This is a genomic window from Litoribrevibacter albus, from assembly GCF_030159995.1.
GTDB lineage: Bacteria > Pseudomonadota > Gammaproteobacteria > Pseudomonadales > Litoribrevibacteraceae > Litoribrevibacter > Litoribrevibacter albus.
The window spans coordinates 230685-288355 of sequence record NZ_BSNM01000011.1 but is presented as its reverse complement, the minus strand read 5'-3'; the positions used below and the strand labels follow the sequence as shown (position 1 = coordinate 288355).

General features: G+C 44.3%; 52 protein-coding genes and 3 tRNA genes (2 of these 55 cut by a window edge). 44 read left to right on the top strand and 11 right to left on the bottom strand.

The window, feature by feature from the left end:
• From dnaE to rpoS, 15 genes are all read left to right on the top strand, one after another.
• Positions 1–1651: the final stretch of a DNA polymerase III subunit alpha gene (dnaE, locus tag QQL66_RS08345; RefSeq protein ID WP_284380665.1), read on the top strand. Its footprint begins 1856 nt before the window's first position; only the last 1651 of its 3507 coding nucleotides appear in the window; the start codon falls outside the window, past its left edge; it ends in the stop codon at positions 1649–1651.
• Positions 1652–1860: 209 nt separating this feature from the next.
• On the top strand, positions 1861–2811 hold the full coding sequence (locus QQL66_RS08340; RefSeq protein WP_284380664.1) for an acetyl-CoA carboxylase carboxyltransferase subunit alpha: 951 nt from the start codon (positions 1861–1863) through the stop codon (positions 2809–2811).
• Between the two features lie 56 nt (positions 2812–2867).
• Entirely contained in the window at positions 2868–4205 is a 1338-nt protein-coding gene (tilS, locus tag QQL66_RS08335; protein ID WP_284380663.1) for a tRNA lysidine(34) synthetase TilS, read from the top strand.
• Positions 4206–4398: 193 nt separating this feature from the next.
• A complete protein-coding gene (gene pyrG / locus QQL66_RS08330; protein ID WP_284380984.1) occupies positions 4399–6024 on the top strand; it encodes a CTP synthase in 1626 nt (541 codons plus the stop codon).
• A 15-nt stretch (positions 6025–6039) separates the two neighbouring features.
• Positions 6040–6885, top strand: coding sequence for a 3-deoxy-8-phosphooctulonate synthase (gene kdsA / locus QQL66_RS08325; protein ID WP_284380662.1), 846 nt, complete (start codon positions 6040–6042; stop codon positions 6883–6885).
• Positions 6886–6967: 82 nt separating this feature from the next.
• A complete protein-coding gene (eno, locus tag QQL66_RS08320) occupies positions 6968–8263 on the top strand; it encodes a phosphopyruvate hydratase (RefSeq protein WP_284380661.1) in 1296 nt (431 codons plus the stop codon).
• Between the two features lie 133 nt (positions 8264–8396).
• Positions 8397–8681: a cell division protein FtsB gene (gene ftsB / locus QQL66_RS08315; RefSeq protein ID WP_284380659.1), complete on the top strand. Its 285-nt coding sequence runs from the start codon at positions 8397–8399 to the stop codon at positions 8679–8681.
• A 9-nt stretch (positions 8682–8690) separates the two neighbouring features.
• Positions 8691–9389 (top strand): 2-C-methyl-D-erythritol 4-phosphate cytidylyltransferase, encoded by a 699-nt coding sequence (ispD, locus tag QQL66_RS08310; RefSeq protein WP_284380658.1) that lies wholly within the window; start codon positions 8691–8693, stop codon positions 9387–9389.
• A gap of 46 nt (positions 9390–9435) precedes the next feature.
• Entirely contained in the window at positions 9436–9909 is a 474-nt protein-coding gene (ispF, locus tag QQL66_RS08305) for a 2-C-methyl-D-erythritol 2,4-cyclodiphosphate synthase (protein WP_284380982.1), read from the top strand.
• On the top strand, positions 9902–10912 hold the full coding sequence (gene truD, locus QQL66_RS08300) for a tRNA pseudouridine(13) synthase TruD (RefSeq protein WP_284380657.1): 1011 nt from the start codon (positions 9902–9904) through the stop codon (positions 10910–10912). The genes ispF and truD overlap by 8 nt, the downstream gene beginning before the upstream one ends.
• 82 nt (positions 10913–10994) lie before the next feature.
• Positions 10995–11747, top strand: coding sequence for a 5'/3'-nucleotidase SurE (gene surE, locus QQL66_RS08295; protein WP_284380656.1), 753 nt, complete (start codon positions 10995–10997; stop codon positions 11745–11747).
• 39 nt (positions 11748–11786) lie between these two features.
• On the top strand, positions 11787–12416 hold the full coding sequence (locus QQL66_RS08290) for a protein-L-isoaspartate(D-aspartate) O-methyltransferase (RefSeq protein WP_284380981.1): 630 nt from the start codon (positions 11787–11789) through the stop codon (positions 12414–12416).
• A gap of 46 nt (positions 12417–12462) precedes the next feature.
• Positions 12463–13404 carry a DUF368 domain-containing protein gene (locus tag QQL66_RS08285; protein ID WP_284380655.1) on the top strand — a complete coding sequence of 314 codons (942 nt, stop codon included), beginning with the start codon at positions 12463–12465 and terminating at the stop codon, positions 13402–13404.
• 122 nt (positions 13405–13526) lie between these two features.
• Complete coding sequence (locus QQL66_RS08280) at positions 13527–14324, top strand: peptidoglycan DD-metalloendopeptidase family protein (protein WP_284380654.1); 798 nt, start codon at positions 13527–13529, stop codon at positions 14322–14324.
• A gap of 102 nt (positions 14325–14426) precedes the next feature.
• Positions 14427–15392 carry an RNA polymerase sigma factor RpoS gene (gene rpoS / locus QQL66_RS08275; protein ID WP_284380652.1) on the top strand — a complete coding sequence of 322 codons (966 nt, stop codon included), beginning with the start codon at positions 14427–14429 and terminating at the stop codon, positions 15390–15392.
• Positions 15393–15475: 83 nt separating this feature from the next.
• Here the strand turns inward: rpoS and fdxA are convergent, their stop codons facing one another.
• Together fdxA and mutS are read right to left on the bottom strand one after the other, a co-directional pair.
• Positions 15476–15799 carry a ferredoxin FdxA gene (gene fdxA / locus QQL66_RS08270; protein WP_284380651.1) on the bottom strand — a complete coding sequence of 108 codons (324 nt, stop codon included), beginning with the start codon at positions 15797–15799 and terminating at the stop codon, positions 15476–15478.
• Positions 15800–16119: 320 nt separating this feature from the next.
• Positions 16120–18735, bottom strand: coding sequence for a DNA mismatch repair protein MutS (gene mutS / locus QQL66_RS08265; protein WP_284380650.1), 2616 nt, complete (start codon positions 18733–18735; stop codon positions 16120–16122).
• Positions 18736–18936: 201 nt separating this feature from the next.
• Here mutS and QQL66_RS08260 point away from each other — a divergent pair, with 201 nt between their 5' ends.
• The 14 genes from QQL66_RS08260 to QQL66_RS08190 all read left to right on the top strand — a co-directional run bounded on the left by QQL66_RS08260 (position 18937) and on the right by QQL66_RS08190 (position 33375).
• Positions 18937–19437 carry a CinA family protein gene (locus QQL66_RS08260; RefSeq protein ID WP_284380648.1) on the top strand — a complete coding sequence of 167 codons (501 nt, stop codon included), beginning with the start codon at positions 18937–18939 and terminating at the stop codon, positions 19435–19437.
• Positions 19438–19529: 92 nt separating this feature from the next.
• Positions 19530–20567 (top strand): recombinase RecA, encoded by a 1038-nt coding sequence (gene recA / locus QQL66_RS08255; protein WP_284380647.1) that lies wholly within the window; start codon positions 19530–19532, stop codon positions 20565–20567.
• A 185-nt stretch (positions 20568–20752) separates the two neighbouring features.
• Positions 20753–21523: a thermostable hemolysin gene (locus QQL66_RS08250; RefSeq protein WP_284380645.1), complete on the top strand. Its 771-nt coding sequence runs from the start codon at positions 20753–20755 to the stop codon at positions 21521–21523.
• Positions 21520–23853 carry an AMP-binding protein gene (locus QQL66_RS21210; protein WP_348524838.1) on the top strand — a complete coding sequence of 778 codons (2334 nt, stop codon included), beginning with the start codon at positions 21520–21522 and terminating at the stop codon, positions 23851–23853. The genes QQL66_RS08250 and QQL66_RS21210 overlap by 4 nt, the downstream gene beginning before the upstream one ends.
• On the top strand, positions 23843–24679 hold the full coding sequence (locus QQL66_RS08235) for an SDR family oxidoreductase (protein ID WP_284380644.1): 837 nt from the start codon (positions 23843–23845) through the stop codon (positions 24677–24679). Before QQL66_RS21210 ends, QQL66_RS08235 begins: the two co-directional genes overlap by 11 nt.
• 2 nt (positions 24680–24681) lie before the next feature.
• Positions 24682–25404, top strand: a complete 723-nt coding sequence (locus QQL66_RS08230) for a tetratricopeptide repeat protein (protein WP_284380642.1) — start codon at positions 24682–24684, stop codon at positions 25402–25404.
• A 128-nt stretch (positions 25405–25532) separates the two neighbouring features.
• Entirely contained in the window at positions 25533–26195 is a 663-nt protein-coding gene (locus QQL66_RS08225; protein WP_284380641.1) for a response regulator transcription factor, read from the top strand.
• Positions 26196–26205: 10 nt separating this feature from the next.
• Positions 26206–27660, top strand: a complete 1455-nt coding sequence (locus QQL66_RS08220; RefSeq protein ID WP_284380640.1) for an ATP-binding protein — start codon at positions 26206–26208, stop codon at positions 27658–27660.
• 239 nt (positions 27661–27899) lie between these two features.
• Positions 27900–28931 carry a S1C family serine protease gene (locus QQL66_RS08215; RefSeq protein WP_284380639.1) on the top strand — a complete coding sequence of 344 codons (1032 nt, stop codon included), beginning with the start codon at positions 27900–27902 and terminating at the stop codon, positions 28929–28931.
• Positions 28918–29448 (top strand): regulatory protein RecX, encoded by a 531-nt coding sequence (locus QQL66_RS08210; RefSeq protein WP_284380637.1) that lies wholly within the window; start codon positions 28918–28920, stop codon positions 29446–29448. Before QQL66_RS08215 ends, QQL66_RS08210 begins: the two co-directional genes overlap by 14 nt.
• A gap of 114 nt (positions 29449–29562) precedes the next feature.
• Complete coding sequence (locus QQL66_RS08205) at positions 29563–30213, top strand: paraquat-inducible protein A (RefSeq protein WP_284380636.1); 651 nt, start codon at positions 29563–29565, stop codon at positions 30211–30213.
• Entirely contained in the window at positions 30177–30836 is a 660-nt protein-coding gene (locus QQL66_RS08200) for a paraquat-inducible protein A (RefSeq protein WP_284380635.1), read from the top strand. The genes QQL66_RS08205 and QQL66_RS08200 overlap by 37 nt, the downstream gene beginning before the upstream one ends.
• A complete protein-coding gene (locus QQL66_RS08195) occupies positions 30833–33133 on the top strand; it encodes a PqiB family protein (RefSeq protein WP_284380634.1) in 2301 nt (766 codons plus the stop codon). The genes QQL66_RS08200 and QQL66_RS08195 overlap by 4 nt, the downstream gene beginning before the upstream one ends.
• 62 nt (positions 33134–33195) lie before the next feature.
• A complete protein-coding gene (locus QQL66_RS08190) occupies positions 33196–33375 on the top strand; it encodes a helix-turn-helix domain-containing protein (protein ID WP_284380632.1) in 180 nt (59 codons plus the stop codon).
• Positions 33376–33399: 24 nt separating this feature from the next.
• On the opposite strand, the gene QQL66_RS08185 is transcribed toward QQL66_RS08190, so the two are convergent.
• Complete coding sequence (locus QQL66_RS08185) at positions 33400–34350, bottom strand: hypothetical protein (protein WP_284380630.1); 951 nt, start codon at positions 34348–34350, stop codon at positions 33400–33402.
• Between the two features lie 530 nt (positions 34351–34880).
• Between QQL66_RS08185 and QQL66_RS08180 the strand changes: the two genes are divergently transcribed.
• Positions 34881–35894, top strand: a complete 1014-nt coding sequence (locus QQL66_RS08180; RefSeq protein ID WP_284380629.1) for a DMT family transporter — start codon at positions 34881–34883, stop codon at positions 35892–35894.
• Between the two features lie 93 nt (positions 35895–35987).
• On the opposite strand, the gene QQL66_RS08175 is transcribed toward QQL66_RS08180, so the two are convergent.
• Positions 35988–36440, bottom strand: a complete 453-nt coding sequence (locus tag QQL66_RS08175; RefSeq protein WP_284380627.1) for a YtoQ family protein — start codon at positions 36438–36440, stop codon at positions 35988–35990.
• 329 nt (positions 36441–36769) lie between these two features.
• Here QQL66_RS08175 and alaS point away from each other — a divergent pair, with 329 nt between their 5' ends.
• The 6 genes from alaS (at position 36770) to QQL66_RS08145 (ending at position 41654) form a co-directional block, all read left to right on the top strand.
• The gene (gene alaS / locus QQL66_RS08170; protein WP_284380625.1) at positions 36770–39394 is read left to right on the top strand and encodes an alanine--tRNA ligase; all 2625 of its coding nucleotides are present in this window, start codon (positions 36770–36772) and stop codon (positions 39392–39394) included.
• Positions 39395–39492: 98 nt separating this feature from the next.
• Positions 39493–40722: an aspartate kinase gene (locus QQL66_RS08165; RefSeq protein WP_284380623.1), complete on the top strand. Its 1230-nt coding sequence runs from the start codon at positions 39493–39495 to the stop codon at positions 40720–40722.
• 292 nt (positions 40723–41014) lie between these two features.
• On the top strand, positions 41015–41200 hold the full coding sequence (csrA, locus tag QQL66_RS08160; RefSeq protein ID WP_284380622.1) for a carbon storage regulator CsrA: 186 nt from the start codon (positions 41015–41017) through the stop codon (positions 41198–41200).
• 70 nt (positions 41201–41270) lie between these two features.
• A tRNA-Ser gene (locus tag QQL66_RS08155) sits at positions 41271–41360 on the top strand.
• 67 nt (positions 41361–41427) lie between these two features.
• Positions 41428–41504: transfer RNA gene (locus tag QQL66_RS08150), tRNA-Arg, on the top strand.
• Between the two features lie 73 nt (positions 41505–41577).
• Positions 41578–41654 (top strand) — tRNA-Arg (locus tag QQL66_RS08145).
• 159 nt (positions 41655–41813) lie between these two features.
• On the opposite strand, the gene QQL66_RS08140 is transcribed toward QQL66_RS08145, so the two are convergent.
• Positions 41814–42767: a tRNA dihydrouridine synthase gene (locus QQL66_RS08140; protein WP_284380621.1), complete on the bottom strand. Its 954-nt coding sequence runs from the start codon at positions 42765–42767 to the stop codon at positions 41814–41816.
• Positions 42768–43095: 328 nt separating this feature from the next.
• On the opposite strand from QQL66_RS08140, the gene QQL66_RS08135 reads away from it, so the two are divergent.
• The 7 genes from QQL66_RS08135 to QQL66_RS08105 all read left to right on the top strand — a co-directional run bounded on the left by QQL66_RS08135 (position 43096) and on the right by QQL66_RS08105 (position 49884).
• Positions 43096–43344, top strand: a complete 249-nt coding sequence (locus tag QQL66_RS08135; protein WP_284380620.1) for an OadG family protein — start codon at positions 43096–43098, stop codon at positions 43342–43344.
• Between the two features lie 57 nt (positions 43345–43401).
• The gene (gene oadA, locus QQL66_RS08130) at positions 43402–45180 is read left to right on the top strand and encodes a sodium-extruding oxaloacetate decarboxylase subunit alpha (RefSeq protein WP_284380619.1); all 1779 of its coding nucleotides are present in this window, start codon (positions 43402–43404) and stop codon (positions 45178–45180) included.
• Between the two features lie 15 nt (positions 45181–45195).
• Positions 45196–46497: a sodium ion-translocating decarboxylase subunit beta gene (locus QQL66_RS08125; protein WP_284380618.1), complete on the top strand. Its 1302-nt coding sequence runs from the start codon at positions 45196–45198 to the stop codon at positions 46495–46497.
• Positions 46498–46617: 120 nt separating this feature from the next.
• Positions 46618–47865, top strand: a complete 1248-nt coding sequence (locus QQL66_RS08120) for a MotA/TolQ/ExbB proton channel family protein (RefSeq protein WP_284380617.1) — start codon at positions 46618–46620, stop codon at positions 47863–47865.
• Positions 47862–48578, top strand: a complete 717-nt coding sequence (locus QQL66_RS08115) for an OmpA family protein (RefSeq protein ID WP_284380616.1) — start codon at positions 47862–47864, stop codon at positions 48576–48578. Before QQL66_RS08120 ends, QQL66_RS08115 begins: the two co-directional genes overlap by 4 nt.
• Before the next feature lie 11 nt (positions 48579–48589).
• Positions 48590–49165 carry a hypothetical protein gene (locus QQL66_RS08110; protein ID WP_284380615.1) on the top strand — a complete coding sequence of 192 codons (576 nt, stop codon included), beginning with the start codon at positions 48590–48592 and terminating at the stop codon, positions 49163–49165.
• Between the two features lie 290 nt (positions 49166–49455).
• Positions 49456–49884 (top strand): response regulator transcription factor, encoded by a 429-nt coding sequence (locus tag QQL66_RS08105; RefSeq protein ID WP_284380614.1) that lies wholly within the window; start codon positions 49456–49458, stop codon positions 49882–49884.
• Positions 49885–49920: 36 nt separating this feature from the next.
• Here QQL66_RS08105 and QQL66_RS08100 read toward each other — a convergent pair whose 3' ends face one another.
• A complete protein-coding gene (locus QQL66_RS08100) occupies positions 49921–50682 on the bottom strand; it encodes a chalcone isomerase family protein (protein WP_284380613.1) in 762 nt (253 codons plus the stop codon).
• Between the two features lie 440 nt (positions 50683–51122).
• Positions 51123–51677, bottom strand: a complete 555-nt coding sequence (locus tag QQL66_RS08095) for a hypothetical protein (protein WP_284380612.1) — start codon at positions 51675–51677, stop codon at positions 51123–51125.
• A 333-nt stretch (positions 51678–52010) separates the two neighbouring features.
• Between QQL66_RS08095 and QQL66_RS08090 the strand changes: the two genes are divergently transcribed.
• On the top strand, positions 52011–52838 hold the full coding sequence (locus tag QQL66_RS08090) for a sulfite exporter TauE/SafE family protein (protein ID WP_284380610.1): 828 nt from the start codon (positions 52011–52013) through the stop codon (positions 52836–52838).
• A 38-nt stretch (positions 52839–52876) separates the two neighbouring features.
• Here the strand turns inward: QQL66_RS08090 and QQL66_RS08085 are convergent, their stop codons facing one another.
• The 4 genes in view from QQL66_RS08085 to pilV are tightly spaced (at most 12 nt apart) and all read right to left on the bottom strand, a layout consistent with a single transcriptional unit that may run on beyond the window.
• A complete protein-coding gene (locus QQL66_RS08085) occupies positions 52877–56038 on the bottom strand; it encodes a pilus assembly protein (protein WP_284380609.1) in 3162 nt (1053 codons plus the stop codon).
• 12 nt (positions 56039–56050) lie between these two features.
• On the bottom strand, positions 56051–56530 hold the full coding sequence (locus QQL66_RS08080; protein WP_284380608.1) for a pilus assembly PilX family protein: 480 nt from the start codon (positions 56528–56530) through the stop codon (positions 56051–56053).
• A complete protein-coding gene (locus QQL66_RS08075) occupies positions 56530–57519 on the bottom strand; it encodes a PilW family protein (RefSeq protein ID WP_284380606.1) in 990 nt (329 codons plus the stop codon). Before QQL66_RS08075 ends, QQL66_RS08080 begins: the two co-directional genes overlap by 1 nt.
• 11 nt (positions 57520–57530) lie before the next feature.
• Positions 57531–57671, bottom strand: partial view of a type IV pilus modification protein PilV gene (pilV, locus tag QQL66_RS08070; protein ID WP_284380605.1) — the 3' end only. 414 nt of this gene lie beyond the right edge of the window; 141 of the gene's 555 nt are visible here — the last part of the coding sequence; its start codon lies off the right edge, out of view; it ends in the stop codon at positions 57531–57533.

Below are 57671 nucleotides of genomic sequence, written 5' to 3'. Positions count from 1 at the left end.
AGGTATGAAGGATCTGATTCGTCGCCTTCAGCCGGATAACATTGAAGATATGATCGCATTGGTGGCTCTGTTCCGACCAGGGCCACTGGAATCCGGGATGGTACAGGACTTTATCGACCGTAAGCACGGTCGGGCAGAAGTGGCTTATCCACACCCGGACTTCCAACACGATAATCTGAAAACCATTCTTGAGCCGACCTATGGCGTTATTGTTTATCAGGAACAGGTGATGCAGATTGCTCAGGCATTGGCGGGCTACACTCTGGGCGGCGCGGACATGCTTCGTCGAGCGATGGGTAAGAAAAAGCCGGAGGAAATGGCCAAGCAGCGTAGCATTTTCCGTGAAGGTGCCATCGAGCAGGGTGTTGATCCTGATCTGGCGATGAACATCTTTGACTTGGTAGAGAAGTTTGCCGGATACGGATTCAACAAATCCCACTCCGCCGCCTATGCGATTGTTTCTTATCAGACCCTTTGGTTGAAGACTCATTACCCTGCGGCCTTTATGGCGGCGGTATTGTCGGCGGATATGGAAAAGACCGATAAGGTTGTTATTTCCATTGAAGAATGTCGGGAGATGGGGCTGAAGTTGGTGCTTCCTGATGTAAACCAGTCTGAATTCATGTTTACCGTGAATGATAAAGATGAAGTGGTTTATGGATTGGGCGCTGTAAAAGGGGTTGGTGAAGGTCCTGCCGAGGCTATTATTAAGGCACGGAAAGATGGACCATTTAAAGACTTATTCGACTTCTGTGAGCGTGTTGGTGCTCAAAAAGTTAACAAGCGGACACTTGAATCTTTGGTGTGCTCTGGAGCGTTTGACAGCATTGGTCCTAATCGTGCGGCGTTGATTGCTGCGATTCCTAGTGCGGTTAAAGCTGCCGATCAATCGGCAAAAAACCAGGATGCCGGCATGGTCGATATGTTTGGTGAGCTCATGGCGGAAGACACTGAACGTGATGTCTATGAAGATTACCGGGCCATTAAAGAGTGGTCTCCAAAAGAGAAATTAGCGAAAGAAAAAGACACGCTCGGTCTGTTCTTAACCGGCCACCCGATTGAAGAGTATGAAACCGAAGTTAAATCCATCGTGACCTGTCGTTTGAAAGATTTGGAGCCGGATCGTAACAAAACTTATCTGATTGCGGGCTTGGTTATGGACATTCGAACCATGCAAAGCAAAAAAGGCGATACCTTGGCATTCTTGGCGTTGGATGATCGTACTGCTCGTGTGGAAGTTGGCCTGTTTGGCGAGTTATACGCAGAGAATAAAGAGTGGCTCAAGCCCGATGTCCTTGTCGTAGTTGAGGCCGAGGTGAGTTACGACAACTACTCTGGTGGTATTCGTTGTCGGGTAAAATCCTTGATCGACGTAGAACGTGCACGGAATAAATACGCCAAATACGTTCGAGTGAAATTGCTGAACGATAAAGATACGTTGCAATTCAACAAAATCCTTAACGAAGGCAGCTTGAGCTTCTCCCAAGAAGGGGTGCCCTTGTTGATTGATTATCAACGTGAAGATGCACGAGGCCGGGTGCGATTGGGTGATGAATGGAAATTGGCACCTGATGACACCAATGTGAGTGCTTTAAGATCGGAATTTGGTCACGAACATGTAGAGATATTGTATCGAAGTTCTGACATATGACAGAATTTGAGATAGAATACAAAATATTCTCACTTCCACTGCTGTTGTTTTGATTTGGATTGTCTTGATTCGAGATGTTTTCAATGCAGTGGTGGAATGGAACCGATTTTGATCTTTTAATTATGTTGGTTAGTGCTCTTGCTTGCAGACGTGTCATCTTATGGTCTGGGGGAGAGACAATAGTAACGGTCCCGTTAGGCGAGTAGTGAATGAATTCACAGTATCTTGATTTTGAACAACCGATTGCTGAGCTTCAGGATAAGATTGAAGAGCTCCGTTTGGTTGGCAATGATAATGAATTAAATATTCAAGAAGAGATACAAAGGCTTCAAAATAAAAGTACGGCTCTGACCGAGTCTATTTTTTCTGAACTAAGCCCTTGGCAAGTGACTCAGGTGTCACGCCATCCTCTTAGACCTTATACCCTCGATTACATTAAATACCTGTTCGACGAATTCGATGAATTGCATGGTGATCGCAGCTTTGCTGATGACCCTGCGATTGTTTGTGGTATCGCTCGTCTGGAAGGGCGTCCTGTGATGGTGATTGGTCATCAGAAAGGTCGTAATGTAAAAGAGAAGGTGCGTCGCAATTTCGGTATGCCGAAGCCGGAAGGCTATCGTAAGGCGTGTCGAATTATGGAAATGGCTGAACGCTTCAAATTACCAATTCTGACGTTTATTGATACGCCGGGCGCTTATCCGGGGATTGATGCCGAAGAACGAGGGCAAAGTCAGGCAATTGCTCATAATTTAGCTGTCATGTCTCATCTCAATGTACCGGTTATCTCTTGTGTGATTGGCGAAGGTGGTTCTGGTGGTGCTCTGGGCATCGGCGTGTGTGATCATCTGATCATGCTAAAATATTCCATCTATTCGGTTATTTCACCAGAAGGCTGTGCTTCTATTTTATGGAAGAGTGCCGAGAAGGCTCCGGAAGCGGCTGAGTCCATGGGTGTTACGGCAGATCGCTTATTAAGTTTGGGGCTTGTAGATCAGGTACTCGATGAACCATTGGGTGGTGCACACAGAGATCCGCAGCAAATGGCCGGACATTTGAAGCAGGTGCTGGTTAAGCAGCTTGAAAAACTGGAACAACTTCCAATGGATCAACTGCTTGATCGTCGATATGAGCGCCTGATGTCATACGGTCAGAACTAGCTTGATTATTGCTAACCATTTTTGCTAACTATGTTTGCTAATTAGTAGTGAATAGCATGAATCAAAAACACTCCTCTGATCTCTCGGATCGTTTTTCTAATCAAATTCATGATTTGCTAAATACCAACCATGTAAGTGGTTGGTGTGTTGCTTTCAGTGGTGGTTTGGATTCTCGTGTGCTGCTGGATTTGTTGGTGGCGTCTTCAAGTGATCTCCCTGTTCGCATTTTACATGTCCATCATGGCATCAGTGAGAATGCCGATGATTGGGTTGAGTTTTGTCAAACTACGGCTGAATCTTATTCAGGAAATATCGAAGCAATTATCGAGCGGGTATCGGTCGATATACGTGGCTCGTTTGAAGAGAATGCACGTAAAGCTCGCTATCAAGTATTCGAGTCTACCTTGAAGCCGAATGAAGTGCTGCTGATGGGGCATCACTTGAATGATCAGGCGGAGACCTTTCTTCAGCGGTTAGCTCGTGGCTCAGGCTTAACGGGATTGTCGGGAATACCCAAAAAACGTGCGCTTAACCAGGGCTTGTTGTTTCGGCCTTTGATTGATGAATCCAGAGAGGATTTAAAGAGTTACGCTCAACGTCGTAATTTGCACTGGGTAGAGGATGAAAGCAATGCCTTTGAAGCCTATGATCGAAACTATCTTCGTCATCAAATTCTTCCGACTTTCATTGCTCGTTGGCCTCGTTTTTTGAATTCGGTTTCTCGCTCCGTAAAGGTGATATCGCAAGACGCAGAAAACTTGGCTTATTATCGGGATCAATGGTTAGACCAATATCGGAGTTTAGAGGCGTTAGATCTTAATGCGCTTTCTGAGCTGCCTGAATCCGAACAGTGCGGATTGCTATCCCATTGGGTTAGAAGACGGTCAGGTTATTCTTTATCAAATGAGCAGCTTCGAGTGTTATTGAATGAAGTGATTCATTCTCCGCAAGATGCCAAGGCGGTACTTCGGGTGGGTGAATTCGAGTATCGACGATTTCAGAATCGACTCTATCTAGTGCCTTCTCGGCAACACTTGGATTTGAGTCACTGGCGTTGCTCAATCAAGTTGGAAGAGAATTGCTCTGGCGAGCTGTTTTTACCTGATGGCAGTCATTTGATATTTGAACCGGCGGTCAGTGGTCAACGAATTACGCATTCTCAGATTGAGGTGTGTTATCGAAAAGGCGGAGAGCATTTCAGACCTGTAGGTCACTCTCAATCGAAAGACTTGAAAAAGTGGTTTCAGGAGCAGGCGATACCTCCGTGGCAACGTTCTAACATTCCGTTGCTATACTCCAATCAGACTTTGCTGGCTGTGGCTGATCTGGCTTTTGATCAATTGTGCGTTTGTGAAGATGATCGGCTTGGATGGAAGGTGGTCTGGCATCGATAAAATAATCAATAAGGCATGAATTTTCACCATCTGTCGGTGGTGTTTACAAAAATGAACCAAAGGGTCTAAAAAATTACGCTCTTTGATGGATTTTGATTTGTTCATGCGCGGTGATTCTGGTATTCTGGCGCCCCATCTTGATCAGGGCATTCTTCCTGTTTCTCACCGCATTTTTAACCAAGATGGGTTCTGTATGACGCGATATATTTTCGTTACTGGTGGCGTTGTTTCTTCTTTAGGAAAAGGCATCGCCTCCGCCTCCCTTGCTGCAATTCTGGAAGCACGTGGACTTAAAGTTACTATGATGAAGCTTGATCCATATATTAACGTGGATCCGGGTACTATGAGTCCTTATCAACACGGGGAAGTGTTCGTCACGGAAGATGGAGCTGAGACCGATTTGGATCTTGGCCACTACGAGCGTTTTATTCACACCAAAATGACCAAACGCAACAACTTCACTTCAGGTCGTGTTTACGAAGAAGTGATTCGTAAAGAGCGTCGTGGTGATTATCTTGGTGGTACGGTTCAGGTTATTCCTCACATTACTGATGAAATTAAGCGTCGTGTTATTGCTGGTGCTGAAGGCGCTGATGTCGCGTTGGTCGAAATCGGTGGCACGGTGGGTGATATCGAATCACAACCGTTCTTAGAAGCCGTTCGTCAAATGAAAGTCGAGCTAGGTAGCAACCGTGCCTTGTTCATGCATTTGACACTGGTTCCTTATATCGCAACAGCGGGTGAAACCAAAACCAAGCCGACACAGCATTCTGTAAAAGAAATGCGCTCTATCGGTATCCAGCCGGATATTTTGGTGTGCCGTTCTGAGCAATCTATCCCATCAGATTCTCGTCGTAAGATCGCTATGTTCACAAACGTGGAAGAGCGCGCGGTTGTTTCTCTTCCTGATGCGGATTCTATTTATAAAATCCCAGCCATGCTGCATGAGCAAGGGTTGGATCAAATCATTTGTGATAAATTCAATCTGAAAACTGACTCACCGGATCTGTCTGAGTGGGCTGCTGTTGCAGAAGCAGAATTGAATCCAGAGCATGAAGTTAACATCGCCATGGTTGGTAAATACATGGAGTTGTTGGACGCTTATAAGTCGTTGATTGAAGCGGTTAAACACGCAGGCTTTAAAGCTCGTACCAAGATCAAGTTCGATTTCATTGACTCTGAGCGTATCGAGCAAGAAGGTACCTCTTGCCTTGAAGGTAAAGACGCTATTTTGGTTCCGGGTGGTTTCGGTACTCGTGGTGTTGAAGGTAAGATCAAAACGGTTCAATTTGCTCGTGAAAATAAAATTCCTTACCTGGGCATTTGTTTGGGTATGCAGGTTGCGGTTATCGAATATGCTCGTAACGTTGCAGGCTTAACTGGTGCAAGTTCCACTGAATTTGATCAGTCGTGTGAGCATCCTGTTATTGCATTGATCACTGAATGGGTGGATGGCGAAGGTAATGTAGAACAGCGTACCGAAGCGTCTGACTTGGGCGGTACAATGCGTCTAGGTTCTCAGGAGTGTCACTTGGAAGAAGGCTCAACTGTTCGTGCAGCTTATGGTAAAGCGAATGTAGTTGAACGTCATCGTCACCGTTTCGAAGTGAACAATACGTACGTTGATCGTCTGAAAGAAGCAGGTCTGAACATCACGGGTGTTTCTGTGGATCAGAACCTTGTAGAAGTTGTGGAAGCGCCAGATCATCCTTGGTTTGTTGCGTGTCAGTTCCACCCTGAATTTACTTCGACGCCGCGTGCAGGTCATGGCTTGTTCAGTGGTTTCGTAAACGCTGCTTTAGAACAGTCGAAAAAATAAGATAGGGAAATTCTGATGGCTCAGAAAACAATTAAAGTTCGTGATATTGAAATCGCCAATGACAAACCAATGGTGTTGTTCGGTGGTATGAACGTTTTGGAAAGTCGTGATTTGGCAATGCGTATTGCTGAAGAATACAAAACGGTCACTGATAAGTTAGGTATTCCTTACGTTTTTAAAGCATCCTTTGATAAGGCAAACCGTTCTTCAATTACTTCATTCCGTGGTCCGGGTCTGGACGAAGGATTGAAGATTTTTGAAGAGGTTAAGAAAACTTTTGATGTGCCTGTGATTACTGATGTTCACGAGCCATACCAAGCGGCACCTGTGGCTGAAGTGTGTGACATTATTCAGCTACCAGCGTTCTTGTCTCGTCAGACAGACCTTGTGGTTGCGATGGCAAAAACCAATGCCGTCATTAACATCAAGAAGGCTCAGTTTCTGGCCCCTCAGGAAATGAAACACATTCTTCGCAAGTGTGAAGAAGCGGGTAACGAAAACCTGATTTTGTGTGAGCGAGGCAGCTCTTTTGGGTACAACAACCTGGTTGTTGATATGCTGGGCTTCGGTGTAATGAAACAGTTCGAATACCCAATCTTCTTTGATGTAACTCATGCGTTGCAAATGCCAGGCGGTAGAGCTGATTCTGCTGGTGGTCGTCGTGCTCAAGTGACAGATCTTGCCAAAGCTGGCTTGTCTCAGGGCTTGGCTGGTTTGTTCCTGGAAGCGCATCCAAATCCGGATGAAGCAAAGTGTGATGGCCCATGTGCATTGCCATTGGACAAACTGGAACCTTTCTTGAGCCAGTTAAAACAGTTAGATGATTTGATTAAAGGGTTTGAGCCAGTCGTTACCGCTTAAACACGTAAATTGGGAGCGTTTTTCAGAAACGCTTCAATACAGAATTTAGTTATTTGATTTATAAACATTGGAGAGTAATAGCATGGCTAAGATCGCAGACATCAAGGCTCGCGAAGTCCTGGATTCACGCGGTAACCCTACTGTAGAAGCAGATGTCATTCTTGAAAACGGTATCGTTGCTTCAGCGTGTGCACCATCTGGTGCGTCTACTGGTTCACGTGAAGCGTTAGAGCTTCGTGACGGTGATAAGTCTCGTTATCTTGGTAAAGGCGTTCTTAAAGCAGTTGAGGGCGTTAACACTGAAATCAAGTCTGCTTTAGTTGGTATGGATGCAACTGATCAGCGTGCACTTGATAACAAGATGCTTGAACTGGACGGTACGGACAACAAAGCTAAGTTGGGTGCGAATGCAATTCTTGCTGTGTCTTTGGCAGCAGCAAAAGCAGCCGCTCAAGCGAAAGGCGTTGAGTTGTATGAGCACATTGCAGACATCAATGGTACCTCTGGTCAGTACAGCATGCCTGTACCTATGATGAACATTTTGAACGGTGGTGAGCACGCGGATAACAACGTTGATATCCAAGAGTTCATGGTTCAGCCTGTATCTGCGCCTACTTTTGCAGAAGCGCTACGTGCGGGTGCTGAAATCTTCCACGCACTTAAGAAAGTTCTTCAGCAGAAAGGTCTTAACACTGCGGTTGGTGACGAAGGTGGTTTCGCTCCAAACCTGGCTTCTAACGCAGATGCGCTTGCAGTGATCAAAGAAGCGACTGCAAATGCGGGTTATGAATTAACTAAAGACATCACGCTTGCCTTGGATTGTGCATCATCTGAATTCTACAAAGATGGTAACTATGATCTAAGTGGTGAAGGTAAAGTATTCTCTTCTGAAGGTTTCAGTGACTACCTAGCTGAGCTTTGTGAGCAGTATCCAATTGTGTCTATCGAAGACGGTCAGGACGAATCTGATTGGGACGGTTGGGCTTACCAGACCAAAGTACTTGGTGACAAAGTTCAGCTAGTAGGTGACGACTTGTTCGTGACTAATACTAAGATCCTGAAAGAAGGTATCGACAAAAACATCGCTAACTCTATCTTGATCAAATTCAACCAAATCGGTTCTTTGTCTGAGACGCTTGATGCAATCAAGATGGCGAAAGACGCAGGTTACACTGCGGTGATTTCTCACCGTTCAGGTGAAACTGAAGATACCACCATTGCTGACTTGGCGGTTGGTACCTGTGCTGGTCAAATCAAGACTGGTTCTCTATGTCGTTCTGATCGTGTTGCCAAGTATAACCGTCTTCTTCGCATTGAAGAGCAGTTGGGCGCAAAAGCACCATATAACGGCTTGAAAGAGATCAAAGGTCAAGGCTAATATTGCATTGGTTCTTTTATCTTAAAGAAAGGGGAAACCACAGGTTTCCCCTTTCTGTTATGGGCGACAGGATTTGTTGGTCGCTTACTGCCTGAATCCTTTTTATCTACTTTGATTTGTTGTTTGGTTTTCAATGTATCAATTAATGTGTGGCGCTTTAGTGGTATTGATTCTTATGCTTCAGGCACGCCTGTGGCTGGGAGAAGCCAGTATTACTCATATATGGCGTTTACAGGATGAGATTGAAGAACAAACCTTTGAAAATGATCGGCTAAAAGACAGAAATCAGGTTCTGGAGGCTGAGGTGCTTGACTTGAAAAGTGGTCTGGAATCCATTGAGGAAAGAGCACGAAGTGAGCTGGGGATGATCAAAGAAGGCGAGACTTTTTATCTCTTGGTGGACGATAAAAAGAAATAGGTAACCAACATGAATAAAGAACTCTGGGCTTTGGTTCCTGCCAGTGGCGTAGGTAGCCGGATGAAAGCTGACCGTCCCAAACAATACCTGACCCTTAATAATCGCACCGTTCTCGATCTAACGCTTCATCGTTTACTCTCCGTTCCTAATCTTTCTGGCATTATGTTGGTGTTGTCCGACGAGGATGAATATTGGCCATCTTCCCAATATGCCAGTCATCCTAAAGTTCATTGTGCGGTCGGAGGTCTGGAGCGATTTCATTCCGTCTTAAATGGTTTGTACGAGTTGACTGAAATAGCGGCAGACGATGCCTGGGTGATGGTGCATGATGCTGCTCGTCCTTGTGTTCGGGTATCTGATATTGAAAAGCTCTTTGATTTGGCCTCACAGCTTGATGGTGGTTTATTGGGTATTCCAGCAAAAGACACTGTTAAGCAGGTGAATCTTCAGGCTGAAGTCTCACATACATTAGATCGCTCCAAAATCTGGTTGGCTTATACCCCTCAAATGTTTAGGTTAGGCCAATTGCGAGATGCCATTGAGCAGGCCATATCGAAGAAAATTCAGATTACTGACGATGCCAGTGCTATGGAGCTTGCCGGATTTTCTCCGCTTATGGTGGAAGGGGCTACGGACAACATTAAGATTACTCATCCAGAAGATTTAAGTCTGGCCGAGTGGTTTTTAACTCAACAACGGGCTGGGTAATGATGTTATCAGTCTGTACTTTCTATTTAAGGAGTCGAATATGGGCATCCGTATAGGTCATGGCTATGATGTTCACGCTTTTGGCCCTGGTGAACTAATTACTCTCGGTGGCGTTAAGATTTCACATACGCATGGTTTTGTTGCTCATTCTGATGGCGATGTGTTGATTCATGCCCTGTGTGATGCACTATTGGGTGCTGCGGCGTTGGGTGATATTGGACAGCATTTTCCTGATACCTCTTCAGAGTTTGAAAACATTGATAGCCGTAAGTTGCTTCGTCATGTGATGGAGCTACTCAAAGATCGGGGCTATTGGGTTATTAATGTGGATTGCACTATCGTTGCTCAAGCACCGAAGATGGCTCCGCATATTGATCAGATGCGAGTGCTTTTGGCCTCGGATTTAGCCATTACTCAAGCTGATATTAATGTGAAAGCGACGACCACTGAGAAATTAGGGTTTGTTGGACGTAAAGAGGGTGTGGAAGCCCATGCAGTGGTATTGATAGCGAATGAATAAACTTTTCTCTCTTCCTTTTGTAAATGTAAACACAGACCCTCTTCCAGATGCCGGATTCAAACTAGCGCCTGAGGATTTTCAGGTGATTGAATTGATGGGCATCGAACCTTCGGGAGAAGGGGAGCATCTTTGGCTTGAAGTTAAAAAGTCAGAAAAAAATACCCAAGATGTTGCCAGAGATTTGGCTCGACACTTCAATGTAGAAAAACATGCGGTAGCTTACAGCGGTCTTAAAGATAAAAACGCGGTGACTCAACAGTGGTTTTCGGTTCATCTTCCCGGAAAGTCAGAGCCTTCCCTGCCTGTCTTTAAACAGGTGGATTTTCTCTCCAGAACCCGTCACACCAAGAAATTAAAAACAGGGGTGCATGAAGGGAATCGTTTCATCATCACGTTAAGAAATGTCTCTGATATAGACGCCTTGGTTAAAAACCTAGAGCTGGTAAAACAGCAAGGATTTCCGAATTATTTTGGTCATCAGCGCTTTGGGTTTCATCGTGGTAATTTGGAGAAAGCGCAAGATTGGCTGACGACTGGAAAACGCCCCCGTCAGCGTTTTCTTGAAGGTATGTATCTATCTGCGCTTCGCTCTTATATCTTTAATATTACGCTCTCGGAACGTATTCAGTCTCAGTGCTGGAATCACCTGACCGAAGGGGAAATTGGTCAGTTCGACTGGAGTAAATCAGGCTTTGTGGTTGAGGATGTGGAGGACGCACGTTGTGCTTCCGGCGAAGTCCATCCTGCCATTAACTTGTTTGATGACAGAGCCAAGCTGCCAGAGAGTATTTCTGAGCTTGAGTCTGAAAGTTGGTTCGGACAATTTAAGAAGAAACGTTTTTCTCCCGAGCAGCGGGCATTGCGTGTCATTCCAAGAAATATGAACTGGCATGTCTTGGAAGGCCGTGATATTGAAATTACCTTCGATTTGCCAAGGGGCAGTTATGCCACCAGTTGTCTGAAGGAAGTCTGTAATTTGGTGGAGCCAAATCGAGAAGATTAACGGCTATCTGAAGTTCATATAAGTTCATACTGCGAGTCTAAAGTAGTCGTCTAACGCTATCGAGGAGCCCTGGGTTACTCTTATGAAAATACTCATTTCAAACGATGATGGTGTGAATGCACCGGGAATTAAAGCCTTGCATCAAGCCTTAGAAGGCATGGCAGAGGTGGCCGTGTGTGCGCCAGACCGAGATCACAGCGGGGCCAGTAATTCATTGACTTTGACTCGCCCTTTGATGGCCACTGAGATTCAGGATCGTTGGTTCTCTGTTGATGGAACACCTGCAGATTCCGTCTATCTGGGAATGAATGGCATCGCAGGTATTGAACCCGATTGTGTATTTTCTGGAATAAACTCGGGTGCAAACCTTGGGGATGATGTATTATATTCCGGCACTGTCGCAGCTGCTCTGGAAGGGCGTAGTTTGTCCTTGCCTGCAGTTGCCATTTCTTATGTGGATCGAAACTTACATCATCTTGATACCGCTAAACGTGTGGCTCAGATGCTGGCTGAACGCCTCTCTGATATTCCAATGCCACCATACACAGTGCTGAATGTAAATGTACCAGACCTTCCGTGGAATCAGCTTTCCGGAGTTAAAGTAACTCGCTTGGGGCATCGTCAGCGAGCCGCTAAACCGGAAAAAATCATTGATCCGCGAGGGAAGACTCGTTACTGGGTGTCGGCCGTTGGTAGTGTGGCAGATGATTCAGATGGCACCGATTTCGATGCAATAAAAAAAGGCTTTGTATCCATTACGCCGGTTCACTTTGATATGTGTGAACACAGTGTAAGAGAAGAGCTTAGCCAATGGTTGGATAAGAATAAATTTTAGGACATCTCAGTGAAGGCAGTAGATCTTAACGGTGTAGGCATGACTTCGATGAGAACGCGTGAACGATTGGTTCAGCGTTTGAGAGACGAAGGCATCTCTGATGAAATTGTGCTGAATGTAATTCGCACGACTCCAAGACATATTTTTGTTGATGAAGCGCTTTCTCATCGGGCTTATGAAGACACTGCACTTCCGATTGGGTTCAACCAGACGCTTTCTCAACCTTATACCGTTGCCAGAATGACTGAGCTATTGCTTCAAGCTGGTGCTCCAAGAAAAGTGTTGGAGGTCGGGTCTGGTTCGGGCTATCAAACGGCAGTATTGGCTCAGTTAGTCAATGAAGTGTATACCGTTGAACGTATAGGCCCTTTGCAAGAAAAAGCTAAGAGCCGAATGAAGCTGCTTGAACTATCAAACGTCGCTTTTCTTCATACTGATGGTGGTATGGGCTGGCCGGAAAAGGGGCCTTTCGATGCTATCATGGTGACTGCTGCACCGGATACGATACCTGAAGCTCTGATTGAGCAGTTGGCTATTGGTGGACGTATGGTGATCCCGGTGGGTGGAGATAAGCAATATTTAACTTTGGTTGATCGTACGTCTTCTGGTGTGGAGATTGAACGAGTTGAACCTGCGCGATTTGTGCCCCTGTTGGCGGGTATTCGCTGAGTTAGCAAGAGCAACTCAATAAATAAGGAATGACTAGGCATTTGTGATGGATAAACCGCAGAAGATTCAATTGTTTTTAAAAGGTTTAGCAATGGGTGCGGCAGATGTTGTGCCAGGCGTATCAGGAGGTACCATTGCGTTCATCACCGGGATTTATGGTCGATTGTTATCAGCCATTAATCGTTTTGACCTTCAAGCGCTGAAACTACTTAAATCGGCGAAATTCTCAGAGTTATGGCGTTATCTGGATGGGACTTTTTTACTGATTCTTGGATCTGGAATCTTAATCAGTATCTTGAGTCTTGCGAAGGCCGTGACCTGGACATTAATTCATTACCCTGAACCTTTATGGTCTTTCTTTGCCGGTTTGATTCTGGCGTCTTCCTGGTTTGTTTTAAATGAAGTGGAGCGGTGGCGATTCATTGAGCGATTACTGATGCTGTTGGGTATTTTACTTGCCTATTTGGTTTCGGCCGCTGTACCTGTGGAGCTGGATAAGAACCAGTGGATGATTTTTTTGTCCGGTGCATTTGCTATTTGTGCCATGATTCTTCCTGGGGTGTCGGGGAGCTTTATCCTCTTATTGTTGGGGATGTATAGCTATATTCTTGAAGCGGTTCATCAATTTAATCTGTCAATCTTATCGATCTTTGCTGCAGGCTGTGTCGTTGGTTTGATGTCCTTCTCTAAGTTTTTGAGTCATATGTTGGATAAGTACACCAGCCAAACGTTGGCTATTTTAACGGGGTTTTTAATTGGCGCTTTGTATAAAGTATGGCCTTGGAAGATGACCATCGTGTATCGACTAGGCTCAGATGGCACTCAGATGCCGTTGGTTCAGACAAATGTTATGCCCGGTGTTTATACCGATTTGACCGGACTATCGCCTCAGTTGGGTCTTTGCTTGGTGGCATTCATTGCAGGCTTCATTCTGGTGACCTTGATTGCCAGAAATGCCCCGGATAACTCTCAGCTACACGCACAGTAATGGAGTGAGTGATCCTGGTTTGTTCATCGCCAGTGGTTACTCTTACTGCCATTTCACAAGTTTTTTGGCTAATTTGTTCAAAAACAAGTACATTTTCATTAAAAACCAACAGAACGTTTTTAATGTCTATTCGTTTACCTAACAGTCTCAGAATACTCTTGATTATTAGTATGGCTACTGCAGTCATGCTTACGAGTGGCTGTGCGGGTAAGTCAGGTTATGCCACCGTATCCAGTATTGATTATTCCAAGTCAAAGAAACTTTCCAGTCGTGAGAAGTCAGCTACCTATCATGTAGTCAGTCAGGGTGAAACACTGTATTCCATTGCTTGGAATTATGGCAAAAACTTCAAACAGTTAGCTGCTTCAAATGGCATCAAAGCACCCTATACCATTTATCCTGGACAGCGAATTAAGCTGAAATCTACCCAGAATAGGGTGACTAAAAAATCCAATAATACTAATAAAAACAAGGTGGTAAAAAAGAAAAAGGAAGAGTCTAAAAAAGTGCCAATAGTTCGGCAGACGAATGAGAAAAGATCTGTAGGAAAAATACTCTGGCAGTGGCCAGCCAAAGGAAAAGTCATAGGAACCTTTTCTTCAAACGCTCGTTTTAACAAAGGTATTGATATAGCGGGTAAATTGGGTGAGCCTGTTTATTCGGCAGCGAGGGGAAAGGTTGTATTTGCTGGTAGCGGCTTAAGAGGTTATGGGAAGTTGGTGATTATTCACCACGATGACAAATACCTCAGCGCCTATGCTCATAATAATAAGCTACTAGTTAAGGAAAATCAGATCATACAAGCCGGGCAGAAAATTGCTGAGATTGGTTCCACTGGAACTAATCAACCGAAGCTTCACTTTGAAATTCGGAAAGATGGCAAGCCGGTGAATCCGCTGCACTACTTACCTAAACGTTGAGCAACGTCTAGGAAATAGAACAGAGCCAGTTTGTACTGTTCTAATGTAGGCCTGATTAAGGGGTCAGGTTAACAATGGTGAACTATAAGAAGGATAAACATCATGGCACTACAAGCAGAAAATCATAGCATTGATCTTGATGACGACATCGCAGTGGATGAGTTTGATGAGACAATTGATGATTCTGATGACAATGATGAATCTGTAAAACTGGCAGCAGCGACTCATTCGAAGAATCTCGATGCGACACAGCTGTATTTGAATGAGATCGGTTTCTCACCGTTATTATCTCCTGAGGAAGAAGTATATTATGCGCGTTTGGCTCAGAAGGGCGTAGAAGCCGGACGTAAGCGTATGATCGAGAGTAACCTTCGCTTGGTTGTTAAGATTGCTCGTCGATACATTAATCGCGGATTAACACTGTTGGATTTGATCGAAGAAGGGAACTTAGGGTTAATCCGAGCGGTTGAAAAGTTTGATCCAGAGCGCGGTTTCCGCTTCTCTACCTACGCCACTTGGTGGATTCGTCAAACCATCGAACGAGCCATTATGAATCAGACTCGAACGATTCGTTTGCCAATTCATGTGGTGAAAGAATTAAATGTTTACTTACGTGCGGCTCGTGAGCTAACTCAAAAGCTGGATCATGAACCGACACCTGAAGAAATTGCTGAATTGCTTGATAAGCCAGTCAGTGACGTTAAGAAGATGCTTGGCTTGAACGAGCGTGTAACGTCAGTGGATACACCGATTGGTCCGCACAGCGATAAGTCTCTCTTAGACACTATTTCTGATCAGAAAGTATCTGATCCTGCGGAAGTGGCCCAAGAGGACGATATTCGTGGCAGCCTTGATCACTGGTTGGATCAGCTCAGCGAAAAACAACGTGAAGTTTTGGCCCGTCGCTTTGGTTTGCGAGGCTATGAGATGAGTACCTTGGAAGAGGTTGGTCGAGAAATCGGTTTGACCCGTGAGCGTGTTCGTCAGATTCAGGTTGAAGCGTTGAAGCGTTTAAGAGGTATTCTTGAAAGTCAGGGATTAAACTGCGGGGCACTATTCAGCGCATAATTCCATCACTTTAACGAGTTCCAATAAAAAGGCCGGTTAATTAACCGGCCTTTTTATTGGAACTTTGAAGGATGCGTTAGCAATTAGCGCTGTAGCAAGTCTGCTTTGCCTTCTTTACCATCCCACTCAGCTGCATCGTCCATAGCGCCTTTCATTTCAGTAATGTTTGGCCACTCTTCTGCTAGCTCAGCGTTGATTTCAATAAACTTCTCTTGGCCTGGAGGTAGATCATCTTCACTAAAGATGGCTTCAGCAGGACACTCAGGCTCACACAATGCACAGTCGATACACTCGTCTGGATGAATTACCAAGAAATTTGGTCCTTCATAAAAACAGTCTACAGGACACACTTCAACGCAGTCAGTGTACTTACAGTTAATACAGTTCTCAGTTACAACAAAGGTCATCTAGTTATTCTCCTCATCATATTTTGGTCGCGCTGCTTGAGATGAAGTATTGAGAAACCGTCTTGATTAGAGACTGGGTAAAGCAGTTGTACTTGCTGAATCTGCGTACATAACCTGTTTTACTTGGTCTCCTAGACTGCTTATTAGGCCAAACACACCAGCCAACTAATAACAGCTACGCCAAAAATTTCACGTATTCTAAGATTTGGAACAGGTTAGCGCAAGCGAATGACTCCGCCCATTTCCTTAGTTTTACCGATAAAGGATATGGGCTGAGTTTCTAAAGCCTCGAAATCTTTAATGAATAAGAATCATTCAAATTATTTCGCAGCGTCTTTCAATTGGTATAAGGCGTCTAATGCCTGGCGTGGCGTTAAATCGTCCGGGGATAAGTCGTCCAGCAAGGCAAGTACTTTGTCGTTCACCGGAGAGATAAACATATCCGCCTGGAAGGGGGATTCTTTCACTTGCTGGGATTCTTGTGTCGAATGAAGAGCCTTGGTATCACCTGAGCCATTCAGGCTTACCCGCTCTGATTCAAGCTCTGCCAATTTTTGTTTGGCGCTTTGGATAACCGATGGTGGTACGCCTGCCAGTTGTCCTACTTGCAGACCATAACTCTTGCTTGCCGGGCCATTTTGTACCGAGTGCATGAAGATGATGTGGTCATCGTGCTCAGTCGCAGTCAGATGAACATTGCTGGTGTTGCCATAGAGTTCAGGAAGCTCGGTCATCTCGAAGTAGTGTGTTGCAAATAGGGTCAGGCTGCCCAGCTTGGCCAAATGTTCGGCACTGGCCCAGGCAAGAGATAAACCATCAAAGGTACTGGTGCCTCGGCCGACTTCGTCCATAATCACCAAACTTTCATCCGTTGCGTTATTTAGGATATTGGCCGTCTCGGTCATTTCCACCATGAAGGTAGATCGGCCGCCGGCTACGTCATCCGACGAGCCCATACGAGTAAAGATGCGATCTAACGGGCCAATGGATACGGCTTCAGCAGGTACAAAACTACCGGTATGTGCAAGTAACGCGATTAAGGCAATCTGACGCATGTAGGTCGATTTACCGCCCATGTTCGGGCCGGTAATGATCATCATTGTGTTTTGTTTGGTCAGTTCGGCACTGTTAGGCACAAACGGATCATCAAGCAAATCTTCAACCACCGGGTGGCGACCTGCAGTGATTTGAATGCCTGTGGTGTCAACTAATTGAGGCTGAACCAGGTTCAGGCTGGTGGCTCGTTCTGCAAAACTCACCAACACATCCAATTCAGAAATCGCTGACGCAGTGGTTTTGAGTTCGGCCAGGGAATCGCCCAAGCGTTGAACTAACTCTTCATAGAGTGCTTTTTCTCGTGATAGCGCCCGGCTCTTACTGCTCAATGCCTTGTCTTCAAACTCTTTCAGTTCCGGCGTGATAAACCGTTCTGTATTCTTCAATGTTTGACGACGAATGTATTCGGTCGGCGCTTGATCACTTTGTTGTTTACTCAACTCAATAAAGTAACCGTGCATGCGGTTATAACCGACTTTTAAGGTGGCGAGTCCGGTACGCTCTTTTTCACGGATTTCCAGATCAACGAGGAATTGTCCTGCGTTTTCACTAAGACCTCTTAGCTCATCCAATTCACTGTCATAGCCTTCAGCAATAACACCGCCGTCCCGAATAACTACCGGTGGATTATCGATAATGGCGCGAGCCAGTAAATCAGCCAGCTCTGGATATTCACTTATGTGTTCTTTGAGCTTTACTAACAGTTCGCACGCTTGATCGGATAAGAAATGCTGTAAATCAGGTAGAAGATTAAAGGTATCTCGAAGACGCGCTAAATCTCTGGGACGAGCCGAGCCGAGGGCAACCCGTGCCAGAATACGCTCAATATCACCAATTTGCTTCAAGACAGCCAGCAGATCTTCGAAGAGATAGTTTTCCATCAAGGCAGTAATTGCTGTCTGACGGGCATTTAATTGTTGATGATTGCGAATCGGACGATTCAACCAGCGTCGAAGTAAACGACTGCCCATGGCTGTACCGCATCGATCCATTAAAGCCGCCAGGGTAAATTGATGGCCACCCATCAAGTTACTGTCGATTTCCAGATTACGACGGGTTGCCGCATCCATTAGCAAGGATTCATCACGAATTTCTGGCGAAATGGAGGTAATGTGCGGCAGGTCAGAGCGTTGCGTATCTCGGGCATAACTCAATAATGCGCCAGCGGCGATGATCGCAACAGGCATGTCATCACAACCAAAGCCCTGCAATGATTGAGTTTTAAACTGCTTGGTTAGCAGACGCAGAGCTGTTTCACTGTCGAAGTTCCATGGCGGGATTCTTCTTACCCCCATACGTTCGGAAAATAGATCAACCAGTACTGAATCTTCGGAAACCAATAATTCCGCTGGTGATAGTCGTTCGATCTCTCCGAGTAGGCTTTCTTGGTCCGGTGCTTCCAGTACATTGAATCGCCCGCTGGATAATTCCATGGTGGCGATGCCAAATTTTTGATCAAGCCCGTAGACCGCACAGAGCAGGTTGTCCCGTCGTTCTTCCAAAAAGGCCTCATCAGTGAGCGTACCTGGCGTTACTACACGAACGACTTTTCGCTCTACAGGACCTTTCGATGTGGCCGGATCGCCCACTTGTTCACAAATCGCGATGGAACGACCAAACTTCACCAGACGAGCCACGTAACCTTCCGCTGCATGGTATGGAATACCGGCCATCGGAATGGGCTGGCCGCCGGATTTACCGCGAGCGGTTAACGTAATGTCCAGTAGTTCAGAGGCAAGTTTTGCATCGTCATAGAACAACTCATAGAAATCTCCCATACGATAAAAGACCAATTCATTCGGATGCTCCTGCTTGATCTTAAAATATTGCTGCATCATGGGCGTATGTTGAGATGACTGATCCGTACTTTTCTTAGTCATGAATTATCCTGAAGTGCCGAAATTAACCTGGGATGAACAAACTAGGGGGTGACATTCTATGACAATCGATTCTGAATTTCAGGTGTTTGAATGATCGAATATGAAGTTCATATAATTCATTTACTTGCCAGTACGTGACTTGTTTATTCATGCATTATCGAGTTTTATAAATGCTTTGATCATCATGCCCGGAATATTGTTATGGCCCTATCGGAAGAACAACAGCAAAGAATCAGTCGGCTTTCCAGAGAGGTTGGGCAGCGTTTACTTCAGCAAGAGGCTGCATTAGTCACGGCTGAGTCATGTACCGGAGGCTGGATAGCGCAAGCTATTACAGAAACGGCAGGCAGTTCCGATTGGTTTAATGCAGGCATCGTCAGTTATTCCAATGCTGCCAAACATCGTTTGTTAGGCGTCTCTAACGAGCTGCTGGATACGTATGGTGCGGTGAGTCAGCAAGTGGTTGAAGCTATGGCTCAAGGTGCCGTTGATCTGAATTTTGGTCAGGTATCGGTGGCGGTCTCTGGCATTGCGGGGCCTAGCGGTGGTTCAGCAGAAAAAACCGTTGGAACCGTTTGGATTGGTTGGTCAGTTAATGAGATAATTTCCAGTTCAAAATTTCTCTTCGCTGGTGACCGGGAGCAAGTTCGTTATCAGACGTTGGTGGCGGCTTTGGAAGGGTTACTAAGTCAGTTAAAATAAATTATTAAAAATACTGTATAAAAGTATAGTAATTTAAAAATTGCTGTGCTTTAATCTGTTCAAATATACAGTATTTGGTTGAGGACAAACACGTGGACGACAATAGAAAAAAAGCTCTGGATGCCGCACTAAGTCAAATCGAACGTCAATTCGGTAAAGGTGCTGTAATGAAAATGGGGGATGCCCCTCGTGAACAAATCCCTTCTGTTTCAACAGGTTCTTTGGGGTTGGACATTGCATTAGGCATTGGTGGCTTACCTTATGGTCGTATCGTTGAAATCTATGGTCCTGAATCATCTGGTAAAACAACCTTAACCTTGAGCACCATTGCTGAAGCTCAAAAACAAGGAAAGACGTGTGCGTTCATTGATGCTGAACACGCTCTGGACCCTATTTACGCTGAAAAGCTTGGCGTTAATGTTGACGAGTTGTTAGTTTCTCAGCCAGATACTGGTGAACAAGCGCTTGAAATCGCAGACATGCTGGTTCGTTCAAATGCAGTTGATGTGTTAGTTGTGGACTCAGTAGCAGCCTTGACGCCAAAAGCGGAAATTGAAGGTGAAATGGGCGATACGCACGTAGGTCTTCAAGCACGTTTGATGTCGCAAGCTCTTCGTAAGCTAACCGGTAACATTAAACAGTCTGGCTGTTTGGCGATCTTTATTAACCAGATTCGTATGAAGATCGGTGTAATGTTCGGCAACCCGGAAACCACTACTGGTGGTAATGCACTTAAATTCTATGCGTCTGTACGCTTAGACATTCGTCGTACCGGTTCTATTAAAGACGGTGACGAAGTGGTAGGTAACGAAACTCGCGTTAAAGTGGTTAAGAACAAGGTTTCTCCTCCGTTTAAACAAGCCGAATTCCAAATCATGTATGGTTCTGGTATTTATCGCTTGGGCGAAGTGATCGATCTGGGTGTGAAGCTTGGTTTGGTTCAAAAAGCCGGAGCATGGTATAGCTACAATGGCGATAAGATTGGTCAGGGTAAAGCGAATGCCGCCAAATACCTTGAAGAGCATATGGACATTGCAAACGAGATTGAATCCAATATCCGTAGCCAGTTACTAGAAACCATTACTCCAGTGGCTGAAAAAGCACCTGAAGAAGGTGAGTTGGAACTGTAAGGTACTAATCACTGATATTACATAATCGGTGAAATAAGAAAGCGAGCGTCAGGCTCGCTTTTTTTATGCCCGAAAAACATTAACAATTTTTAATCAAATAACCTGTCCTTTCTTAAGTTTTCCTTAAGGTTTGGTTCCTATTCTGGATTTAAAGAATGAAATGAATCCAATGAAAGGACTGAATCATGAACAAATCTACATTGCCTTCCTATGAAAGAGACCCTCTTTCACCTTTGGCACCAGAGCCGCGTTTGCATTCGGTTAAATCATCGCCTTTCCAAATTCAAAAGAAAGATGAGCATTCATCTGCATCTAGCCTAAATTCAAAGCCTGCCGCGTTTGAAGTGGTAGAAGCTGCAGCGAATGGTCGAATTCGCCAGGCATCTGAATCCTTTATCCAGCAAGTATTCGGTGAAAAATATAACGCTGAAGTGAATGTCTTTTTGATGCATTTGGTTGCACTGTTTAAGTCAGGCTCCATTGCATGTGTGGTGGGTTATCAGGCAGCAGATGAGGTTTCAAAACTGTATCTGGAACAGTATCTGGATGCCCCCATTGAACAGGTTATTGCACAGGTAACCGGTCAGACGCCTGGCCGAAATCAAATCGTTGAAGTTGGCAACCTTGCCTCGACCAACCCTGGATCTTTCCGCCAGTTGTTTTTCTTGTTGTCAAAATTGTTTTACCAACAAGAGCATCAATGGATCGCGTTTACGGCCTCTTCTTTTTTGTTAGAGACGTTTGATGCGTTTGGGGTTGAGTGGACTGAGATTGCTAAGGCCGATCCGTCGAAGTTGGTTGATCACTCTTCTGATTGGGGATCTTACTATCAATCATCGCCATCGGTGATCGTTGCGAATGTTGGTAAAGGCATCAGCCGTTTAATGGCTAATCCGGTCTTTCGTAGGATGTTTGATCAGGCACCTGAAATCGTTGTTGAAGGGGAGCGTTCATGAAATCAATGAGACGTGCCAGTTTGCCTTTTGCTGAGGTTTCTAATAATGCTGATTCGCCCTCGGTGATGTTGCAGCAAATCATGCAAGTGGCTGAACGTACACCAAACCAGGTGGCATTACGTGGTGTCGATGTAAGTAGTAATGCTGCAAATGGTAATGCTGTAAATGGTGTCGAGAAAACCTTGACCTTTAAAGAGCTTAAAGAAGCTATTAATACCTTTAGTTTGATATTGAAAACCCGAAAGGTGAAGCGTCTAGCTCTGATTGCGGATAACTCGTTTGATTGGGTCATCATTGATTTAGCATGCATTGATGCGGGCGTTGGTTTATTACCGATACCTTTGTACTTCACTGAAGCCCAACGAGATCATGCTATCAGTAACAGTGGTGTTGATGCGTGTGTGAGTTTGAATTCAGAGCAAGGCATTGAAAAAGCTCAGTGGACAAGTTATATCGTTTCGCCAGAGGCAACAGATATTTGCTATGACAAGATTACTTACACCTCTGGTTCTACTGGTACTCCAAAAGGTGTCCGCCTTGAACAGGCATTAATTGATGATGTGGTGACCTCATTATCTACAGTGGTTGATGGGGTGACCAGTGACCTGCCTCGTCACCTCTGTACGCTGCCATTAGCGACCTTGCTGGAAAACATTGCCGGTGTGTATGTGCCTCTAACGAAAGGTGGAGAGGTTATTTTACTGCCTTGTTCGCAATTGGGATTTGAAGGTTCCAGCCGAATTAATCCTGAGATCTGGGCTTACCAATTAGCCAAGTGGCAGCCGAAGTCGATCATCCTCACTCCTGAGCTATTAAAGCTGCTTGTTTATGTGAAGGAAAAATTTGGTGTACGTCTGGACTCGTTGGAATTTGTGGCTGTCGGTGGTGCAAAGGTTTCAGATGCGTTGCTTTCTCAGGCCAGTGACGCAGGCATTCCTGTTTTTCAGGGGTACGGTCTTTCTGAAGTGGCTTCAGTTGTAGCATTAAACGCTAATACTGATCGGAGCAGTAAACCTTCGAGTGTGGGGAAACCACTACCTCATTTAACGGTTCAAATTGCGGATGATGGCGAGATTCTCGTTAGCCCAAAATCCTCTCCAGACAAAATCATTCACACTGGTGATCTTGGGCGAATTGATGATGACGGCTGTTTATATGTGAACGGCCGCAAGAAAAATCTGCTCATTTCCAGTTTTGGCCGCAACGTCTCTCCTGAATGGATTGAAAGTCAGGTTTTGGCTTCTCCTTTTGTTCACCAATGTTTAGTGGTGGGAGACGGACAGCCAATGTTGATGGCATTGATTGTACCCACGCCGCTACTGGAATCAGCGCAGTCAGCCAGGGCCATCGAACAACATCTTAAAGCAATGAATGTGGGGCTGCCTGATTATGCCCAGGTAAAGCACTGGTTATTGCTTAGCAAACCTTTTTCTGCTGAGAGCGGAACCTTAACACCGAACGGACGCCCTCGACGACAACAGATCATTCAGCACTATCAAAACGAAATTCAGAATAAGTATCAGGAGATTTCCATCATGCAGGCGGATCAATCAATAGAGCCTAAAGGGGCTAAGCCCTCAAATACACAGATCCCATTCTTTAAACAATTATGTGTCGGAACTGAGCAGGCAAGACAACGTTTGTTGAGTAATCCAATGTTTGCGGCGGCAGAACAGGGCAACATCACCAAAGAAGATTATGTGGCTTTTTTAGAGCAAGCCTATCATCACGTGAAGCATACCGTTCCATTGCTGATGACGTGTGGTGGTCGATTGTCGGATTCTTATGAATGGTTACGCGAGGCGGTCGCGGAATACATTGATGAAGAGAAAGGCCATCAAGAGTGGATTTTGAATGATATTGCGGCATGCGGGGGCGATAAGGAGCGGGTTCGAGTGGATGACCCCTGGCCGTCTACCGAATTGATGGTGGCTTATGCCTATGACTCGATTCAGCGAAAAAATCCATTGGCATTTTTTGGCATGGTGCATGTGCTTGAGGGAACCAGTGTTTCGGTAGCGACGGCTTTGGCGAACAAAATTCAGACGACGCTTGATCTGCCAAACCAAGCATTCAGTTACTTATTTTCTCACGGCAGTTTGGATTTAGAGCATGTGGATTTCTTTGAGCAATTGATGAATAAGGTAACGGACGAACAAGATCAAAAAGCTATCATTCATGCAGCGAATCAGTTCTATGAACTCTATGGAAATATTTTCAGACAACTAGCGGATGCCAAGCAGCAACGTGAAACGTCTACGAAAGAAACTCCAGTAGTGAAATCGGCCAGAACAGATGATCAGGCTGAGGGGGTAGAACATGTCGTATAGTGGAAACTCATTGGCGATGTCTGACATGTTTGTACTCTTGACCGGTGCGACGGGAGGCATTGGTGAGGCGTTAGCCCAGGCACTGGCGCAGCGTGGTGCAAACCTTGTATTAACAGGTCGCAATACCAGTAAACTTGAGCAGTTAAAGACCTGTCTTAAGGTACGTTTTCCTGAATGTCAGGTGACTTGGATTCCTGCAGATTTACGCTCTGAAACCGGTATTTCTAATTTGGTTGCCAAGATTAAAGAGAGCAACCTTAAGATTAATGTGTTGATTAACAATGCCGGGGTGTCTGACTTTGTTGAATTTGAAAGTCAGTCTGCTGAAGAAATCTTCAAACAATTGGACTTGAATCTTAGATCTCCAATTTTGATGACTCAAAAGTGTTTGCCGCATCTGAAACTGCATCCAAGAAGCATGATTGTGAATGTAGGATCGACCTTCGGTAGCATTGGCTATCCAGGCTACAGTTTGTATTGTGCATCGAAATTTGGTTTACGCGGCTTTTCTGAAGCCTTGTCCAGAGAACTGCATGATTCGAGTGTGGATGTTGTCTATGTAGCACCGAGAGCTACCCAAACAAATATCAACAGTGCCACGGTCGATTTGTTAAATCAGGATTTAGGCAACGACGTTGATTCTCCTGAGTTGGTCGCTCAGCAGATTGTGTCTGCAATGGAGCGGGGACGACCTCAAACTTTCTTTGGTTGGCCGGAAAAACTGTTTGTATTAATTAATGCCATTTTTCCAAATCTGGTTACCCAATCTATCTCTAAACAATTGCATACCATTAAAAAATATCTCGACGTGAGTGGGAGGGCATAATTATGTGGTCAATTTTAAACGTTAATAGATCATCTGCAGTACGAGTCGGCAGAGCCAAGGGATTGTTCTTTTATGTGAAAAATCTATTCAGTGTTTTGTTGGGAAGTTGTCTGGTTTTCTCTTCAGCATTGGTCTCAGCTAATAATGAACTCTCAGACGAAGCATTGGCATTGGCTCAGGAATGGGCGCATATCCAGTATGAAGTGCCGAAGCAAGATAAGCTGGAACAGTTTGAGCAGTTAATTGATAAGGCGCATCAGTCGTTGGCTGCTCATCCAGATCAACCAGATCTATTGATCTGGAACGGTATCATTACCAGTGTTTATGCGGGTGAAGTCGGGGGCTTGAGCGCGTTAGGCAAAGTGAAGGAAGCGAAAGCGTATTATGAACAGGCGCTAAAGATTGATGAGCGAGCTTTAAACGGTTCTGCGTATGCCAGTCTTGCAACCTTGTATTACAAAGTCCCAGGCTGGCCTTTATCCTTTGGTGATAGTGATATGGCGCGCGAATATTTTCGCAAGGCGTTAGAGATTGCGCCCGACAGTATTGACAGTAATTATCTGTATGCGAGTTATTTGGTCGAAGAAGACGGTGAAGACAGCTATGATTTAGCTCGTCAATATTTGCAGAGAGCAATGGCGTCTGATCCAAGACCATTACGCCCATTGGCGGATCAAGGTCGCCGACAAGAAATTAAGCACTTATTGGATCAGCTGAAAGAATAAGCGTTAATCGTAAAAAAAGACTAAGGCTCTTTGGTCGTGCCAGCCAAGGGGCCTTGTCTATTTGTAGGTTATTTGTAGATGAGTAGCAGATAGTTATGTTCATTGGACGGGGTTAAAAGGAGACGCGTGTGCGTATTTTGTTGGTGGAAGATGATGAACTCCTGGGCGATGGTTTGTCGTCAGCATTGAAGATGAGTGGAAATACCATCGATTGGGTAAAGGATGGGGTGTCTGCGTTACATGCTATTTTGTCTGAAGCCTTCGATTGCGTTGTTTTGGATTTGGGATTGCCGGGCATGGATGGTTTGGATGTGCTTAAGAAGTGTCGAGCACAACACAAGCAAGTGCCGATTATGGTTTTGACGGCACGGGATCAAATACAGGATCGGGTCAAAGGATTGGATTTAGGCGCCGATGATTACTTACTTAAGCCGTTTGATATTGATGAGCTGGAAGCCAGGCTGCGGGCTTTGGTTCGACGCTCGGGAGGATCCGCACGTCCCGAGATCGAGTTAGGGGATGTCGTTATTCTTCCTGATCAACGACGCGTATTGAAACAAGGCCAAGAGGTGACGCTCAGTCGCAAAGAGTATGAACTTCTGTTTGAGTTGGCATCTCACCCGGGCCAAGTGTTTGAGCGCAGTCGCTTAGAAGAGCTTTTGTATGGTTGGGAAGAAGATTTGGAAAGTAATGCGATGGAAGTGCATGTCCATCATCTACGGAAAAAACTGGGGAAAACCCTGATTAAAACCGTTCGCGGTATCGGTTATTGTCTTAACTTATCTGAGTAATGAATTCCTTATGACCTTTCTATTCGGGCGTCGAAGCATTCGTCAGTTCTTACTGGTTTCATTGATATTGTTGGTGTCAATTGCTGGTAGCTTAACGGCGTTTTTCAGTTATCACGAAACCAAAGAAGAAGTGGAAGAGTTATTTGATGCGGAGCTGGCTCAGATGGCGCGGATTCTTCAAAGCATGATGGCTCATTATCTGAACTCGCCGTATTTAGACTCTCAAACGAAAGAACAGTCTACTTCGATGTTGCAGTTTCAACCATACCTGAGCTTTGAAAAGGATAAAGCGTTAGAAGAGGCCCATGAACAACAGGAGTACGAAGAGAGCTTAACTACCAAAGGTCACAAATATGAGAAGAAGCTGGCGTTTCAGGTGTGGGGAGCCTCCCAGCAGACGTTGATTACTTCAGATCCTTCCACAGAATGGAACCCTGAAACCCTGCTGCCTGGGTACTGGGATATCACCGTGTCTAAACGCTTGTGGCGAATTTTTGTGTTAAAGGATGATCAATCCGGCCTGACTATTCTGGTGGGTCAACGACGTTCAATTCGTGATGGCATGGTGACGGAAATTGGGGTGAGCACTTTGATGATTCCTTTGGTACTTACTCCGTTATTAGCGATTTTAGTGTGGGTGCTAGTGGGATACGGATTAAAACCCGTTCGTGTGATTTCCAAGGAGTTAAAATATCGGGATTACTCCAACCTGAATGCCATCAGTCGCGAGGGTGTTCCGTCTGAATTAGTGATACTGGTGGATTCGATGAATGCGCTATTTCGACGAGTATTAAATTCAGCGACCCGGGAACAACAATTCACCGCAGATGCCGCTCATGAACTCAGGACGCCGTTGGCAGGGACAAAGATTCAATTACAAAATGCCTTAAGAGTGGCTGAGTCAGAAGACACAAAGAAGTTTATTCAACAATCCTTAAAAGGCATTGATCGATTAACCGGTATGGTCGAACAACTCTTGATGTTGAGTCGATTGGATCATCAGAAAACACTTCAGGACAAGCAGCCGCTTAACCTCACTTTGGTCTGCCAGGAGGTAATGAACGAGTACTCGAACGAAGCCGCTGACAAACATATTGTTTGGGACGTTCAATGTGATTCCGGTGTAAGTGTAGAGGGGAATCCGGGAGCTATTCGTATCTTATTTAAGAACTTAATTGAGAATGCCGTTCGTTATACCAATGATAACAGCACTATTACCGTTAAAGTGCAGGCTGAAAATGTTCAAATATTGGATCAGGGGCCGGGAATTCCTAATGAAGAACTTGATCGTGTTATGGAACGGTTTTATCGAGCGCACGATGTTCAGGGTATGGGGAGCGGTTTAGGCTTATCAATCTGCCAACAAGTCGCAGAAATGCACGGTATGCAGTTGTACCTAGCGAATCGTGATGATGGCATTCATGGTCTGTGTGCTACGGTCGCATGGGGTTCGGAAGCACTTTAGTGATAGAGCGCCTTTAACTCTGGATATTTGTCACGTTCAGAAGGTGTTACATTCAGAGATGACGTCATTGATTTATCTGTACACTGTCTATACACATATAAAATACGAAGTATGTGTAAATCTATAAGTTCGTTAAACAGGTAAGCTCGTTAAAAAGGTAAGTACGTATCCATCTACAAATACGTATAAATCTGCGAATATATAAACTTCTGCATCTTTGAATCTTTGTAGGTAAGCGCATGATGGTTAGGTGGTTTAAGAGTTTCTTTGTTGTCTCTTCGTTAGTGCTATTCAGTGTAATCAGTTCCAGCACGTGGGCCGTAGATGTCAGTGAGGGTTACCTGAAAATCATGAACAGTGTGGTGGTATTAAAAACCATCGTTCATGAACAGCAGGTTTCACCTCAAGGAATTACCGAAAAGAAAACCTCTGAATTAGGTTCCGGGGTGATTATAGATCCCAAAGGCTTGGTGTTAACGGCGTCTCATGTGGTGAATCTGGCCGAGAGTATTGAAGTAACCTTTAAGACGGGCGAAACCACGACTGCAAAGGTGGTGAGTAGTTCCTATCTGGCCGATGTCGCGTTGATTCAGTTGGAAACAGTACCGGAATCCATATCCGTATCCAGTCTGGGAGATTCCGATAAGTTAAAGGTAGGACAAGAGGTCTTTCTTGTCGGCGCGCCATACGGACTGGAGCATACCTTGTCGGTAGGTAATGTCAGTGGTCGTCGGGTCTATGATGATTTGATTTCGATGGAATTCATTCAAACCGATGCAGCGATCAATTCGGGCAGTTCCGGTGGCCCGATGTACACCACCGAAGGTGAGTTGGTGGGCATCGTCAGTCATATCCGTTCCCGATCGGGTGGAAATGAGGGGCTGGGCTTTGTTGCCAGTATCAACATGATTGAAGATCTTCTGCTCAATCGTCCGCCTTCCTGGATTGGTGCGGACATCATCCCAATCAAAGGCGAGTTGGCTCGGGCGTTGAATGTTCCTCATTCACAAGGGTTGTTAGTTCAGCGCGTCGCGAAGGGGTCACCTGCGGAGCGTTTGGGGTTAAAACCGGGAATTTTGCCGGTGCAGATTCCGGGAGCGGCAGACATCATGATTGGTGGTGATGTGATTATTCAAGTTGGGCCTCATCCGATTTTTGTCTCTAAAGACGGATTCTTGAATGTCCGGGACTACCTTTCCAGTCGAGATGGACCATTGCAGTTAACGGTTTGGCGCGGTGGAGAGTGGGTGATTTTGTATGGAGAAAACTGATAGCCAATCTGAAAACGACTCTACTGAGTCGATGAAGAAAACGCTCTATAGTGAGCTTAAAAATAAAGCCATTGGCTTGTTAGCTCGCAGAGAATACTCATCTCAAGAATTGACATCTAAGCTACTCTCTCATTCTCATTCTCATTCTATGCCCATGGATGACGTTGCGATCATCGTGGCGGATGTGATTGAACAGCTGCAAGGTTTAGGGTATCAAAGCGATTATCGATTTACGGCCATGTTCATCAGGCATAAAGCTCAGACGGGCAATGGCCCGTTAAAAATTTCTCGTGAGCTGTCCTTCAAAGGTGGTGATCGGGCTTTGTTTGATCAGGTTGTGGAAGAGGAGCAGATCGATTTCTTCGAGAACGCTTTGGCATTAATGCAACGTAAGTTCTCAATTGAGCAGCTCAAAGACTACCAAGCTTACCAAAAAGCATTTCGCTATTTAGCTAATCGAGGCTTCACCACCGACCAAATCAAATACGCGAAAGAAACGTTATTAGAGGCCGAGTGAATTCTCAGTCAAAAAACGCCTAAAGGTTTGCTTTTCCTTCCCCATATAATCAGGCTATTCTATCGTCTAAAAAAGAACCCTCAATACTGAAACTCTGATAGGAAATACGTCAGGATGACTAAGAGCATTGAAATGATGGTGTGTCATGAATGTGACCTCTTAGTTTCTATTCCCGCGCTTAATGAAGGTAACTCTGTCAGTTGCCCGCGTTGTAAGGGTGCACTGATCAAACACTATCGAAGTCGTTTATTACCCCCGTTATTAATTGCATTCAGCGGCTTACTGCTATTTATTCCTGCCAACTTTTTACCCATCATGACCTTATCAATTCTGGGGAACGATGGTGAAAATACCATGGTCAAAGGGGTCTTCCGATTGGCTGTTGATGGCTATTGGTGGATGGCAATTCTGGTTCTTTTTTGCAGTATAGTGGTGCCCCTGATTAAGTTTCTACTGGTCTTCTTTGTCTCCTTGAGAGCCTATCTTAACTGGTGGGGCAAGGATGTTATCTATGCACTGAGATTACACAAGAAAATAGAAGCTTGGGGGATGCTGGATGTGTATTTGATCGCCATCCTGTTGTCTTACATTAAGCTGATGGACATGGGCGACATTGTGATCGATATCGGATTGTTCTGCTTTTTGACCTTCTTGGTTCTGGATATTTTAGTCACTACCCGATTTGAACCCGGTGAAGTGTGGCGTCGAATGGAAAAGGAGGGCAGCGATTGGATCAGTTTGTCGTCGCAAAAGACCAAGGCTTAGTTGGTTGCTCTGTTTGTCATCATACGATGAAGATGCCTGCCGAACAGTCTTTTGCTCAGTGCTCTCGTTGTGGTCATAAGGTGTTCTTTCGTCAGCCAAAGAGCGTTTCAACCACCTGGTCATTAGTACTGACCGGATTTGTACTCTTCGTGTTAGCCAATGTTTACCCGATCATGACGGTGACATATCTCGGTTCTGAATCAACGGATACCATTATCTCTGGTGTTATTGCTTTGATTGATATGGACATGGTGGCCATTGCGATGATCGTGTTTATTGCCAGTATTGCAGTGCCTTTGTTGAAGTTATTAGCCTTGCTTATTTTGCTGATAGTGGTCGATCGAAAAATTCCACTGAATCAACATCAAAGTGCGCTGGCTTATCGCATTGTTGAAGTGATTGGTAAGTGGTCCATGCTGGACTTATTTGTAGTATCAATTTTGGTAACGCTGGTGGATTTAGGTGGCATCGCCAGTATTACGGCGGGTACCGGTGCGACTGCATTTTCTGCCGTTGTTGTTATTACCATGATGGCTGCCCATGCGTTTGATCCTAAATTAATATGGGATCTGGACACTAGGTTAGACCCAACCAACCCTACTAAGATCAAGGAAGAATCGTGACAGAGAAAACTGAAATCGCAACCGCTGTTGTGCACGAGAAAGAAGGTGTTTCCATCTACTGGTTATTACCGGTACTTGCTCTCTTAATTGCTGGTTGGTTGGTTTATAAAAACCTGGTGGAAGGGGATATTGAAATCCAGGTTAATTTGGACTCAGCCACTGGCCTGGTAGAAGGAAAAACGGAAATAAAATACCAGGGCATCAGCATTGGGGTTCTGGACAGTTATGAGCTCGATGCGAAAGATTTCAAAGGTATTCTTGCCACCCTACGGGTGAAACGATTTGCTGAACCCTTGTTAACCAATGCCAGTCAGATTTGGTTGGTGCGACCGGAAGTAAATTTCAGTGGTGTCTCGGGGCTGGAAGCATTGGTATCGGGTAATTATTTTCAGCTCTTATATCAAGAAGGGACTCCAGCCCGGAAATTTAACGCATTAGATCACCCGCCAGTTCAGGCAAAGGAAGGGGGAGGCTTGGAGCTGACGTTAATCAGTGAGCGTTTGGGGTCCATTGTGCGTGGCGCTCCGGTACTGCATCGTCGAATTGAAGTGGGTGAAGTATTGGATTACAACTTTGATGAAGATTTTAAAAAGGTCGCGATAAAAATTTTCATCAATCCAGAGTACGTTGACATCATCAACTCAAATACCCGGTTCTGGGAAAGCAGTGGCTTGGCGTTCACCGGAGATTTCTCCGGCTTTAAGGTACAAGTGGATTCACTGGCGTCATTAATTACAGGTGGCATTTCCTTGGATACGCCGGATTCACAACACGGGGCGAGTGAAGTCACTAATGGTCAAAAGTTTACACTTTATGAAGATTTTGATTCAGCCCATACGGGGATTCTCGTTTACGTAAAATTTAAAACCGCCAAAGGATTACGGGTTGGTTCTACGGAAGTGCAATATAAAGGCGTGACAGTGGGTAAAGTGATTGATGTAAAACCTACTGCTGGTTTGGATGGCATGATTGCAACCATTTCAATGGATCCAAGGTCTGAACCTGCTTTGAATGAAAGCATGAAGTTTTGGCTACCAAAGCCTGTGATCAGCTTGACTGAGGTGTCTGGAATCGAGAGTCTATTGGGCGCCGGGGTTATTGAAGTTGATGCGTCGTTAACAGGTAAACCGCAGCATCGGTTCGTGGCTTTGGATCAGCCGCCAAAGAGGGATAAATCGACACCGGGTCTACACATTACGCTGAAATCCAGTTCGCTAAAATCTATTGATCGAGGCACGGACATTCTGTATCGAAATATCCCGATTGGTGTGGTGCAGTCCTACGAGTTATCGAAAGATCGTCAATCTGTGTTGTTGGATGTCTTTATTGAGCACGATTACGAACATCTGGTAAAACAAAATAGCCGTTTCTGGAATGCGGGTGGTGTGGAAATCTCTGGTGGTTTGGAAGGAATCAAGGTCCGAGCACCTTCCGTTCAAACCATTCTGGCGGGAGGCATCGAACTCTATACGCCAGAATTTGGCAACAAAAGCCCAGCCAAAGATGGAGAGGTGTTTGATCTCTTTTCCAGCTATGAAAGTGCACACTCTGAAGGTGTTCAAATTTCGATTCATTTTGATGATGGCAGTGGTTTGAAAGTGGGCACAGAAGTTCAGTATCTGGGAGTATCCGTTGGTGAAGTAAAAGCGGTTGCTCTTAATCCTGATCTCAATGGCGTTATGGTTGATGTCTTGCTGTATCCATCTGCCCACCAGTTAGCTCGTGAAAAGACACAGTTTTGGTTAGTTCAACCTGAGTTAAGCCTAGTCAAGACGGCGAACTTAGGCACCTTGGTAACCGGGAAATACATTAGCGTGTTGCCGGGTGGAGGTAAGAAGACGAATACCTTTAAAGGCTTGCTTAATAAGCCGGTGAAAGAAGAGAAATCCCGAGGATTAAATATTGTTTTGACGGCTGATCGTTTGGGGTCCATCAAAGAAGGTGTGAAGCTGTACTATCGGGATATTGTAGTAGGGGAAGTGACCGCGACGGCGTTATCCGAACAAGCTACTCAAGTCTACATCTATGCCAATATTGAAAGCCGTTACACTCCGTTAATCAAACAAAATACCGTGTTCTGGACAACCAGTGGTATTGGGTTTGATTTCAGCTTGTTCGGTGGTGCGAAATTGAAGACCTCGTCATTAGAGTCCATTCTTGAAGGCGGGATCGCACTTGCGACACCACCGGAGAGTGTAATGGGAGGTGATGCCGCACCTGGAGCTCAATATACCCTCTACGCAGAGCCGAGCGATAAGTGGTTACAATGGGCTCCTCAAATCCCGCTGACTCAGTAGCAGAAATACTAACACCAACTATACTGATCTCATCATCAATAATAACAATGGAGATGTGACCAATGTCAGAAGGTTTGTTGTCTGTAAAAGAAGTGGCTGACAAGCTTGGAGTGTCTGAGTTTACGGTAAAACGTTACGCCAAAGAGAACTTGATTGCTTCTGTAAAAGAAGGTGCTGAGTTTAAATTCAAACCGGCAGATGTCGATAGGTACATCGAAATTACTCAGAAGTTGAATGGTTAGTATCGGAAGATATAGAGTCTGGGGTTAATCGTCAGGCTCTGAAAAATCATCAAAGTTCATAACAAACTCCCGCAAGCCTACAGGTAGTTGCGTCAGGTTTAATTCTTCCAAAGAGAATCGCTTTTTCTCAATAAGTAGATTGAGAGCTCGTTGATCAAATGAACTGTCACCACTTGGTTTAATCAGCACTAGTTTTCGAATTTCACCGTATTCGGTTAGATACAGCTTAATTGAAGTCATTAGTTTTTTTCCTGAAACAGGAGGATTCCAGTCGGCCTCCATTTGTTTAGACATTTGATAAGCTATTGGGTTGTACAGTTGGTTAGTATCTAAGCCGTCCTCAAAGCCAACGACTCCTTGCTCTGCTAAATCTATATCACTTAATAGCTGGCCACTGTTTGTAGATAACGCCTCCTGAATTTCAAGACTGTTCTGCCTGTTCATAATTTCTTGGAGTAATGGGTTGGACGATACGGGTGTTTGTTTAAGGTCTGAGGTGTTCCCTCGAAATGCTTGACTGGTACTTGAAGCACCTACACTAGCTTTCTGTGCTTTCTGTGCTTTCTGTGCTTTCTGTGCTTTCTGTGCTTTCTGTGCTTTCTGTGCTTTCTGTGCTTTCTGTGCTTTCTGTGCTTTCTGTGCTTTCTGTGCTTTCTGTGCTTTCTGTGCTTTCTGTACTTGTTTGAGCGATTCTGGATTGGGGGTGTTTTTACTCTGATTGTTATTGGTTATTGTATTTTTTGGAGGGCTTGGCTGTTCCTGTGTTGAGGCTGTACCTTTAGGCTTGGTGTCGTTATTAGATGTTAATGACTCTAGAAAGGGGTCTTTGTTTACTTTTTTGGGACGATCTTTATTCTGAGGCTCTTCTGGCTCTTCTGGCTCTTCTGGCTCTTCTGGCTCTTCTGGCTCTTCTGGCCTTGCTTTGGCGATTGGTATGGTGTGTTTTTTCTCAAGAGAAGTGAGTTGGATAGTCAAAGTGTTTGAATGTTTTAGGGAGGGAAGAAAAAAATCGAAGTTCGGCGCGAGCGCTGCCACAGCCATATGTACCAAAACACTGACCGTACAGGTTATCCATATAATTCTCTTATTATTGTTATTCAATGTTTTCGTCTTCTCATCGAGAAACGGATTATCAATAGTTCAGCGTAGCAGGTGAACGTTCTGAAGTGCCCGAGGGATAGATTAAAAACTAAACAATAAATAATAAAACTTTGGCTTGTTATTTTAGTCAAGCTTTGCAAGACTGATGCTTCATTCATTAAGAACACATAGCTCTCATGACGACTTTCAATTTTAACGCCATTGCACGAATTGTATGCCGAGTTGCGCTCGCACTCGTCATGTCTGCGCGTTGGTTGAAGGCCATCCCGCTGCGGTGTTTTGGTTGAATGAGTTAACCCTCGAATTTCTAAAAGCCGCAGACTCAGACTGCGGCTTTTTTGTTTCTGCCGCCGTTTTTCTGTTGCTTCCGAAATTCATACATTTTTATGAAAAGGAGTCACACAATGTCTATCGCAATGGCCTACATTACGGTCATTCTTGTTTGGACCACGACGCCATTGGGCGTTACCTGGAGCAGTGAATCAATTCATCCGACCGTGTCGGCGCTAGTTCGAATGACAATCGCGGCAATGCTAGGCTGGTGCTTATTACGAGCGATGGGGAAGTCTCTAGAGTGGTCTAAACCTGCGATTAAAAAGTACTTGTATGCTGACATTGGTATTGCGCTGTCTATGTACACGACCTATCACGCAGCGGGCTTGATTCCAAGTGGTTTGATTTCTGTGTTGTACGGCTTATCACCTATCTTTTCTGCAATGTTCGCTCTGTGGATTTTAAAAGATCCAATGCCTGTGTATCGCTGGATAGCTTCGGTGATTTCGCTGGTGGGTTTGGTGGTTATTTTTGGTACAGACATAACCTGGGGTGAGGATACCGTTAAAGGGATTGGTTTGCTGTTGCTGTCGGTGACCTTGTTCAGTTTAAGCGGTGTCTTGATTAAGCAAAGTGAGCACAGAAATGGTCACTTGGAACAAACTGTGGGTGCGCTTGTGTGTTCTGTTCCCATCTACTTGGTGATCTTGCTTATTGAACTCGCTGGCATGAGTTACGAAACCAGTGTTCGGGAGGTGATAAATCAAGCAGTAGCAGGGGCCAGTTTAGTGTCTGATCGATCCATTGGTGCGGTAATTTATTTAGCCATTATGGGGTCACTGGTTGGTTTTATGTGTTATTTCCATATCCTGTCTGTGCTTAAACCCAGTACCGTGGCTTTGGTGACCTTGGTCACGCCAGTGTTGGCGCTGATGCTGGGTGTTGTTTTTAATGGCGAAGTGGTGACGCAGCAAGTGTGGATTGGCACGTTTGTGATTCTCTCGGGATTAATCTTGTTTAATTGGGGGGAACGACTATTTAATGGCCTGGCGTTGATTATCGAACTGTTTTGCCGGAGTAGGGCAGCGATTCCGAGCGAGGACATTGCGTCTGAAATGACATCCGTTTCTGTATCTGAAAGATAAAAAAAGCCTGCATTAATGAGGAGTTGAATATCCCTCGTCGATGCAGGCTTCTGAATAAACTTAACGCTTTAAGGCGTTAATTTAAGTGGGCGTCTATGGTAATTGGTTGGTCATTACATAGCGCAAAATATCAACAACCTGTTCAGGTGTTTCACAAACAGCTTGGGCAGCTGCATCCACTTCTTTTAATGGGTGAACAATGTCAGAGCCATGCATTACGATCAATGATTTGCCAAGGGCTGCGGCATAACCTGCATCAAAAGCTGCATTCCACTGCTTGTATTTATCACCAAAACGAACCACAACAATGTCCGCATCCGAGATCAATTTGCGAGTGCGAAGGCCATTGATTTTGGATGCCTTGTGGTCTTTCCAAAAGTTGTTGGTTTCTGCGCCAAGAATCTTATCGCCACAGTCGTCACTGTCTTCATGACAGGTGTTAGGAGCTGAAATTTCTATGTCCAAACCGGCTTCTTGGACGCCCTGTTTGATGGTTTCACGCCAATCGGTATGAATTTCTCCTGATAAATATACACGTAATTTCATTTCTAACTCCTCATCAAATTTGTGCTTTTTCGCTGGTGGCAAGAATGTCGTAAAAGCGATTCAGAGTCAAAATTCAAAGGGATCGCAAAACCTCACTATAATTCATCAGAATTTTTCTGGTTCGAGGTGTTCATTGAGTGTGCAAGTGCCTTGAAACTCTATATACTGTGCTGTTCTTTGGTTATCGCCTTAAGCGGATTGATACGCTCATTTGAGCGTCCGTGGTGTGGACAGTTTTTTGTGGTTTTGATGGTTTTCAAAGCCCTCTATAAGATTAGAAAATATTTAAAATAAGATCGCCGGGAAACGGCGTCGATGATGGACGATTTATGAAAAGCTCAGAAATTCGCCAAGCCTTTTTGGACTACTTCAATAAACAAAATCATGAAGTGGTTGAAAGTAGTTCTTTGATTCCGGGTAATGACCCGACTGTTATGTTTACAGTAGCCGGTATGGTTCAGTTTAAAGACTGCTTCCTAGGTAAAGAAAAACGCAGTTATACCCGTGCAACCACATCTCAGAAGTGTGTGCGTGCAGGTGGTAAACATAACGACTTGGAAAACGTGGGCTTTACTGCTCGTCACCATACCTTCTTCGAAATGCTGGGTAACTTCAGCTTTGGTGATTACTTTAAAGAAGATGCGATTCGTTTTGCTTGGGAATTTCTTACCTCTAAAGAATGGCTGAACATTCCAACGGAAAAGTTGATGGTCACCGTGTATCACGACGATAACGAGGCCTATGAACTTTGGAATAAGAAAATGGGTGTTGCGGAAGATCGCATTATCCGTATCGGCGACAAAGGCGAAAAATACAATTCTGATAACTTCTGGGCGATGGGTGATACTGGTCCATGTGGACCGTGTACTGAGATTTTCTATGATCATGGCCCTGAAGTGCGGGGTGGACCTCCAGGTTCTCCTGAAGAAGATGGCGATCGTTTCATCGAAATTTGGAACCTGGTGTTCATGCAGTACAACCGCACTGCGGATGGTGTAATGGAACCGCTTCCAAAACCATCTGTTGATACCGGTATGGGCTTGGAGCGTATTGCTGCGGTTATTCAGAATGTTCACTCCAACTATGAAATTGATCTGTTCCAGCATCTGTTAAATGCGGCAGCTAAGTTACTGGGTCAAACGGATACCACTCAGGCTTCTCTTCGAGTAATTGCGGATCATATCCGTTCGTGCGCGTTCATGATTTCAGATGGTATTACACCTTCGAATGAAGGTCGTGGTTATGTGTTGCGTCGTATTATTCGTCGTGCGGCTTTGCATGGCCATAAGCTGGGTGGTGAAGAACCGTTCTTCCATAAATTGGTTGCTGCGCTTGTGGACGTTATGGGCGAGGCCTATCCGGATCTTGCTAAGAATCAAGAGCTAATCGAACGAGCACTTCTTAAAGAGGAAGAGCAGTTTGCAAAGACTCTGGATCAGGGCGTTAAGATCTTCGATCAAGCGGTTGAAGAAATGTCTGGAACCGAAATTCCTGGTGAGACGGTATTTAAACTGTATGACACCTATGGCTTCCCTCTGGACTTAACAGCAATGGTTGCGCGTGATCGTGGCTTAACCATTGATGAAGCTGGCTTTGACGTTGCAATGAATGAGCAGCGTGAGCGTGCTCGTGCGGCCAGTAAGTTTGATGTCGATCTAACGGCAAAAGTGACTCTGGATAAAGCGACTGAGTTTACCGGTTATGATCATTTAGATGGTCAATCAACGGTGGTTGCTTTATTAAAAGCGGGTGAAGAGGTTTCTTCGTTGGCTGCTGGCGATGATGGCGTTGTGGTTTTGGAAGCCACTCCGTTCTATGGTGAGTCTGGTGGTCAAGTAGGTGATTCAGGTCGCTTGTTGGCAGACGGTGTTGAGTTTGTTGTTGCTGATACTCAAAAAGACGGCGCTAACCATCTTCATATTGGTAAGCTAAATTCAGGTTCTATCAAACTTGGTGACGTACTCGGTGCTGAGGTTGATAAAACAGCTCGTCAAGCAACAGCCTTGAATCACTCAGCTACTCACTTGTTGCATGCCGTATTGCGTGATGTTCTGGGCGATCATGTTGCACAGAAAGGTTCATTGGTAGATCCGGAAAAACTACGTTTTGACTTCTCTCACTTTGAAGCGGTAACGCCAGCACAAATTTCTGACATTGAAGCGCGAGTAAATGGGTTGATCTCAGAAAATACGCAGGTTTCAACGGAAGTGATGGATATCGACAGTGCGAAAAATAGAGGCGCAATGGCTCTGTTTGGTGAAAAGTACGACGATGAAGTGCGTGTTCTTTCAATGGGGAACGATTTCTCTATTGAATTGTGTGGTGGTACACACGCTAAGCGCACGGGTGATATCGGAATCCTTAAGATTACTTCTGAGTCCGGTATTGCTTCAGGCGTTCGTCGTATCGAAGCGGTGACTGGTGAAGCTGCTTATAAGCGAACACAAGAATCGGATGCAATTATTAGTGAGATTGCTGGTCAACTAAAAGGCAGTCGTGATTCTGTTCTGGAAAAAGTTCAGCAAATGATTGCCAAGTCTCGTCAGCTTGAAAAAGAGTTAGAGTTGGCAAAAGCAAAACTGGCAAGCTCAGCAGGTAATGATTTGGCTGGCCAAGCGATTGAAGTTGCTGGTGTTAAATTGCTGGCAGCGAAACTTGAAGGCGCTGATCCAAAAGGATTGCGTGATTTAACGGATCAACTTAAGAACAAGCTTCAATCAGGCGTAATTTTGCTGGCAGCTGTCAATGATGACAAAGTGAGCTTGATTGCGGGTGTGACAAAAGACCTTACAGGTACCGCTAAAGCAGGTGACTTGATTAAGTTAGCTGCTGAAAAGGTTGGCGGTAAAGGCGGCGGTCGCCCTGATATGGCTCAGGCAGGTGGTAATGATCCTGCGGGTGTAGATGCTGCACTGGAGTTGGCAAAAGACTGGGTGGCAGAAAAGTTTGCTTAAGCTCAGGTTTTGAAGTGACTAAGTGTTTTAATATTTAACTTTTGGGCGTCTTGGTGTTTAATGGGCGCCCGTTTCTCGGTCAAGATAGATCATCAGATATGGCATTAATAGTTCAAAAGTACGGTGGTACATCCGTAGGTACTGTCGAAAGAATCGAAGCTGTTGCGGAAAAAGTAATCAAATTCCGTCAGGACGGTCATGATGTCGTGGTCGTTGTGTCGGCAATGAGTGGTGAAACTAACCGTTTATTAGGTTTGGCCTCCGATGTGATGGAGCGTCCAGATCCTCGTGAATTGGATGTGTTGGTTTCAACGGGTGAGCAAGTAACCATCGCATTGCTGTCTATGGCATTGAAAAAGCGTGGTTGGGATGCTCGTTCTTATACCGGCGGTCAAGTAAGAATTCTTACAGATGATTCACACGGTAAAGCTCGAATTCAAAGCATTGACGGCGAGAAGATGAAAAATGACCTTAATGAAGGTCGCGTTGTTGTCGTTGCTGGTTTCCAGGGCGTTGATGAAGCAGGCAATATTACTACGCTAGGTCGTGGTGGTTCTGATACCACTGGTGTGGCATTGGCGGCTGCTTTGGGTGCGGATGAGTGTCAAATTTACACTGATGTTGATGGTGTTTATACAACAGACCCTCGTGTGGTTGAAGATGCCCGTCGACTTGAGAAAATTACTTTTGAAGAAATGTTGGAAATGGCGAGTCTTGGCTCGAAGGTTCTGCAGATTCGTTCTGTGGAATTTGCGGGTAAATATAAGGTGCCATTGAGAGTGCTTTCCAGCTTTAAAGAAGGGCCGGGTACTCTAATTACGATTGATAATGAGGAAGATGATTCAATGGAACAGCCACTGATCTCTGGTATTGCGTTTAACCGTGATGAAGCGAAGTTGACCCTGGTGGGTGTACCGGATATTCCTGGTGTCGCATCTCGTATTCTTGGCCCTGTTGGCGATAAAAATGTAGAAGTGGACATGATTGTTCAGAACATTGGCCAAGACGGTACAACTGATTTTACGTTCACTGTGCATAGAAATGAGTTCGAGAAAGCAGAGGAAATTCTGCAACAGATCTGTGCAGACCTAGGTGCGCGTGAAGTGGTTGGTGATAACAAGATTGCTAAGGTTTCTATCGTAGGCGTTGGTATGCGTTCACATGCTGGTGTTGCTAGTACTATGTTCCGTTGCTTGGCGAAAGAAAACATTAATATTCAAATGATCTCTACCTCTGAAATTAAAGTTTCAGTGGTTATCGACGAGAAGTACCTGGAGCTAGCAGTACGCAGCCTTCACAGTGCGTTTGAGTTGGCTGAGAGCGAATAAGTTGTCTTTCTTGAAACGAATTAATTGTATTTAAGAAACAATAAAATTTTGAATTCTTCTGTCTATGGTCAATACTTGCTAACTAGTGGGTAAGAAGTTGACTTATATGTTGTAAGTTAAATCCTAAAGAGGATAGACCGTAGCAGAAAACCCAAGTTGGCTTCGCTGCTTGTATGAACTAGTTAGTAAGAGTGAAATCAAACATTATTAACTGAATTGCTTGGGTGGCTGCATGACAAGGCGGATATGATCGTCCTGTCAGTGGACAAGGAATTATAACAAGGAGAAAGATATGCTTATTTTGACACGTCGCGTTGGTGAAACGTTGATGATTGGGGATGATGTTACTGTTACCGTTCTTGGTGTAAAAGGGAATCAGGTTCGTATTGGTGTTAATGCTCCAAAAGAAGTGGCTGTTCACCGTGAAGAAATTTATCAGCGCATCCAAAAAGAGAAAGAGCAGGACGCAAACTCATAAAAATCTTACATTTTTTTGAATTTGGGTCTTTTCTTTTCCTTTTTTCATGGTAAGATGCAGCCCGTGTTTTGGAGAGATGGCCGAGTGGCTGAAGGCGCGCCCCTGCTAAGGGCGTATAGGTTAACACCTATCGAGGGTTCGAATCCCTCTCTCTCCGCCACTTTAGCCGGATAGAAATAAAAGCTTGCAATTAACTTTTTGATCTATATAATGCCGGCCCACGTTAAGCACCCGTAGCTCAATTGGATAGAGTACTCGGCTACGAACCGAGCGGTTAGAGGTTCGACTCCTCTCGGGTGCGCCACTTAACTTTCTGGTAATGAAGTTAAAGATGGTGAAGCGTCAAGTTACCTCGACCGGATGGATCTGGTTATTACGCACCCGTAGCTCAATTGGATAGAGTACTCGGCTACGAACCGAGCGGTTAGAGGTTCGACTCCTCTCGGGTGCGCCACTTAATTTCTTAATTTCTTAATTTTTTAATCTTTCTGTTCAGTCTTTTCTAAATACCTGATGTATTCTTTTTAGATTTCGTGTTTGATTGAATTTTATTTTTTAGAAATCAAATGGTTGAAGTCGAAAATAAATCTAGCGTAATGCTTCCGGCTTCCGGCTAGCGCCTATCTATTACCTCAAAAACTTCTGAACGTGTTTTAAATCGCTTCACTTGGTCGAATATGGTTTTTGCTTCCGTGTACTGCCAGCTAAGCATGTGAAGCCATTGCTTAAGGCGGCCTGTAATTTGGATGTCGTGCCGGGCTGTTCCGTTCGGTTCGCAGGCATCGTAAAACTCTGTTAAAAGAGGTTCGATCTCTTCCCATTGAGGGAGGGGGGATTCAATGCCATTTTGGTAATCACGGATCTGTTTACTTAAGAAGGGGGATGCAATTGCGCCCCGTCCAATCATGACATCATCACAACCACTGACTTCAATACACTCTTTATAGTCTTCTAGAGTCCAGATATCACCATTAGCAACCACGGGGATGGATAGGGAATCACTGATTTCTTTAAGGAAGTGCCAGTGAGCAGGAGGCTTATACCCTTGAATTTTTGTTCGTGCGTGGATAACGAGTTCGTCAGCACCTGCAGCTTCTATTTGTTGGGCTAGTTTCAGTGCGCCTTTATGACAATCCCAGCCCAGTCTCATTTTTGCCGTTACGGGAAATTCACTCGGGACTTCTTCTCGAACAGTTTTGATGATTTGAAAAATGCTTTCAGGTTCTTTTAACAGGACAGCGCCGCCTTTGTGCTTATTCACAGTTTTAGCGGGGCAACCAAAGTTCAAATCAATGCCTGGCGAGCCAAGCTTAACTGCCTTTCGGGCACTACGTGCCAGGGTTTCGGGATTGTTTCCCAAGAGTTGTACTTTTACCGGTGTGCCAGACGCAGTTTTACTGTTTTGATGGAGTTCCGGGCAGAGTCTGTAAAAGACTTTTGCTGGGAGATGTTGGTCAGTAATGCGTATAAATTCAGAGACGCAAAAATCAAATGCTCCAACTCTTGTTAACACTTCTCTCAGAGGGGGGTCTAAAACGCCCTCCATTGGAGCCAGTAATATACGCATAATTTGTACCAGTATGGCGAAAAATACGGTTTATTAAACCGTAAGGGATTGAAAATCGCGGTATTCTATCTGAAATTGGCGATTTTTCATTCATTTATTACACTTGGATGCGATGTTAATGGTTTGTCAATATTGCGTAAAAAAACTTTACTCGGTAAAGTAGAGCCGTTTTGCTGGCTGAGTTGTCTAATATTTGTACAGACGGTCAAGTGAGTATCTAATCGCACTGAGCAAAATGTAGGATGTATGACTTACCCAGTCATACAGCGGGAGCCCTGAGTCCATCCGACGAAAGGGACTAAACTACGGTTACCATGAAGGAGACCGCATGTCCGAATTAATGAGTGAAGGCATTACATTGATGCTATTAGGTATGGGATTCGTATTCTCATTCCTGGTTGTTCTCATTTATGCCACAACTGCGATGTCCAAAGTAGTTGTTAAATTTTTCCCTGAACCGGAACCTGCTGCACCAGCACCAGTAGCTCCACCTGCTAACACAGGCGGCGGTGTTGATCCAAAATTGCTGGCAGTATTAAAAGCTGCTGTACAGGAACATCGTTCACGCCAAAAGTAGTGAATGATTGAATAAGCACGTTTAACAGAACGTTTTTTTAGGAAAGGCCATATACCCATGACCGATAACAAAAAACCTCTAGGAATTACTGACGTAGTATTGCGTGACGCACACCAATCTTTATTTGCAACGCGTATGCGCATCGACGACATGCTACCTATCGCCGAGAAACTGGACCAAGTAGGCTACTGGTCTTTGGAATCTTGGGGTGGTGCAACTTTTGACTCATGCATTCGTTTCTTGGGCGAAGACCCTTGGGATCGTATTCGTGAATTTAAGAAAGCAATGCCAAATACAAAGCACCAGATGCTTTTACGTGGCCAGAACTTGCTAGGTTACCGTCACTACGCAGACGATGTGGTTGAGAAGTTTGTTGAGCGTGCCGCTACAAACGGTGTTGACGTATTCCGCGTATTCGACGCGATGAACGATCCTCGTAACCTTGAGACTGCTATTAAAGCTGTTAAAGCAAATGGTAAGCACGCTCAAGGTACATTGTCTTACACAACCAGTCCTGTACATGGTATGGACTCTTGGTTGTCTTTGGCAAAACAAGTTGAAGATTTAGGTGCCGACTCTATTGCCATTAAAGATATGGCGGGCATCATTAATCCTTACGAAGTTTTTGAGTTGGTTTCTCGTCTTAAAGCAGAAACTGATCTTGAAGTTCAACTTCACTGTCACGCAACGGCAGGAATGTCAGACATGGCAATCCTGAAAGCGGTTGAAGCGGGTGTTGACCGTGTTGATACTGCAATCTCTTCAATGTCTGGTACTTATGGTCACTCTGCAACTGAAACTGTTGTTGCAGCGATGAAAGGTACAGATCGTGACACTGGTCTTGATCTATTGCTTCTAGAAGAAATTGCTGCTTACTTCCGTAATGTACGTAAGAAGTACGCTAAGTTTGAAGGTGCACTTCGTGGTACAGACTCACGTATTCTTGTTGCTCAAGTACCAGGTGGTATGTTGACTAACATGGAAAACCAATTGCGTGAGCAAGGTGCTTCAGACAAGTTTGATGAAGTACTGAAAGAGATCCCACGTGTTCGTGAAGATCTAGGTCACATTCCTCTGGTAACACCAACTTCACAAATCGTTGGTACTCAGGCTGTACTGAACGTTCTTACTGGTGAGCGTTACAAGTCTATCTCTAAAGAGACTCAAGGCATCCTGAAAGGTGAGTACGGTGCAGCACCTGCTCCTTACAATGCTGAACTTCAGGCTAAAGTACTTGAAGGCGGTGAGGCGATCACTTGTCGTCCAGCAGATCTTCTAGAGAACGAACTAGACAAAATCATTGCAGATGTTGATGCACTTGCAGCTGAAAAAGGCATCAAGCTTGCGGCTGAGAAAATCGATGATGCTCTGACTTATGCGTTGTTCCCTCAGGTAGCTCCTAAGTTCCTTGAGAACCGTGGTAACCCGGATGCATTCGAACCAGCTCCAAAAGGCGCTGAGGAAGATACCTTCACAGTTACTGTAGACGGTAACGAGTACGTTGTTAAAGTGAACGACGGTGGTGATGTTACTGATTTGGCTCCTGTAAACGGTGCGCCTCTATCATTCGGTGGCTCTGCTCCAGCAGCCGGCGGTGCTCCAGCGGCTATGCCAGCCGGTGGTGGTGATCCTGTTCCATCTCCTCTTGCAGGTACCATTTGGAAAATTCTTGTTCAACCTGGTCAACAGGTAGAAGAAGGTCAGACGCTGATGATTCTTGAAGCGATGAAGATGGAAACTGAAGTAAGTGCAGCGAAAGCTGGTGTTGTTGGCTCTATCTCTGTGAAAGAAGGCGACGCTGTTAAAGTTGGCGATACTCTTCTAACGCTAGGTTAATAAGGGGCTGACTTAATGGAAAACTTATTAAAACTTTGGTACTCCTCAGGGCTGTACAACATGGATATTGGCCAGTTGGTCATGATCCTTGTTGGTCTTCTTCTATTGTATCTTGCAATCAAGAAAGGTTTTGAGCCTCTTTTGTTAGTTCCTATCGGTTTGGGCGGTATTCTTGCGAATATTCCTCAAGCTGGTTTGGCTTATAACGCCCTTGAGCAAGCATTACACATTGGTACGCCTGAATTCCTTTCGCATATTGCAGGAATTGTGGGTGTAAATGCTGATCTTGGTTATAAGGCAGTCATGGAAGCTTACCATTCTGCGCCTCATGCAACGCAAACTGTTGCTATGAATGCTGCGTTGGATGCAGGCTATACCCACGGTATGCTTTATCAATTCTACTCAGTAGCGATCGGTAGTACGATTGCTCCGCTTGTGATCTTCATGGGTGTAGGTGCAATGACTGACTTTGGTCCGTTATTGGCTAACCCTAAGACGCTAATGCTTGGTGCTGCAGCTCAGTTCGGTATTTTTGCTACCGTATTGGGTGCTGTGGGTATGAACGAGCTTGGCATCATGGAGTTTACTATCGATCAGGCGGCTGCAATTGGTATCATCGGTGGTGCTGATGGCCCTACTTCGATCTTTGTTGCTTCTAAGTTGGCTCCTGAGTTCTTGGGTGCAATTGCTGTTGCAGCTTATTCATACATGGCATTGGTTCCTATGATCCAGCCGCCAATTATGAAGGCTTTGACTACACCTCAAGAACGTGCAATTCAAATGACTCAGCAGCGTCATGTAACTAAGACTGAGAAGATTGTATTCCCTCTGGTTGTTCTAGTATTGGTTGCTTTATTGCTTCCTGATGCGGCACCTCTATTGGGTATGTTCTGTTTCGGTAACCTAATGAAAGAGTGTGGCGTAGTTGATCGTCTAAGTGATACTGCTCAAAACGCTTTGATCAACGTAACGACCATCTTTCTTGGTCTATCTGTTGGTTCTAAACTGGTTTCTGATAAGTTCTTGGCTGCTGAAACGCTAGGTATTATGGCACTAGGTATCGTTGCGTTTGGTATCGGTACCGCTTCTGGTGTATTGATGGCTAAGTTAATGAACAAGCTATCTAAGACGCCTGTGAATCCATTGATTGGTTCTGCAGGTGTATCGGCAGTGCCAATGGCCGCACGTGTATCCAACAAGGTTGGTCTTGAAGCGAATAAGCAAAACTTCTTGCTTATGCACGCGATGGGACCAAACGTTGCTGGTGTGATCGGTTCTGCGGTAGCAGCGGGTGTGATGTTGAACTACTTACGCTAATCGCTTAAGCGTTCAACCGCGCATCAAAAAGCCACGTCTATCTTTGATAGTGCGTGGCTTTTTTTTTGCTTAGAGGTAAGATAAGAGCTCAGTTTTTGACATGTGAATACAGGGATTATTATGGAATTTATTACGGAGATGACCTTAACCAGTCAGATCATCATTGGTGTGATTCTCCTGATGGCGGTGTACTTTCATTTACTCGCCTATAACATGAATACCGTGAATTCAGCCCCGGCCTTACTGACCAGTATTGGTATTTTTGGCACCTTCGTCGGGATCGCTCAAGGGCTTCAGGAATTTGACACGAACCAGATTCAGGACAGTGTCCCTTCTCTTCTTGAAGGTCTTAAAACGGCCTTTTGGACGTCAATCGCAGGTTTGTTTGCCGCCTTAAGTATTAAATTTCGCTATGTCGTGGTAACGCAACCTCGTCAAAAAACCGGGAGAACCAATACGGTGACGTTGGCGGATCTTCATCAGGAAATGGTTAATCTGACGTCTACCTTTAAAGATAAATATGAAGATGGTAACGCTCAAATTGGTCATATGGAATCCAGCGTTGTCCAATCCATCTCCGGGCTGGAAACCTCCCTTTCAAACTATCAAACACACATGGCCAATGCTAATGCCGATGCTTTGGTTGAAGCGATTGGTACGGTGATGCGCGAGTTTAATGTTCGTATCAACGAGCAATATGGGGATAACTTTAAGAAATTAAATGAAGCGGTTGGTCAGATGCTAAACTGGCAAAAAGCCTATCAGGATCAACTAAGCACCTTGATTGAGCAACAGCAGACAACGGCATCTACGATGACAGAAGCGACGCAAGCTTACCAAGTGGTCGTAGAGAAAACTCAGGTGTTTGGCCGAACGGCAGAAGCTTTAGGTGTCATGCTGGATTCTTTGGAAGCACAAAGTAAACAGTTGGATAAATACCTAAAAGGCCTGGATTCAGCCATCGGTGAGGCCGTTCATGGTCTGCCTACATTGGAACACCGGATGTTGTCCCTGACTGAGAATTTAGTAAACAGTATCGAAAAGAGTCAAACCGACTACCAATCTTTGGTTCAGAATGCCGTCAACCAAATGAATCAACAGTTATCCGATGCGCAAACTTCTTTTAGTGGCAAGCTGTTGGAAGAGCAGGACGGGATTCATCAAGCTGTTCAGAAAATGATTGATCGAACAGATCGTCAGGTGCTGAAGCTGGATCAGGCAATGGAAGAAGAGCTTACGCGAGCATTGGAAACCTTTGGTTGTCAGCTCACTGCGCTGTCTGAAAAATTTGTGCGTGACTATACTCCATTGACTGAGAAGTTGCGGGACGTGATCCGAATTGCAGATCAGCAACGGAAGGCCTCATGAGTGATTTCGAACAGAACTACTCAGGCGTAGGGGATTCTCAAGAAGAGCATTGGGTTTCGGTCAGTGATTTAATGGCTGGCTTGATGATGTGTTTCTTGATGATCTCTGTGGTCTTTATGATCAAGGTTCAAATTGAGAAAGAAAAAATCCAAGAAGTTGCGTTGTTGTATGAGAAGTTGAGAACGTCTCTGTATGAGCAGCTGTATGAAGAATTTAAATATGATCTCCCTAAGTGGGGCGCTGAACTGGATAAGAATTTAACCTTTCGATTTATTGATGATCGATTGCTGTTTGATAACGGTAAATCAGAGTTAAAGCCTGAGTTTAAAGCGATTCTAAGAGACTTCTTTCCTCGTTATACCAAAATCATTACCAGCAATGGATATCAGGAAGCAATCACTGAAGTCCGTATTGAAGGACATACCTCGGTTGGTTGGGGGAAGGCAGCAGATGCTGATACGGCGTACATTTTGAATATGAGATTATCCCAAGCTCGGACCAGAACGACGTTAGCGTATCTGCTTCTTTTGCCGGAAGTGTATAAGCAGAAAGAATGGTTGCGTGAACGGCTGACTGCAAATGGGTTGTCATCTTCTCATCCAGTTATCGATGATAATGGTGAATTTGATTCGGTTCGTTCTCGTCGGGTTGAGTTTCGTTTGAGAACCGACGCTGAGTCTCGGATTGCTGATATTCTTGATCGCATTAAATAGGGTTACTGGGAATGAAATTACCTGACTTTGAGCAGTTTGAACCCTTTAATGAGCTCAGAGCTCAAATGGGGGCGAATGAGTTGGGGAGCTTTGAACCCTTTGATCCTCATCTTCAGTTGACCTCTCTTGAAGTAGAGCGTCTTTCAGCTTTATTTATTGATGTGCCATTTAATCGATTACGTAGCCTACCTGATGATACTCTCGCGTATAAAAACTCTCGTGTTTTCGTGTTTGAGAATAAATCGGCACGAGAGGAAGGAATCGGACTGTCCATTTATGATTACCATTTGGCCCATTGTAAGCACTTGAAAGGGGAGACGAAGCCGAAGTTCAATCATTCCTCTCTGGTATATGTTTCTACCCAATTCACCCAAGCTCTTCATAGTATGATCTCTCAGCGTTCGGAAGTAGACTCGTTCGAGTTGCGCCCTTGCTGGGAATGTCTTCATACCTTGCGTCTTAATGGCTTTGATGGCGAAAAGCATCGTAAGCGAATCCACAGTGAGCAAGTATGGCGTACCTTTAATATTACAGATTTCACACAGCAATTTGCTATGTACCCCCTTCCTGAGGAATTGTGGGGATGAGTCAGTCGGTTTTATTACTCTCTACTTTCTGTTCGTTACCTGTTAAAGCTGTCAGACGCAGCACCGTTCTCATGTGTTCTCAAATTGAGCGAATCTGAAGACTCTTCATTTGTAATTCTTTATTGAGTGGAATTACCTACGGTTATGTAGATAAAAGTAGATATTCTATGGTTGTTTTTACTTAAATACCCGTAAGAAATGTAGGTTTATAGGTGCACATCCTTCGAGGTATGTTATGTTTAGAGTATGTCTGGATTTTAAGATCATTCTCTAATCAAACGGGGAACGTGATGAAGCGTGTGCTAATTGTTGATGATCAGGCTTCAATAAAGTTATTCATTAAAAGTATTCTCGATAGTATAGGTGTGCCTATGATTGTCGAGTTTGCTTCGGATGGGCGTGAGGCCATTAAAGCAATTTCCACTGAGCTACCGGATCTAGTGATTACGGATATTTTTATGCCAAGAATGGATGGCATTGAGTTAATCGAACACATACTCCCTCTTGAAAACCGGCCGACGATCATTGCAATCACTGACAGTGATATCCATCATGATGGTACGTCTCTGTACTTGGAATGCGCTAAATTGGTGGGTTCGGATTATTGTTTGAGAAAATGTGATTTGGTAAGTGAGTTGGCTAAACTGGCTAAAGGGTGTTTAAACGGTGAAATGGATGTGGCTGTAACGCAACACTATAAATCCTGGTCCAAAGGGTAGAGGGATAGGAAGAGCTATCCCTCGGTATCAGAGCCTCTAATATGCCAGCTCTACTGAATTATTAATTGCTAATTCGTGCTGATTTCTTTCAATTAATGTTGACCCATCTAACTTATTGCTCATGTATTGAGTAAGTAAGACCTCTTGTTCTTCGGTCATGTTAATGACGGGAGTTTTGAACCCTAATAAAGCGTCTTTGAAATCCCTGCTTGGTGGGCGGTCACCAGCCATGGCTTTTAGCATGGCATTAAATATATTTTTACCATTGATAGTGGTTTTACGTTCTTCATCAATTTTGATGATCGTAGCGTTTCTCAATGAATCGTAGTTGAGGCTCACTAGCGTCCCGACATGATATTTGCCTTTTAACGATGCGAGTAGAGCATTTATCTCCGGTTGTAGCTTGGTATATTCATCGTCGTTTAACGTAATGATCAGGTCATTTCTTAATAATCGCTGGAAGCGGCGATGGCTTAACGAATCATCCATAATGATGAGCTGCAATTCTTTTGATCCGTCATTAGAGAGAAGAACGGCTGTATTAGGAAAGCTATCTTGGGTATATAGACTGGCAATATAGATAGGGTGGTTGTCTCGATACCGCATGGCGCTGCCCACATGATTAATCGATATATTGTTGTCTGTGAACGTTTCGCTGGCGGGTGGCCAGTATGCGGCTTCTTCACTAGCGGTCGCTTGTCCATAGGCTAAACATAACACTGAAAACATTCCGACCAGAACAGACTTGAATTTCATTGAATGAGTCTTGTACCCATTAGCACATATTACCTTGTCCATTAGGTTTCCTCTTGGGATGACTAAGTTGTACTTCTGATATTCAATATATGTAACTTAATTAAGTTTGTAGAGGTCGGAATCTGGGACACCAAATGCGAAATATGAGACGCGTTTTTTTATCAAAACTGTGAGATATTTCCTTAATTATAAAGGGATTTTTCTGTCCTGAATTGGTCCTAAAGGTTGGGGTGTTCTAATGAATTTGGTTGGGATTTGAGTGATTTGAGAAAGACTTAACTGAACTAGTGAGACTAGATTAACACTCTATAATCCTCTTGGTTTAGTCCGGGTTTACAGGGGGTAAGTATATGCTTACAGATTGATGGTATGTTTTCTGTTTGAATACAATATCGCTGTTGGCAGTCGCTGGATTAATGAATACTGGATAAAAGAAAAAGGCCTCAGATGAGGCCTTTTCTTTGGGATTTCAGAGGGAGAGCTTAAAAAAGCTCGTCTCCGAATTCGTCATTGTTGTCAGCCTTGGATGGGCTGCTCTTAGACATATTGGGTTCCGATGAACCCAACTCTCTCAATCGGTCTTTTCCTTTCTGGCGGATCGCATTGAGGAGTTGATTGTAGTGTTCGTACCAAGAGCGTGCGCCTTTAATCATTCGGGATTCATCACGCATGCTGTTTTGCATGATATGAACCAATCGTAAGAAGTCTCGTTGGCTTTCTATGGCTGCTTCTCTTGGAATGCCAGAGGAACTGACACGTTGTTGTTCAAGGAGTAGTAGTTGAGCCGTTAATTTCTCAATGTTGGCCTGTTGCAGAGCTAGGGTGTTAGTTAACTCATCAGTTTGGGTCGTGGTGGCAAACTCGACTTCGGGTTGATCTGATAGAAGATAGGCTAGGGTTCCCACCCCAAGTAACAAGATAAAGCTAAGGCCGGACAGCACAGTAACTACCATTTTCAAGCTGTTGTTCTTCTTTTGAAGTAGTTGAATTTGTTGTTCTTCTGTCAGCTCTTCTTTTTCTTTGCCTTCGTCTGCCATTCTGATACCTGTATCGTTTTCTTAAGTGGTAGTGGTTTATCGGCCGGAACTGAAAAAATTTAATGAGTAATCTAAATAAGATAGCTGAATTTGTTCATAAATCAACCTAATAGCTAGGTCTAGAGCTTTGATTTAATGAGTTATTTTCTTTAGGTGTTATTGAAGGCCATTGAGATTTCTCTAAAGTTGCGCAGGTTGTTATGAATAGGTCGTTGTTTGAAGGGATATATTTTAAGCACTTTATGGGAGTTACTGCTTGATATAACGGTCTTAGGTAGAGGTTAACTGTTACTGACTTGTAAATTACATGAATGCTAAAGAAGGAGTTGTTGATTGGCACTTATTGTTGGATTAATTATAGGCTTGGTATTAGGTTTAACTGGGGCGGGAGGTTCAGTCTTTGCGGTTCCTTTGCTCATTATTTTACTGGATTTACCCATGCAACAGGCTATCGGAATTTCTCTCGGTGCTGTTGCTGTTAGTGCGTTATTTGGCACGATTACTCGATTAAAATCCGGAAACATCTTATGGTTGCCCGCACTTGTATACTCAGTTTTAGGCGCTGCGACTGCACCTATAGGCAATGTTGTTAATCAGAGTATTGATGAAGTAACGTTGTTAATTTCTTTTGCCTTGCTGGTTGTGATGATTGCGGCCCGGATGTGGATTCAAGCCCAAAGAACTCCTGAAGATACCAAAGCTATTCGTGCTCAGTGGTCAGCAGATAAATCTGAGCAAGAGGCATTATGTCGAGCTGCTGGCAACCAACCTTTTTCAATTGGTTTTTCTTGTATTTTAGCAATGAGTGGTGGCGCTGTTCTGACAGGTCTTTTATCAGGCTTATATGGCGTTGGTGGTGGCTTTTTGATTGTTCCTACACTGATTTTTCTTATACAGGTATCCATTCAGCAAGCTATTGCGACTTCTTTGGTGGTGATCTCTGTTATTAGTAGTTCTGGCTTTATTACCTATCTTCTTTCTGGCGCAACCGTTGAGAGCAAAACATTGGCTTTAGTTTGTTTTGGTGGTGTCTCTGGAATGGTTGTTGGGCTATTAACAAGTAAAAGAGTTAATGGCCCGACCTTACAAAAGAGCTTTGCAGGAGCAATGCTCATCATGATGTGCATTACCTTGATGGTTAAGCTCTTTTTGAGGGCATAAAAAAAGCTCTGCAATTGCAGAGCTTTAAAAGTGAGACGTTAGTCATCGACTTGTTTAGACCAGAAGGTCCGGGTTCGTTTGTTGAGCTCAGACTGAGACTCGTTAACTTCAGTTCCAGAAATAATAGCTTCCACTAACTCTCCATCAACGTCAACGATAACGTGTACAGGTGGTGGTGGGTAACCACCACCAGGTACTTCATAGCTTCTATCATCTGACGTTAAACCTGTTGATTGATCGTTCTCAGTGACTGCCGTCGCATTTGTTACACTAATTTGATAAATACGAGCAATTCCAAGGTTTGCATTACATGAAAGACCACTAGTATCCGGTTGGTTTGTGTTGAAGTATGCGACACCAGCAAGTGAGGTTACGTGGCTCACTGTTTTTTCTCCTACTCCAAGCTCTATATACCAACCGTTAGCAGAATCGAGTAAAGCGATTTCAGCCGTTGTGTCGGAGCCTTGTTGAATAAGATTATCCGTGGCATCGTACATACTGCTCATTTGTATAGGTGAAAGTTGCGCAGACAGTAAACTTGTGTACCGATCTTTAAACATATACATGTAATTTTTGACACCGGTATCAAACGGATGCTCACGGTCGCCAGAACCAACCAGTATTGCGTGATATTTACCTGTAGAGTCCTCGGCAGCAACAACATCAACTCGATACAGAAATTTTCGTCCGTCATTACTTGAGTCGCCATCAAAGTCATTACTGACATTAGCTACATGGGTGACTTTCCAGTTTGAAGGTGTTGGATCAAATTCTGTATCAACCCTCCAGATGTTTCCTCCTGTATCCGAGGCATAAAGTCTGTCCGCGTATCCATTGTTATTAATATCTAAAACAGCAACTCTTCCAACGATAGGGTATTTCATACCTGTTTCTGTTACATCATCGCTTGCTGAAGGACCAATGCTTGCTATGACATTCCCGTTCAACGCATCCACGACAAAAATAGATCGGCCAGTTGTTGCTGTACCTGAAGAAGCTGTTGGTATTCCATTGGTTCTGGCTCCAGAAGAATCTGGTCCTTGGTCTTCGGCAGAGCTGTCATAACCGCCACCAAATACAAGAACGGGATTACTGTGACCTGCTATATGAGTAACTTCGATACCAGACCAGGTTTGTCCTAACTCTGCGTAATCTCCCGTTCCACCATTAATGATAAATTGAATTTTCGGGGATAGAGGATTAGTTACGTTCAGCGCATATATATTATTGCCACCTCTTCGCATCGTTAGATACAGAATAGCGGTATCGCCAGAGTCCATGGCTCCGTCACCACCGTCATCAGTATATGCGGTTATATCTCCGTCAATGAACCAGGGCTTATCGGGGCTGCCAAAGTCATTGCTACCTTCATTGTTTCTGAGAGCTTCAAGTTTATCGAAATATGCGGACTCATCCCCAGGGATAAAGCCCCATAGCTCTCTACCTGCATTACCTCCTGACAATCCTCCTTGAACGGCACGAAATACACCATCATTGGCCCCATAGTAGACTATGATATTGTTTCCATCATCGTAGTTGATGATAGCTGGTTGAGAGTGTAAAACGTCACCGTGAACTGATGTCCGAACCGCGCTTGTATCCCATGGAGGTTCATCATTATTGTTTTGTTCAAGCGTGGTCAGGGTTGTGTCATCTTTGTCAGAAGTATTATTTGCACCATATACCCAGTCCACCATCGTGGAGCTTAGAGGCGTAGTGGTTAAATTAAAAACGTCTAATGTAGAGTTGCACGTTGTACAGGTATATAAGGTTCTACCGGTATTTGTGGTACTGATATAGTTCTTTCTAATTAGTTGTGCCACCCCTCCTTTTTCAACAAACTCGCCATCAGGTGAGTCACTTCCCTGACCATCTCCTCTTGGGCTGTAATCGAAGAATGTTGAGTCCTCGGTCCAGAAGCTTTTAACGTTAGAGTTAACAAAACCAGCACTAGGATCTCTAACCGTTTTGCTAGGTGCTGAAGAATCTACGAGTTCCAGGCCTCCAGTACTATTACGACCTATTTGGTATAGTTTTAAGTTGCCATACCAGCGAGGTTGTCTGTCTTTGTCTGGCTGAAAGACCCCCATGTACACTTGGTTAAGATTCGTTCCTCGGGTATTTACCGATACAGGCAATGCACTGGCAGCAAAGACGGAAGATCGATCTGAAATTTTATTCAAGATCGTTTGCAGAGCTGCGACAACATCGTCAGACTTGGATGCAGTGTAATAATCCCCCTTACCTTGAGCTGCAACACTTTGAAGAAGTGCTCTAGCACCATCGAAGTTTTGGCTACCCGGTTTATTGTTTCCTTTAAGAACAGTTTCGTCATACACATCAATGACGTGTGTAAATACGTTTTGTACACCGCCTAGTGGCTCGTTCATATCTGCATTTGCCATATAGCGGGCAAATTCATCAACCCAGTTAGTTTGGTATTTAGATGCGGATAACGAAATTTGTGAGGATTCTGCACCAAAGTCTTTTAGTCTATTTTCTGCTTTGGTATTTTCACCACTATCTGGTGCACCATTAGCAAGCAGGATAATGTAATTGCCTGAGCACGCTGTATTTAGATTGATTGGACTAATATAGTCGCCAGCTTGATCTGTACCGAGAGAATACTTATCCCAAGGGTCTGTTTTGCTTGATTCAGGGGTCATTCCACCAAAATAGAGCCGAGACTCACTCATTGACATAGCGTAAGGTGCGTTATTTGCCTTTTCTATAGCTTCTTGATCAGAAAGGAAGCCCTTAATGGTATAACCAATAATATCTCCATTTGTATCGGTTACGGGTTCAAGAGATAAATCGTCTGCATTGTTGTAGAGGAGATGTGCATATGTGTCTTTAAGAGTAGCGTCTAAATTTTGTACTCTGTTTATGAGCTTCATACCTTCTACATTTGTACCACTGCTGCCGCCTCCTGAGCCTGAGTCTGCAAAGATACCGATCCCTAAGTTGATGCTATCGGTATCCATTGACATGATAACTTTATAGAGAGCTTCGTGTATGAGGATTTTCTTGGTTGTACCCCCACTCTCTGCATCCCAATTCGCCGAATTATCTATGAGTATTAAAACGTTAGGTTTGTTCGTAGATACAAGTGGATTGGGCTCGAAAATATCAGTATCTGCACTATAACAGCTCCAGCTTAATGCTAATGCGGTAGTGAAAGAAATTAGATGTTTGAACATGTTTCTCTTCCTCTATGGACAAAGTCCGGCTGGACTGTTAAAGCGAACACCTTGTGTCATTTTTGTTGTAGCTCCAGTTACTGAGGAGGCAACTTCTATATCAAATTCAAAGTAATTTGTTTCAGGAACGGAGTCAGCCGTTAATGAATAACCATCAATGATATGAGAATAGGTGCAGCGGATGTTTAAGACAGAGACCGTGTATTCGCCTTGATTTAGACTGCCGTCATCAATTTTATAAATGGTTCCTGCAATTTGTTCATTGGCAGCGGTCTCAAAGGTATCTATGCCATTTAATAGACTTTCTATGACTTCTAAAGCCACTTGCTCCGCTTCCATTGTGTTTATTTGGTTTCTTATTATTTGTTGGTTCACATTATTTACATTTACCATTGCAATAGCTGAAATTGATAATACAAGAACCATTATAAGAGACAGTAAAAGCACGGCCCCTTCTTGGGATTGCTTAAAAGGTGACGAAGGAATTTTCATTAGCTTTCTCTCTTCATCGCAATATTATTTACTCGTGTGAGATTCATAAATACACGTCGCTTATATTTCTCACCTAAACTGCTGCCGCTCACAAATCCAAACCGGCCCAAGTCATAAAGTTCGCTGTCAGTTAGTTCATTTGATTTGTCATTTGAACGAACCAGAGCGTAAAATTTTATGGCTACAGTATTTTGGATTTCTTCATCCGTAGGCGAAGTAACATAAGCATCATCGGCACCTGGAGTGCTTTCATTTGGTATGCCATTACCTGAACGGTCAATACCAAATTCATATTGAAGTTGTTCTACACCTTCAGAGATTACAACACTAACGAATTGTCCATCATGAAGCTCTAATCGTTTTAGTGTTGGGCTATCAGTGGAGCTGGAGGTGTTACTACAATCCGTCTCTCTGCATGGACTGACATAATATATATGGACTAAATACTGACGAATTTCTTCTGTTTCAGCTTTATTAGTAAAAGGGAATTGCGTTGCAACTGTTGATTTTAGAATATTGTAGTCGTCGTAAGTGGATTGAATATGGTATTCATTAGGAAGAGGAGAAGCTGGGTCTTCTTCTACAGAACTTGCTCGTCGGATGATAATTACATCAGTATTTGGTTCAATTTGGATGTCACAAGTAGTTTTGCCGGCAAAATCAAGACTAGTGGTGTCGTTGTATATTTGAACTGGAAAAGCAAGCGTATCGTTAAGATTGCTTAGATCACAAGGATCTGGTGCAGTATCACCTTTTGGTATGTCGGCTAGAGCACCATAATAACCAGCGTTGGCAATGTCATTTTTTAGAACTTCGTTTAAAAACCTTCCGTTCTCTGTAAGTTCAATGGCTTTCATACCTTCTCTGTTCATTTTGTTGCTTGTAATAACAGCAGACATTATTGTCAGGCTTAGCGTTAGTCCAAGCACTGAACCTATCATCAACTCTATTAATGTAAGGCCTTTTTGGTGTGAGAAAGTTGGCATCATTGTGTTCACCATTAGTTGTCCAGATCTGCAAAGGCGATGGTATAACTTAACACTCTTCGGCTATCGGCTGGATAGAGTGTGCTAGCGCATATGTTATCCGAGCTAACTGTATCAACCAATCCTTGCCATACAACGCTTACTGTATAGTCACC

Bases quoted from the DNA above. Each gene is read 5' to 3' on its own strand.
- rpoS (WP_284380652.1), top strand. From the start codon at position 14,427: ATGGCACTACAAGCAGAAAATCATAGCATTGATCTTGATGACGACATC.
- QQL66_RS08120 (WP_284380617.1), top strand. From the start codon at position 46,618: ATGGAATTTATTACGGAGATGACCTTAACCAGTCAGATCATCATTGGT.
- QQL66_RS08215 (WP_284380639.1), top strand. From the start codon at position 27,900: ATGATGGTTAGGTGGTTTAAGAGTTTCTTTGTTGTCTCTTCGTTAGTG.
- QQL66_RS08115 (WP_284380616.1), top strand. From the start codon at position 47,862: ATGAGTGATTTCGAACAGAACTACTCAGGCGTAGGGGATTCTCAAGAA.
- QQL66_RS08080 (WP_284380608.1), bottom strand. From the start codon at position 56,530: ATGAAAATTCCTTCGTCACCTTTTAAGCAATCCCAAGAAGGGGCCGTG.
- QQL66_RS08280 (WP_284380654.1), top strand. From the start codon at position 13,527: ATGTCTATTCGTTTACCTAACAGTCTCAGAATACTCTTGATTATTAGT.
- QQL66_RS08290 (WP_284380981.1), top strand. From the start codon at position 11,787: ATGACTTCGATGAGAACGCGTGAACGATTGGTTCAGCGTTTGAGAGAC.
- QQL66_RS08250 (WP_284380645.1), top strand. From the start codon at position 20,753: ATGAACAAATCTACATTGCCTTCCTATGAAAGAGACCCTCTTTCACCT.
- QQL66_RS08180 (WP_284380629.1), top strand. From the start codon at position 34,881: ATGTCTATCGCAATGGCCTACATTACGGTCATTCTTGTTTGGACCACG.
- QQL66_RS08220 (WP_284380640.1), top strand. From the start codon at position 26,206: ATGACCTTTCTATTCGGGCGTCGAAGCATTCGTCAGTTCTTACTGGTT.
- ispD (WP_284380658.1), top strand. From the start codon at position 8,691: ATGAATAAAGAACTCTGGGCTTTGGTTCCTGCCAGTGGCGTAGGTAGC.
- QQL66_RS08100 (WP_284380613.1), bottom strand. From the start codon at position 50,682: ATGGACAAGGTAATATGTGCTAATGGGTACAAGACTCATTCAATGAAA.
- QQL66_RS08205 (WP_284380636.1), top strand. From the start codon at position 29,563: ATGACTAAGAGCATTGAAATGATGGTGTGTCATGAATGTGACCTCTTA.
- QQL66_RS08260 (WP_284380648.1), top strand. From the start codon at position 18,937: ATGGCCCTATCGGAAGAACAACAGCAAAGAATCAGTCGGCTTTCCAGA.
- ftsB (WP_284380659.1), top strand. From the start codon at position 8,397: ATGTATCAATTAATGTGTGGCGCTTTAGTGGTATTGATTCTTATGCTT.
- QQL66_RS08125 (WP_284380618.1), top strand. From the start codon at position 45,196: ATGGAAAACTTATTAAAACTTTGGTACTCCTCAGGGCTGTACAACATG.
- QQL66_RS21210 (WP_348524838.1), top strand. From the start codon at position 21,520: ATGAAATCAATGAGACGTGCCAGTTTGCCTTTTGCTGAGGTTTCTAAT.
- QQL66_RS08095 (WP_284380612.1), bottom strand. From the start codon at position 51,677: ATGGCAGACGAAGGCAAAGAAAAAGAAGAGCTGACAGAAGAACAACAA.
- QQL66_RS08085 (WP_284380609.1), bottom strand. From the start codon at position 56,038: ATGTTCAAACATCTAATTTCTTTCACTACCGCATTAGCATTAAGCTGG.
- QQL66_RS08165 (WP_284380623.1), top strand. From the start codon at position 39,493: ATGGCATTAATAGTTCAAAAGTACGGTGGTACATCCGTAGGTACTGTC.
- QQL66_RS08190 (WP_284380632.1), top strand. From the start codon at position 33,196: ATGTCAGAAGGTTTGTTGTCTGTAAAAGAAGTGGCTGACAAGCTTGGA.
- QQL66_RS08235 (WP_284380644.1), top strand. From the start codon at position 23,843: ATGTCGTATAGTGGAAACTCATTGGCGATGTCTGACATGTTTGTACTC.
- QQL66_RS08135 (WP_284380620.1), top strand. From the start codon at position 43,096: ATGTCCGAATTAATGAGTGAAGGCATTACATTGATGCTATTAGGTATG.
- surE (WP_284380656.1), top strand. From the start codon at position 10,995: ATGAAAATACTCATTTCAAACGATGATGGTGTGAATGCACCGGGAATT.
- alaS (WP_284380625.1), top strand. From the start codon at position 36,770: ATGAAAAGCTCAGAAATTCGCCAAGCCTTTTTGGACTACTTCAATAAA.
- eno (WP_284380661.1), top strand. From the start codon at position 6,968: ATGGCTAAGATCGCAGACATCAAGGCTCGCGAAGTCCTGGATTCACGC.
- QQL66_RS08175 (WP_284380627.1), bottom strand. From the start codon at position 36,440: ATGAAATTACGTGTATATTTATCAGGAGAAATTCATACCGATTGGCGT.
- QQL66_RS08110 (WP_284380615.1), top strand. From the start codon at position 48,590: ATGAAATTACCTGACTTTGAGCAGTTTGAACCCTTTAATGAGCTCAGA.
- QQL66_RS08140 (WP_284380621.1), bottom strand. From the start codon at position 42,767: ATGCGTATATTACTGGCTCCAATGGAGGGCGTTTTAGACCCCCCTCTG.
- QQL66_RS08340 (WP_284380664.1), top strand. From the start codon at position 1,861: ATGAATTCACAGTATCTTGATTTTGAACAACCGATTGCTGAGCTTCAG.
- csrA (WP_284380622.1), top strand. From the start codon at position 41,015: ATGCTTATTTTGACACGTCGCGTTGGTGAAACGTTGATGATTGGGGAT.
- QQL66_RS08210 (WP_284380637.1), top strand. From the start codon at position 28,918: ATGGAGAAAACTGATAGCCAATCTGAAAACGACTCTACTGAGTCGATG.
- kdsA (WP_284380662.1), top strand. From the start codon at position 6,040: ATGGCTCAGAAAACAATTAAAGTTCGTGATATTGAAATCGCCAATGAC.
- QQL66_RS08285 (WP_284380655.1), top strand. From the start codon at position 12,463: ATGGATAAACCGCAGAAGATTCAATTGTTTTTAAAAGGTTTAGCAATG.
- QQL66_RS08230 (WP_284380642.1), top strand. From the start codon at position 24,682: ATGTGGTCAATTTTAAACGTTAATAGATCATCTGCAGTACGAGTCGGC.
- truD (WP_284380657.1), top strand. From the start codon at position 9,902: ATGAATAAACTTTTCTCTCTTCCTTTTGTAAATGTAAACACAGACCCT.
- oadA (WP_284380619.1), top strand. From the start codon at position 43,402: ATGACCGATAACAAAAAACCTCTAGGAATTACTGACGTAGTATTGCGT.
- fdxA (WP_284380651.1), bottom strand. From the start codon at position 15,799: ATGACCTTTGTTGTAACTGAGAACTGTATTAACTGTAAGTACACTGAC.
- QQL66_RS08075 (WP_284380606.1), bottom strand. From the start codon at position 57,519: ATGATGCCAACTTTCTCACACCAAAAAGGCCTTACATTAATAGAGTTG.
- pyrG (WP_284380984.1), top strand. From the start codon at position 4,399: ATGACGCGATATATTTTCGTTACTGGTGGCGTTGTTTCTTCTTTAGGA.
- QQL66_RS08105 (WP_284380614.1), top strand. From the start codon at position 49,456: ATGAAGCGTGTGCTAATTGTTGATGATCAGGCTTCAATAAAGTTATTC.
- tilS (WP_284380663.1), top strand. From the start codon at position 2,868: ATGAATCAAAAACACTCCTCTGATCTCTCGGATCGTTTTTCTAATCAA.
- mutS (WP_284380650.1), bottom strand. From the start codon at position 18,735: ATGACTAAGAAAAGTACGGATCAGTCATCTCAACATACGCCCATGATG.